This window comes from Enterobacter cloacae complex sp. SYL003 (assembly GCF_049236925.1).
Classification (GTDB): Bacteria; Pseudomonadota; Gammaproteobacteria; order Enterobacterales; family Enterobacteriaceae; genus Enterobacter; species Enterobacter intestinihominis.
In genome coordinates this window covers 1-56725 of record NZ_JBMKJK010000002.1, presented here as the reverse complement: position 1 = coordinate 56725, position 56725 = coordinate 1, and the positions used below count along the sequence as shown (strand labels likewise).

The 56725-nt window shown below is 55.5% G+C and carries 56 protein-coding genes and 1 rRNA gene (1 of these 57 cut by a window edge); 16 read left to right on the top strand and 41 right to left on the bottom strand.

The window, feature by feature from the left end:
* Positions 1-95, top strand: the 3' end of a protein-coding gene (locus ACOT1A_RS02880) for a MurR/RpiR family transcriptional regulator (protein ID WP_023300717.1). It extends 676 nt beyond the left edge of the window; the window shows 95 of its 771 coding nt (coding positions 677-771); its start codon lies off the left edge, out of view; its stop codon occupies positions 93-95.
* Positions 96-112: 17 nt separating this feature from the next.
* Here the strand turns inward: ACOT1A_RS02880 and sseB are convergent, their stop codons facing one another.
* The 11 genes from sseB to trmJ all read right to left on the bottom strand — a co-directional run bounded on the left by sseB (position 113) and on the right by trmJ (position 8977).
* On the bottom strand, positions 113-889 hold the full coding sequence (gene sseB, locus ACOT1A_RS02875; protein ID WP_058646163.1) for an enhanced serine sensitivity protein SseB: 777 nt from the start codon (positions 887-889) through the stop codon (positions 113-115).
* Between the two features lie 96 nt (positions 890-985).
* Positions 986-2272 carry an aminopeptidase PepB gene (pepB, locus tag ACOT1A_RS02870; RefSeq protein ID WP_058646162.1) on the bottom strand — a complete coding sequence of 429 codons (1287 nt, stop codon included), beginning with the start codon at positions 2270-2272 and terminating at the stop codon, positions 986-988.
* Between the two features lie 53 nt (positions 2273-2325).
* Complete coding sequence (gene iscX / locus ACOT1A_RS02865) at positions 2326-2526, bottom strand: Fe-S cluster assembly protein IscX (RefSeq protein ID WP_058646161.1); 201 nt, start codon at positions 2524-2526, stop codon at positions 2326-2328.
* 1 nt (position 2527) lies between these two features.
* Complete coding sequence (gene fdx, locus ACOT1A_RS02860) at positions 2528-2863, bottom strand: ISC system 2Fe-2S type ferredoxin (protein WP_003860652.1); 336 nt, start codon at positions 2861-2863, stop codon at positions 2528-2530.
* Position 2864: 1 nt separating this feature from the next.
* Positions 2865-4715, bottom strand: coding sequence for a Fe-S protein assembly chaperone HscA (gene hscA, locus ACOT1A_RS02855; protein ID WP_069596819.1), 1851 nt, complete (start codon positions 4713-4715; stop codon positions 2865-2867).
* 14 nt (positions 4716-4729) lie between these two features.
* Complete coding sequence (gene hscB / locus ACOT1A_RS02850; RefSeq protein ID WP_022649017.1) at positions 4730-5245, bottom strand: co-chaperone HscB; 516 nt, start codon at positions 5243-5245, stop codon at positions 4730-4732.
* A gap of 198 nt (positions 5246-5443) precedes the next feature.
* Positions 5444-5767, bottom strand: a complete 324-nt coding sequence (gene iscA, locus ACOT1A_RS02845) for an iron-sulfur cluster assembly protein IscA (RefSeq protein WP_003860659.1) — start codon at positions 5765-5767, stop codon at positions 5444-5446.
* Positions 5768-5780: 13 nt separating this feature from the next.
* A complete protein-coding gene (gene iscU, locus ACOT1A_RS02840) occupies positions 5781-6167 on the bottom strand; it encodes a Fe-S cluster assembly scaffold IscU (protein ID WP_003860661.1) in 387 nt (128 codons plus the stop codon).
* A gap of 24 nt (positions 6168-6191) precedes the next feature.
* Entirely contained in the window at positions 6192-7406 is a 1215-nt protein-coding gene (gene iscS, locus ACOT1A_RS02835; RefSeq protein WP_006176692.1) for a cysteine desulfurase, read from the bottom strand.
* 117 nt (positions 7407-7523) lie between these two features.
* On the bottom strand, positions 7524-8015 hold the full coding sequence (gene iscR / locus ACOT1A_RS02830) for a Fe-S cluster assembly transcriptional regulator IscR (protein ID WP_003860665.1): 492 nt from the start codon (positions 8013-8015) through the stop codon (positions 7524-7526).
* 236 nt (positions 8016-8251) lie between these two features.
* Positions 8252-8977 (bottom strand): tRNA (cytosine(32)/uridine(32)-2'-O)-methyltransferase TrmJ, encoded by a 726-nt coding sequence (trmJ, locus tag ACOT1A_RS02825; protein WP_063450562.1) that lies wholly within the window; start codon positions 8975-8977, stop codon positions 8252-8254.
* A gap of 132 nt (positions 8978-9109) precedes the next feature.
* On the opposite strand from trmJ, the gene suhB reads away from it, so the two are divergent.
* Entirely contained in the window at positions 9110-9913 is an 804-nt protein-coding gene (suhB, locus tag ACOT1A_RS02820; protein WP_022649020.1) for an inositol-1-monophosphatase, read from the top strand.
* Positions 9914-9973: 60 nt separating this feature from the next.
* Here the strand turns inward: suhB and ACOT1A_RS02815 are convergent, their stop codons facing one another.
* Complete coding sequence (locus tag ACOT1A_RS02815; protein WP_022649021.1) at positions 9974-10954, bottom strand: nickel/cobalt transporter; 981 nt, start codon at positions 10952-10954, stop codon at positions 9974-9976.
* Positions 10945-11583: a DUF1007 family protein gene (locus ACOT1A_RS02810; protein WP_126291925.1), complete on the bottom strand. Its 639-nt coding sequence runs from the start codon at positions 11581-11583 to the stop codon at positions 10945-10947. Before ACOT1A_RS02810 ends, ACOT1A_RS02815 begins: the two co-directional genes overlap by 10 nt.
* Before the next feature lie 125 nt (positions 11584-11708).
* On the opposite strand from ACOT1A_RS02810, the gene csiE reads away from it, so the two are divergent.
* Positions 11709-12986 (top strand): stationary phase inducible protein CsiE, encoded by a 1278-nt coding sequence (gene csiE / locus ACOT1A_RS02805; RefSeq protein ID WP_154051494.1) that lies wholly within the window; start codon positions 11709-11711, stop codon positions 12984-12986.
* Here the strand turns inward: csiE and ACOT1A_RS02800 are convergent, their stop codons facing one another.
* Positions 12987-14126 carry a 3-phenylpropionate MFS transporter gene (locus tag ACOT1A_RS02800; RefSeq protein ID WP_022649024.1) on the bottom strand — a complete coding sequence of 380 codons (1140 nt, stop codon included), beginning with the start codon at positions 14124-14126 and terminating at the stop codon, positions 12987-12989. It abuts the gene before it with no gap.
* A 172-nt stretch (positions 14127-14298) separates the two neighbouring features.
* On the opposite strand from ACOT1A_RS02800, the gene ACOT1A_RS02795 reads away from it, so the two are divergent.
* Positions 14299-14721, top strand: coding sequence for a DoxX family protein (locus ACOT1A_RS02795; RefSeq protein ID WP_022649025.1), 423 nt, complete (start codon positions 14299-14301; stop codon positions 14719-14721).
* 53 nt (positions 14722-14774) lie between these two features.
* On the opposite strand, the gene glyA is transcribed toward ACOT1A_RS02795, so the two are convergent.
* Positions 14775-16028, bottom strand: coding sequence for a serine hydroxymethyltransferase (glyA, locus tag ACOT1A_RS02790; protein WP_003860678.1), 1254 nt, complete (start codon positions 16026-16028; stop codon positions 14775-14777).
* Between the two features lie 304 nt (positions 16029-16332).
* Between glyA and hmpA the strand changes: the two genes are divergently transcribed.
* The gene (gene hmpA, locus ACOT1A_RS02785; RefSeq protein ID WP_126503536.1) at positions 16333-17523 is read left to right on the top strand and encodes an NO-inducible flavohemoprotein; all 1191 of its coding nucleotides are present in this window, start codon (positions 16333-16335) and stop codon (positions 17521-17523) included.
* A gap of 80 nt (positions 17524-17603) precedes the next feature.
* Here hmpA and glnB read toward each other — a convergent pair whose 3' ends face one another.
* The 5 genes from glnB to purL form a co-directional block, all read right to left on the bottom strand.
* Entirely contained in the window at positions 17604-17942 is a 339-nt protein-coding gene (gene glnB, locus ACOT1A_RS02780; RefSeq protein WP_003860685.1) for a nitrogen regulatory protein P-II, read from the bottom strand.
* An 80-nt stretch (positions 17943-18022) separates the two neighbouring features.
* Complete coding sequence (gene glrR / locus ACOT1A_RS02775) at positions 18023-19360, bottom strand: two-component system response regulator GlrR (protein WP_015572150.1); 1338 nt, start codon at positions 19358-19360, stop codon at positions 18023-18025.
* Entirely contained in the window at positions 19357-20109 is a 753-nt protein-coding gene (gene qseG, locus ACOT1A_RS02770; RefSeq protein WP_232934249.1) for a two-component system QseEF-associated lipoprotein QseG, read from the bottom strand. Before qseG ends, glrR begins: the two co-directional genes overlap by 4 nt.
* Positions 20106-21539 (bottom strand): two component system sensor histidine kinase QseE/GlrK, encoded by a 1434-nt coding sequence (qseE, locus tag ACOT1A_RS02765; RefSeq protein WP_032622390.1) that lies wholly within the window; start codon positions 21537-21539, stop codon positions 20106-20108. Before qseE ends, qseG begins: the two co-directional genes overlap by 4 nt.
* Before the next feature lie 532 nt (positions 21540-22071).
* A complete protein-coding gene (gene purL, locus ACOT1A_RS02760; protein ID WP_276170123.1) occupies positions 22072-25959 on the bottom strand; it encodes a phosphoribosylformylglycinamidine synthase in 3888 nt (1295 codons plus the stop codon).
* 267 nt (positions 25960-26226) lie between these two features.
* Here purL and mltF point away from each other — a divergent pair, with 267 nt between their 5' ends.
* Positions 26227-27777 carry a membrane-bound lytic murein transglycosylase MltF gene (gene mltF, locus ACOT1A_RS02755; protein WP_032623752.1) on the top strand — a complete coding sequence of 517 codons (1551 nt, stop codon included), beginning with the start codon at positions 26227-26229 and terminating at the stop codon, positions 27775-27777.
* Here the strand turns inward: mltF and tadA are convergent.
* The 4 genes from tadA to murQ are packed head-to-tail and all read right to left on the bottom strand — an operon-like array spanning position 27665 to position 31138.
* Positions 27665-28204, bottom strand: a complete 540-nt coding sequence (tadA, locus tag ACOT1A_RS02750) for a tRNA adenosine(34) deaminase TadA (protein WP_063853374.1) — start codon at positions 28202-28204, stop codon at positions 27665-27667. The genes mltF and tadA overlap by 113 nt on opposite strands.
* A 24-nt stretch (positions 28205-28228) precedes the next feature.
* Positions 28229-28864, bottom strand: a complete 636-nt coding sequence (gene yfhb, locus ACOT1A_RS02745; protein WP_022649033.1) for a phosphatidylglycerophosphatase C — start codon at positions 28862-28864, stop codon at positions 28229-28231.
* A gap of 3 nt (positions 28865-28867) precedes the next feature.
* Positions 28868-30232 carry a PTS transporter subunit EIIC gene (locus tag ACOT1A_RS02740; protein WP_038416517.1) on the bottom strand — a complete coding sequence of 455 codons (1365 nt, stop codon included), beginning with the start codon at positions 30230-30232 and terminating at the stop codon, positions 28868-28870.
* 9 nt (positions 30233-30241) lie between these two features.
* A complete protein-coding gene (gene murQ, locus ACOT1A_RS02735) occupies positions 30242-31138 on the bottom strand; it encodes an N-acetylmuramic acid 6-phosphate etherase (RefSeq protein WP_038416519.1) in 897 nt (298 codons plus the stop codon).
* A 118-nt stretch (positions 31139-31256) separates the two neighbouring features.
* Here murQ and ACOT1A_RS02730 point away from each other — a divergent pair, with 118 nt between their 5' ends.
* Together ACOT1A_RS02730 and ACOT1A_RS02725 are read left to right on the top strand one after the other, a co-directional pair.
* Positions 31257-32105: a MurR/RpiR family transcriptional regulator gene (locus tag ACOT1A_RS02730; RefSeq protein WP_023300733.1), complete on the top strand. Its 849-nt coding sequence runs from the start codon at positions 31257-31259 to the stop codon at positions 32103-32105.
* A gap of 56 nt (positions 32106-32161) precedes the next feature.
* Positions 32162-32422, top strand: coding sequence for a YfhL family 4Fe-4S dicluster ferredoxin (locus ACOT1A_RS02725; protein WP_023300734.1), 261 nt, complete (start codon positions 32162-32164; stop codon positions 32420-32422).
* Here ACOT1A_RS02725 and acpS read toward each other — a convergent pair.
* The 11 genes from acpS to rpoE form a co-directional block, all read right to left on the bottom strand.
* On the bottom strand, positions 32419-32799 hold the full coding sequence (gene acpS, locus ACOT1A_RS02720) for a holo-ACP synthase (protein WP_015572144.1): 381 nt from the start codon (positions 32797-32799) through the stop codon (positions 32419-32421). The genes ACOT1A_RS02725 and acpS overlap by 4 nt on opposite strands.
* A complete protein-coding gene (gene pdxJ / locus ACOT1A_RS02715) occupies positions 32799-33530 on the bottom strand; it encodes a pyridoxine 5'-phosphate synthase (protein WP_015572143.1) in 732 nt (243 codons plus the stop codon). The genes acpS and pdxJ overlap by 1 nt, the downstream gene beginning before the upstream one ends.
* A gap of 75 nt (positions 33531-33605) precedes the next feature.
* Entirely contained in the window at positions 33606-34313 is a 708-nt protein-coding gene (gene recO, locus ACOT1A_RS02710; protein ID WP_015572142.1) for a DNA repair protein RecO, read from the bottom strand.
* Between the two features lie 17 nt (positions 34314-34330).
* Positions 34331-35236, bottom strand: coding sequence for a GTPase Era (era, locus tag ACOT1A_RS02705; RefSeq protein ID WP_023300735.1), 906 nt, complete (start codon positions 35234-35236; stop codon positions 34331-34333).
* On the bottom strand, positions 35233-35913 hold the full coding sequence (gene rnc, locus ACOT1A_RS02700; RefSeq protein WP_003860711.1) for a ribonuclease III: 681 nt from the start codon (positions 35911-35913) through the stop codon (positions 35233-35235). Before rnc ends, era begins: the two co-directional genes overlap by 4 nt.
* A gap of 223 nt (positions 35914-36136) precedes the next feature.
* On the bottom strand, positions 36137-37111 hold the full coding sequence (gene lepB, locus ACOT1A_RS02695; RefSeq protein WP_023306724.1) for a signal peptidase I: 975 nt from the start codon (positions 37109-37111) through the stop codon (positions 36137-36139).
* Between the two features lie 15 nt (positions 37112-37126).
* Positions 37127-38932 carry a translation elongation factor 4 gene (lepA, locus tag ACOT1A_RS02690; RefSeq protein WP_022649041.1) on the bottom strand — a complete coding sequence of 602 codons (1806 nt, stop codon included), beginning with the start codon at positions 38930-38932 and terminating at the stop codon, positions 37127-37129.
* A gap of 185 nt (positions 38933-39117) precedes the next feature.
* Positions 39118-39594, bottom strand: a complete 477-nt coding sequence (gene rseC / locus ACOT1A_RS02685) for a SoxR-reducing system protein RseC (protein WP_276170124.1) — start codon at positions 39592-39594, stop codon at positions 39118-39120.
* Positions 39591-40544, bottom strand: coding sequence for a sigma-E factor regulatory protein RseB (gene rseB / locus ACOT1A_RS02680; protein ID WP_022649043.1), 954 nt, complete (start codon positions 40542-40544; stop codon positions 39591-39593). Before rseB ends, rseC begins: the two co-directional genes overlap by 4 nt.
* Complete coding sequence (gene rseA / locus ACOT1A_RS02675; RefSeq protein ID WP_022649044.1) at positions 40544-41194, bottom strand: anti-sigma-E factor RseA; 651 nt, start codon at positions 41192-41194, stop codon at positions 40544-40546. The genes rseB and rseA overlap by 1 nt, the downstream gene beginning before the upstream one ends.
* Positions 41195-41225: 31 nt before the next feature.
* The gene (rpoE, locus tag ACOT1A_RS02670; RefSeq protein ID WP_006176728.1) at positions 41226-41801 is read right to left on the bottom strand and encodes an RNA polymerase sigma factor RpoE; all 576 of its coding nucleotides are present in this window, start codon (positions 41799-41801) and stop codon (positions 41226-41228) included.
* Positions 41802-42226: 425 nt separating this feature from the next.
* Here rpoE and nadB point away from each other — a divergent pair, with 425 nt between their 5' ends.
* The gene (gene nadB, locus ACOT1A_RS02665) at positions 42227-43846 is read left to right on the top strand and encodes an L-aspartate oxidase (RefSeq protein ID WP_045308543.1); all 1620 of its coding nucleotides are present in this window, start codon (positions 42227-42229) and stop codon (positions 43844-43846) included.
* Here nadB and trmN read toward each other — a convergent pair.
* On the bottom strand, positions 43831-44568 hold the full coding sequence (trmN, locus tag ACOT1A_RS02660; RefSeq protein WP_023306727.1) for a tRNA(1)(Val) (adenine(37)-N(6))-methyltransferase TrmN: 738 nt from the start codon (positions 44566-44568) through the stop codon (positions 43831-43833). The genes nadB and trmN overlap by 16 nt on opposite strands.
* A gap of 132 nt (positions 44569-44700) precedes the next feature.
* Between trmN and srmB the strand changes: the two genes are divergently transcribed.
* A complete protein-coding gene (gene srmB, locus ACOT1A_RS02655) occupies positions 44701-46029 on the top strand; it encodes an ATP-dependent RNA helicase SrmB (protein ID WP_022649047.1) in 1329 nt (442 codons plus the stop codon).
* A 52-nt stretch (positions 46030-46081) separates the two neighbouring features.
* On the opposite strand, the gene grcA is transcribed toward srmB, so the two are convergent.
* On the bottom strand, positions 46082-46465 hold the full coding sequence (grcA, locus tag ACOT1A_RS02650; protein ID WP_022649048.1) for an autonomous glycyl radical cofactor GrcA: 384 nt from the start codon (positions 46463-46465) through the stop codon (positions 46082-46084).
* 314 nt (positions 46466-46779) lie between these two features.
* Here grcA and ung point away from each other — a divergent pair, with 314 nt between their 5' ends.
* Entirely contained in the window at positions 46780-47469 is a 690-nt protein-coding gene (gene ung, locus ACOT1A_RS02645) for a uracil-DNA glycosylase (RefSeq protein ID WP_003860729.1), read from the top strand.
* A 39-nt stretch (positions 47470-47508) separates the two neighbouring features.
* Here ung and ACOT1A_RS02640 read toward each other — a convergent pair whose 3' ends face one another.
* Positions 47509-48594, bottom strand: coding sequence for a tRNA/rRNA methyltransferase (locus tag ACOT1A_RS02640; RefSeq protein ID WP_023300740.1), 1086 nt, complete (start codon positions 48592-48594; stop codon positions 47509-47511).
* A 204-nt stretch (positions 48595-48798) separates the two neighbouring features.
* Between ACOT1A_RS02640 and trxC the strand changes: the two genes are divergently transcribed.
* From trxC to ACOT1A_RS02615, 5 genes are all read left to right on the top strand, one after another.
* Positions 48799-49218 carry a thioredoxin TrxC gene (gene trxC / locus ACOT1A_RS02635; protein ID WP_003860733.1) on the top strand — a complete coding sequence of 140 codons (420 nt, stop codon included), beginning with the start codon at positions 48799-48801 and terminating at the stop codon, positions 49216-49218.
* Between the two features lie 70 nt (positions 49219-49288).
* Entirely contained in the window at positions 49289-49987 is a 699-nt protein-coding gene (gene tapT / locus ACOT1A_RS02630) for a tRNA-uridine aminocarboxypropyltransferase (protein ID WP_155019547.1), read from the top strand.
* A gap of 35 nt (positions 49988-50022) precedes the next feature.
* The gene (locus ACOT1A_RS02625) at positions 50023-52686 is read left to right on the top strand and encodes a bifunctional acetate--CoA ligase family protein/GNAT family N-acetyltransferase (protein ID WP_048966850.1); all 2664 of its coding nucleotides are present in this window, start codon (positions 50023-50025) and stop codon (positions 52684-52686) included.
* A gap of 109 nt (positions 52687-52795) precedes the next feature.
* Positions 52796-54151: a CDP-diacylglycerol--serine O-phosphatidyltransferase gene (pssA, locus tag ACOT1A_RS02620; RefSeq protein ID WP_023306731.1), complete on the top strand. Its 1356-nt coding sequence runs from the start codon at positions 52796-52798 to the stop codon at positions 54149-54151.
* Positions 54152-54197: 46 nt separating this feature from the next.
* Entirely contained in the window at positions 54198-54521 is a 324-nt protein-coding gene (locus ACOT1A_RS02615; protein WP_022649053.1) for a YfiM family lipoprotein, read from the top strand.
* Here the strand turns inward: ACOT1A_RS02615 and ACOT1A_RS02610 are convergent.
* The 3 genes from ACOT1A_RS02610 to rrf all read right to left on the bottom strand — a co-directional run bounded on the left by ACOT1A_RS02610 (position 54518) and on the right by rrf (position 56674).
* Positions 54518-55825 (bottom strand): MFS family transporter, encoded by a 1308-nt coding sequence (locus tag ACOT1A_RS02610; protein WP_048966852.1) that lies wholly within the window; start codon positions 55823-55825, stop codon positions 54518-54520. The genes ACOT1A_RS02615 and ACOT1A_RS02610 overlap by 4 nt on opposite strands.
* A gap of 151 nt (positions 55826-55976) precedes the next feature.
* Positions 55977-56429, bottom strand: coding sequence for a DUF4385 domain-containing protein (locus tag ACOT1A_RS02605; protein WP_048966853.1), 453 nt, complete (start codon positions 56427-56429; stop codon positions 55977-55979).
* Positions 56430-56558: 129 nt separating this feature from the next.
* A 5S ribosomal RNA gene (rrf, locus tag ACOT1A_RS02600) occupies positions 56559-56674 on the bottom strand.
* Between the last annotated feature and the right edge of the window lie 51 nt (positions 56675-56725).

The following is a 56725-nucleotide window of genomic DNA, read 5'->3' as shown; positions in this document are numbered from 1 at the left end:
CGGTACATTTCGCCGCTGAAGCCGCAGGGGTGACGTCGTTTGAGTCGAATCTGGTGCTGCTGATGGATTTACTGTTGCTGGAAGCAACGGGGTGAAGGTCACCCCGCCGTAATCAGATAATGCGGTTGGTCTTGAGATCGCGCAGGAAGCCGCCCCAGCGACGTTCGTAGAACGGGGTGATGTGCTCGGTAATAAAGTGGCTGATGCCCTGCTCACCTTTCTTCACCTGACAGATATCAATCGGCTCATCGCCCGGCAGGGTGTCGGTCGCCACGCTTCCCGCCGCCTGGATGATCTCGTCGATATCGCCATCGGCCTCAATTCCAATCAGCAGAACAGGCTTTTCGTCAGCGCTCTCTTTGATGGAGCAGAGGAACGCGCGTTTTACCGGCTTGATGGTTTTAAACAGCGTGGTCAGGGAGTCAATCATCTGCGCGGGCGGCTCGGCCACTTCAGACAGTAGCAGCGTTTCGCCCCCTTCCAGCACCTCCTGGGTGCTGAGCGGGTTGCCTTCTTCACCAATCAGATGGCTGATTTCACGCGGAGTGAACTCTTTCCCTGTCGGCAGTTTGGCGTTGAGGAACAGCGTCTGCCCCAGGGTCATTTCGAACAGCGTGCGCACCGGCATCACCACGAACGCCTGTTCGTCTTCTACCGCTTCCTGCAAGGCCTCGAGCGAGGTAAAGAACGGGATCACCGACGTGCCGTCGTCTTTCTCCCAGTGCAGCAGATCCAGGGCGCTGTCTTCGACAACCTGCTCCCCTTCCGCGGCGGTGCCCGGCACCCAGACGGTGGATTCCAGCAGCGTGCGGAAAAAGGCCGGACGGTGGGCGGGCTCGGTCGCCGCCTGCTCCAGCAGGGTTTCTAATTCGTTTTTGGTTTCTGACATAGTTTGGCTACTTCACAATTGCCCGGCGGCGCAACGCTTGCACGGGCCTACGGGTTTTGTAGGCCGGGTAAGCGTAGCGCCACCCGGCAAAAAAGATCACTCAGCCGTCAGCAGGTTCGCCACGGTACGCACACCCAGACCGGTTGCGCCTGCTGACCACTGCTCAACCGCCGCTTTACGGTAGGTTGCGGAGCAGTCAATGTGCAGCCAGCCTTCATGGTAGTTCTCAACGAAGTGAGACAGGAAGCCTGCTGCTGTGCTGGCTCCCGCCGGGTACGCCGCGCTCGCGGTGTTGTTCAGCTCGGCGAAGTTAGACGGCAGCTGGCTGCGGTGGAACTCGGCCAGCGGCAGACGCCAGAACGGCTCGTTTTCCGCCGCCGCGCTGGCCAGCAGGCGAGCGGCCAGCTTGTCGTCGAAGCTGAACAGCGCATGGTAATCGTTGCCAAGGGCAGTTTTCGCCGCGCCGGTCAGGGTCGCCATGTCGATAATCAGCTCCGGCTTCTGCGCAGAGGCGTCGATCAGGCCATCGGCCAGCACCAGACGGCCTTCGGCATCGGTGTTCATCACCTCAACATTTTTACCGTTGCGGTAGCGAATGATGTCGCCCAGCTTGAAGGCATTGCCACTCACCATGTTATCCGCGCAGCACAGGTAGAGCTTCACGCGCTTGTTCAGACCACGGGTGATGGCGAACGCCAGCGCGCCGGTAATGGTCGCCGCGCCGCCCATGTCGGACTTCATGGAATCCATGAACGCGCTCTGCTTCAGGCTGTAACCGCCGGTATCGAAGGTGATACCTTTCCCGACCAGACAGGCAAAGACCGGCGCTTCTTTATCGCCGGTTGGGTTGTAATCCAGCGCCAGCAGGACCGGAGGACGCTCGGAGCCACGACCCACGGTGTGGATACCCATGTAATTTTGTTCGCGCAGGTCTTCACCTTTGGTGATGCGGTAGGACATCTTGTCGTCCGCCACGCCGCACAGCAGGTCAACCGCGCGCTGCGCCAGCTGCTCAGGCCCCAACTCTTCCGCCGGGGCGTTGATGGTGTCGCGCACCCAGTCGATAATTTTCAGGCGGCTTTCCAGCTCTTTATGACCGGCTTCATCGAGGTTCGCCCACTCAATTTTACGGGTGCCTTTCGGGCCTTTGTAACCCGCCCAGAAAGCCCAGCTGCGGTCTGTGTCCCAGCCTTCGCCAGCCAGAGTGACATGCTTAATGCCCAGGCCGTCAATTTTACGCGCGGCGCGCTGGATCAGGCCCAAATCATCGTTACCCGTCAGGTGCAGGGTAATACCGTCGTTATTGATGCTCCAGGTGGCTTTCTCGCCCCAGCGTGCGTCGGCTGGCAGCGTGGAGAGCGTAATCTTCATCGCTTCGGTCATTTTATTTGTCCTTATTAGCAAACGGGCCGCCTGAAGGCAGCCCGTTAAGTGATTTACTCTGCTTCATCTAACCAGACTAACAGAATCGCCTCCAGAATTTTTTCATTGGATGCGTTTGGCTCGTCGTCAAAATCCTCTAAATCGCAGATCCACTGATGCATGTCGGTGAATCGTACGGTCTTCGGATCGAGATCCGGGTTCGCGTCGTAGAGCGCTTCGCCGATTTCACGGCTGTCAGTCCACTTCAGTCCCATATTAATGCTCGCGTGCGTGGTTGATGGTGTAGCGTGGGAATTCCACGACCAGATCTTCATCGGTCACCGCGGCCTGGCAGCTTAAGCGGCTGTCTGGCTCCAGACCCCATGCTTTGTCCAGCATGTCGTCTTCGTCTTCGGTGCTCTCGGCGAGAGAATCAAAACCTTCACGCACGATGCAGTGGCAGGTGGTGCAGGCACAGGATTTTTCACAGGCGTGTTCCACTTCGATACCTGCACGCAGGGCTACATCGAGAATGGTTTCACCGGTCTTCGCTTCCAGAACAGCGCCATCCGGACAGAGGTCCGCATGAGGCAAAATAACAATCTTTGGCATATTAAACCTCGTCCACGGACTGGCCTTTCAGCGCGACGCGGACAGATTTGTCCATGCGGCGAGCAGCGAAGTCCTGGGTTTGTTTATCAACGTTTTTAATGGCTTCTTCTATTGCGTCAGCGTCATTGCCTTCGGCCACGGCGCTTAAGCGCGCAGCAGCCTCGTCAATCACCTGGCGCTCAGCGGCGCTTAACAGCGCGGCATCGGCAGCAAGCGCGCCGTTCAGGCTCTCCAGCACGCGTGCGGCTTCCACTTTTTGTTCCGCCAGCATACGCGCCTTCACATCCTGCTCGGCGTAGCTCATTGAGTCCTGAATCATGGAGGCGATTTCGCCATCAGTCAGGCCGTAGGACGGCTTCACCTGGATAGACGATTCCACGCCGGTGGATTTTTCCATCGCCGTCACGCTCAGCAGACCGTCCGCATCTACCTGGAAGGTGACGCGAATATGCGCCCCGCCCGCCGGCAGCGCCGGAATTCCTCGCAGCGCAAAGCGCGCCAGAGAGCGGCAGTCCTGCACCAGCTCGCGCTCGCCCTGCATCACGTGGATGGACATCGCGGTCTGGCCGTCTTTGAAGGTCGTAAACTCCTGCGCGCGCGCCACCGGAATGGTGGTGTTACGCGGAATGACTTTCTCCACCAGGCCGCCCATGGTTTCTAAACCCAGAGACAGCGGGATGACGTCCAGCAGTAGCATTTCGCTGTCCGGCTTGTTGCCGACCAGGATATCGGCCTGGATAGCGGCACCCACGGCAACCACTTTGTCCGGGTCGATAGAGGTCAGCGGCGTGCGGCCAAAGAATTCCCCTACGCGCTCACGTACCAGCGGCACGCGGGTTGACCCGCCAACCATGACCACTTCCAGCACCTCGTTAGCCTCAACGCCTGCATCTTTCAATGCGCGACGGCAGGCCAGCAGGGTACGCTTAACCAGAGGCGCAATCAGTTCGCTGAACTGATCGCGGGTAATCTCACCCTGCCAGCCTGCGACGTTCACGCTGACGGACTGTGCATCGCTCAGGGCGATTTTGGCGTCGATGGCCGCATCCAGCAGTTCACGCTGGACGCGCGCATCGCTGCGATCGCTGATGCCCGCCTGCTCGCGGATGTAGTCCGCCAGCAGATGGTCGAAGTCATCGCCGCCGAGCGCGGAATCCCCGCCGGTGGCCAGCACTTCGAACACACCGCGGCTTAAGCGCAGGATAGAGATATCAAACGTCCCGCCGCCGAGATCGTAAACCGCAATCACCCCTTCCTGACCGGAATCGAGGCCGTAGGCAATGGCTGCCGCTGTCGGTTCGTTCAGCAGACGCAGCACGTGCAGGCCCGCCAGACGCGCGGCGTCTTTGGTGCCCTGACGTTGTGCATCGTCGAAGTAGGCCGGAACGGTGATTACTACGCCGTCCAGATCGCCACCGAGCGTCGCCGTCGCGCGCGCCGCCAGCGCTTTGAGGATGTCAGCGGAAACACGAATCGGGTTCAGCAGACCGGCAGATGTCGCAATCATCGGCAGGCCGTTTTCGCTGGCCTGTAACTGGTACGGCAGATGCGGATAACGGGTCTGGATATCCGCCAGCGAGCGGCCCATCATGCGCTTAACCGAGCTGATGGTGTTAGCCGGATCGCGCGCGGCATTGGCGCGGGCATCAAAGCCGACAGCGTGACCCTGCTGCTGGTAGTGGACCACGGAAGGCAGCAGATGGCGGCCCTGCTCGTCAGCCAGCGTTTCCGCCTGGCCGCTACGCACGGTCGCCACGAGAGAATTGGTGGTGCCCAGGTCAATACCGACCGCCAGACGACGCTGGTGCGGTGCGGCGCTAAAGCCTGGCTCACTAATTTGTAATAAGGCCATAATTGCTTCCGAAATTAAAAATCGAGCAGCTTTTCTTCGAGTTGTTCAGCACTGCTTCGCAGTTTATCGAGAAAACGGAGTTTGCGCACAGTGTCTGCCGCCACGTCCCAGGTCTCGTTGTTCAGTTGCTCAACCATCTGCTGATGGCGGGTATCGAACATGCCCTTTACGCGCTGGAGAAAACGTTCCAGACGCGCTTCGTCTTTAGCCTGTTCAATTTCATCCAGCTCTTCGCGAAGCTCCAGCTGCTCCATCAGAAACGCGGTGTCGCGCACGGTATGCTGTTCGCTCGCCAGATCAAAACCGTGGAGCGAGAGCAGATATTCTGCACGCGCCAGCGGATGACGCAGCGTTTGCCAGGCCTGGTTGATGGTTGCGGAGTGTGATACCGCAGCCAGCTGCTCTGCCTGCGTCCCGCTGGCGAATTTATCCGGATGGTACTGACGCTGGAGATCCTGAAAACGGATCGTCAGCGCCTGGAGATCAATCGGGTATTGAGCGGGTAGTCCGAAGAGAGTGAAGTAATCCATAACAATCTCAGGGGTAGCCTGTTAGAACAAACCCCACGCGCAGCACAGCCACGGTGGGGTTATACCTTCTTACTTCGCGCTGCAGATGCGTTGTCTGCGCTCGTTCACCCCAGTCACTTACTTAAGTAAGCTCCCGGGGATTCACTCGCTTGCCGCCTTTCTGCAACACGAATTAATCGGTATAACAGCGGAACGCGGTTAAACGTGGAAGCTTTCGCCGCAACCACACTCGTCTTTGACGTTCGGGTTCGTAAATTTGAACCCTTCGTTCAGGCCTTCTTTTACAAAGTCCAGCTGAGTGCCGTTGAGAAATTGCAGGCTTTTGCCATCGACCACCACCTTCACGCCCTTGTCTTCAAACACGGTGTCATCAGACGCCGGTTCGTCAACAAACTCCAGTACGTAAGCCATACCAGAACAGCCGGAGGTACGTACGCCCAGTCGCAGGCCAAAGCCTTTACCACGGTTCGCCAGAAAAGAGCTTACTCGCGCGGCAGCGCTGTCGCTAAGGGTAATCGACATACTCAAACCTCAATTATTTTGCTTCACGTTTGCTTTTGTAATCCGCAATGGCGGCTTTGATCGCGTCTTCTGCCAGAATTGAACAGTGAATTTTCACCGGCGGCAGTTCGAGTTCTTCAGCAATGTCCGTGTTTTTGATTGCCTGTGCTTCGTCCAGAGACTTGCCCTTCACCCACTCGGTGACCAGGGAGCTGGAGGCGATAGCAGAACCGCAGCCGTAGGTCTTGAAGCGCGCGTCTTCAATGATACCTTCATTGTTGACTTTAATCTGCAACTTCATCACGTCGCCACACGCTGGCGCGCCAACCATACCGCTACCGACAGATTCGTCGCTGTTGTCAAAAGAGCCAACGTTGCGCGGGTTCTCGTAATGATCGATAACTTTTTCGCTGTATGCCATGATTGAATTCTCCTTATGTACCGATTAGTGATGTGACCATTCAATGCTGTTCAGATCCACGCCCTGCTTGAACATTTCCCACAGTGGAGAAAGGTCGCGCAGACGGCCGATGGAGTTACGAACCAGTTTGATGGTGTAGTCAATCTCTTCTTCGGTAGTGAAACGACCTAAAGAGAAACGGATAGAGCTGTGTGCCAGCTCGTCAGTCATGCCCAGCGCACGCAGCACGTAGGATGGCTCCAGGCTTGCAGACGTACAGGCAGAACCGGAAGAAACGGCCAGGTCTTTCAGCGCCATGATCAGCGACTCGCCTTCAACATAGTTGAAGCTGACGTTGAGGATGTTCGGCGCGCCCTGCTCGAGATCGCCGTTCAGATAGACTTCTTCCATATCCTTGACGCCGTCCCACAGACGGTTACGCAGCGTACGCAGGCGTGCCATCTCGCTTTCCATCTCTTCTTTCGCGATGCGATACGCTTCGCCCATGCCCACAATCTGGTGAACAGGCAAAGTACCGGAACGCATGCCGCGCTCGTGACCGCCGCCGTGCATCTGTGCTTCGATGCGGATACGTGGCTTGCGACGAACGTACAGCGCGCCGATGCCTTTAGGGCCATAGATTTTGTGACCGGAGAAGGACATCAGGTCCACTTTCAGCTGGCTCAGGTCGATAGGCAGTTTGCCCACGCTCTGGGTCGCATCCACGTGGTAGATGATGCCGCGCGCACGGCACATTTCGCCGATGGTGGCGATGTCCTGCACAACACCGATTTCGTTGTTAACGTGCATGATGGAAACCAGAATGGTGTCATCACGCATCGCCGCTTCGAGCTCTTTCAGGTCGATGATCCCGTTGCTCTGCGGCGCCAGGTAAGTCACTTCGAACCCTTCACGCTCCAGCTGACGGCAGGTGTCCAGCACGGCTTTGTGTTCGGTTTTGCTGGTGATGATGTGCTTGCCTTTTTTCTGATAAAAGTTGGCTGCACCTTTGATCGCCAGGTTGTCGGATTCGGTCGCACCGGAGGTGAAAACAATTTCACGCGGGTCGGCACCGACCAGGTCAGCAATCTGATTACGGGCGATATCAACCGCCTCTTCAGCATGCCAGCCAAAACGGTGTGAACGGGAAGCTGGGTTACCAAAGTTTCCGTCCAGGGTCAGACACTGCATCATTTTCTCGGCAACACGCGGGTCCACCGGCGTGGTTGCGGAGTAGTCGAGATAAATCGGTAATTTCATTGCTCTATAAACTCCGTACATCGCTTCAATGCAAGGAATCAGGCAACCGGCTGGATGTACGACCGAGTACGCGGGGTGTGACCACCCCGGCCTGATTCTGAATACTTATCTTTTTAATTACGCGCGCAGTTTAACGTCGATGGCGTCCTGCGTGCGGGTGCTGCGTTGTGAATCCTGACTGTGCTGACGACCAGAAACATCCAGAACTTCCTGGTTATTAACCAGCTCACCCAGGGTGATGTTATTCAGGAAGCCGGTCAGACGGTCGCTCAGATCGCGCCACAGCGCGTGGGTCAGGCATTTATCGCCGCCCTGGCAGCCGCCTTTGCCCTGGCAACGGGTCGCGTCAACGGATTCGTCAACTGCGCTAATCACTTCGCCAACCGCAATACTGCCCGCGTCTTTACCCAGCAGATAACCGCCGCCCGGGCCACGAACGCTGGACACCAGTCCATTTTTACGCAGTCTGGAGAACAGCTGTTCCAGATAAGAGAGGGAGATCCCCTGTCGTTCAGAAATATCAGCCAACGGAACCGGGCCCGCTTCGGAGTTGAGCGCAACGTCCAGCATCGCGGTCACGGCATAACGCCCTTTAGATGTCAGTCTCATGTCTTACTTAACCTCAAACTCGCCCCTGCCCGGGGTTTTTTATTGTAAAATGGGGGTATTGCATAGCAGGGCCAAGTCTGACATTCCTGACTAAATTGGTCAACTATTTACTTGACTGTTTTAGTCAGGTATTTAACCTTCTGTGCCGTATTTTTTGCCCGGCGGCGCTGCGCTTGCACGGGCCTACGGGCTTTGTAGGCCGGGTAAGCGCAGCGCCACCCGGCGAACACACTGCACTACTCTTTATTCTTCTGCTCAATAGACGCCAGGATCCCGCGCAGGATGTTCAGCTCCTGGCTTTCCGGACGCGCGCGGGTGAACATACGGCGCAGCTTGTTCATCACCTGTCCCGGGTGACCTTCGCGGATAAAGCCAGTAGAGAGCAGCGTCTGCTCCAGGTGGCCGTAGAAGCGCTCAAGATCGTCCACCAGCGGGTAGGCCGTCTCTTCTTTAGGTTCGACCTGTTTCTCCTGCGTCGCCAGCCATGCCATGCGCACTTCGTAGGCGATTACCTGCACCGCCATCGCCAGGTTAAGCGAGCTGTATTCCGGGTTGGCGGCAATCGCCACGTGGTAGTGACACTTCTGTAGTTCCTCGTTGGTCAGGCCAACGCGTTCACGACCAAACACCAGCGCAACCGGTGCCTGCTCCGCTTCTGAGACGCTTTTCAGGCCGCATTCGCGCGGGTCCAGCATCGGCCACGGCAGCGTACGGGAGCGCGCGCTGGTCCCCACCACCAGACTGCAACCGGCCAGGGCTTCGTCCAGGGTGTCCACAATCTGTGCATTCCCGATCACGTCGCTGGCGCCGGCCGCCAGCGCAATAGCCTGAGAGTCTGGTTTCACCAGCGGATTAACCAGCCACAGGTTCGTTAAGCCCATGGTTTTCATAGCGCGGGCCACAGAGCCCATGTTGCCGGTGTGCGATGTTTCGACCAGCACGATTCGAATGTTTTGCAGCATAATTTTTAGATGTCTGGATTCAGTGTCTGAAGAATATTCGGGCATATTATCATAAACGAGAGACATAATCCGATCCCGCTGCTATACTCTGCGCCGATTTTCCTGTTCTTTAACATCCAGTGAGAGAGACCGATGCATCCGATGCTGACCATCGCCGTGCGCGCAGCGCGCAAGGCGGGTAATGTAATTGCCAAACACTACGAAACCCCAGACTCCGTAGAAACCAGCCAGAAAGGCAGCAATGATTTCGTGACTAACGTCGATAAAGCCGCCGAAGCGATTATTATCGAAACGATCCGCAAATCTTACCCGCAGCACACCATCATCACCGAAGAAAGCGGTGAACATGAAGGTACCGATCAGGATGTTCAATGGGTTATCGATCCACTGGATGGCACCACCAACTTCGTTAAGCGCCTGCCACACTTCTCTGTGTCTATCGCAGTACGCATCAAAGGCCGTACTGAAGTCGCCGTTGTTTACGATCCAATGCGTAACGAACTGTTCACCGCGACCCGCGGTCAGGGCGCGCAGCTGAACGGCTACCGTCTGCGCTGCAGCAATGCACGCGATCTGGACGGCACGATTCTGGCGACCGGCTTCCCGTTCAAGGCGAAGCAGCACGCAACCACTTATATGAATATCCTCGGCAAACTGTTCACCGAATGCGCGGACTTCCGTCGCACCGGCTCTGCTGCACTGGATCTGGCCTACGTGGCGACCGGCCGCGTTGACGGTTACTTTGAGCTGTCACTGAAGCCGTGGGACTTCGCGGCGGGCGAGCTGATCGCACGTGAAGCTGGCGCGATTGTTTGTGACTTCACCGGCGGCCATAACTATATGTCTACCGGCAACATCGTTGCAGGTAACCCGCGCGTTGTTAAAGCCATGCTGGCAAACATGCGTGAAGAACTGAGCGATGCGCTGAAGCGTTAATCCAGTCTGTTAAGCCCGGTGGCGCTACGCTTACCGGGCCTACAAACCCCTCAGGTATGGCTAAAAAGGCCGCAACCCCCTTCCCACCGGCACCGCGCTCATCCACATCGTGACCGCAGCCACCAGCAGAATCACCCCGCCCGCCAGCGCAAGCGTCGTCCAGCCAACCTGTCGCCACAATACCGGCGTTTTATTGCCGCTGAGTTTTACCGCCAGCTGACGGAAGCTGTGCACCAGCAAGGCTAACGAAGAGATAGTCAGAGATGTTCCCGCCGCCATCGCCAGCGCCGAGATCATGCCCCAGCCAAATACACCTATCACTTTGCTGAACAACAGCACCATGATTGCGCCCGAGCATGGACGCATCCCCATTGAGAGAACAATCATCAGGCGCGCACGCCAGTCGTCACCATTCTGTAATTGTTCCTGCGTCGGGAGATGCTGATGCCCGCACCCGCAGTTTTTATGGTGAACGTGATGCGGCGTAAAGATTTTGAATTTTGGTTTTTGCAGCAACGCGCGCAATTTTTTCAGCGCCCGCCAGCAGAGAATCAGCCCCAGTAAGCCTACCAGCGCGTAACTTCCCTTCTCCAGCCAGAAGCTGCTCATATGCAGCTGGCGGGCCGGGAGCTGTAGCAGCGAAAGGACGACCACGACCAGCGCAATTGCCACACCGCCCTGAAGTAACGAGGAAGCCAGCGTCAGGCCGATACTCGATTTCAGCTTCGACGGATGGGTGGCAAGCCAGGTCGTGATGACGATTTTGCCGTGCCCCGGCCCCAGGGCATGCAGCACGCCATAGATAAAGCTGAACGCCAGAAGAGAGCCGCCCGCTTTGGACGGATTTTCCGCCACGGCTTTCAGCAGCCCGCTCATCTGCTGATTAACTTCCCGCTGCCAGAGGATACTTTTCATCATCACCTGCGGCCATGCCTGCCACAGCCAGAGCGCGCCGCCAGACGCTAACAGCAAAAAGAGCGCCAGAGGCCAGAGGTGCAGCCAGCGACGCGGCTTACTGACGGGGGAGGAGATCACTGACATTGCAACGTCACCTCCTGCGCAAACTGTTTTCCTAATTCCATGTCTTCTGGAGGCGCATCTTCTTTATCAAGGGAAACGGCAAAGTTCAGCGTCTCTTCACTGGGCGTCGGCGTGTGCACGGCAATTTTGCAGCTTTTTTGCAATATTTCTGGCAACTGTACGTCGCTGTCCTGGGTGTAATGCATATCGACATAGTAGGTTGGGTCAAACGTAGAAAACCTGTACTTCTGCCCGGCCAGCGGCTGAGGGTGCGCCAGCGGAAGGATAAACGTCAGCACCGCCTGATGGCCGTCGCGGGTCATACCGTACTCCGTGGGACGGTTAAGAAATTTCACCTTTTGTCCGTTGTGCCAGAACTCGGTGAAGTAGTGCTGACCCAGCACGTTGGCCATGACTTCCGCCGCCAGCTTTTTCCAGATCTCGTCGCCGGGCTTTGCGTTTCCGGCATCGTACAGCAGGTCGGCGGAGGTGATTTCATCCATCGTCCAGCGCATCTTCAGGCCGCTAAGCTGTGTGCCGTCCGTTACCAGTTCGGTTTTCAGGCTGATAAAGCTGTGAGGATGTGCGCTGGCGGCGGAGGTGATAACCGCCAAAAATAACGCTGTCACGCTTTGTTTAACTGTTTGCATCAATTCCTCACGTCAAAAATTCTGTGATGTTCGCCAGCAATCCTGAATGAAAGGCCTGCCGGCGCGCTTTTCAGCGCCCATCCTTTAGCTATTCTTATCAAACATTCACACTGGATACCCGACAGATGATGACGACGCTTGAAATTCCATCTGTGCTTTCCAGTTCGCAGCGCCGTTGCCAGGTGCTTTTGATGCTTTACCTGCCCGATGCTGCCGTCACCGCACAGAGCATAATCGCTGCCAACGGCGTGGACGACGTCCTGGCACGGCAAGATATAGCCGAGACGCGCGATGAAATCCAGCGCTATCATCGGCTTGATATCGTCACGCACCATGACGGTTGCTACCGTATTGAGGGCTCCGCCCTGAATCAGCGTTTGTGCCTGCTGCACTGGCTGCGCAGGGCGCTTCGGCTGTGTCCACATTTTGTCGCCCAACAGTTTACCCCTGCCTTAAAAACCGCGCTCAAACAGCACGGCATTGCCCGCCCGCTTTATGACGATGCGAACCTTCGGGCGCTTATCAACTTTTGCGCGCGCAAGCTTCAGCGCCAGTTTGAGTCCCGCGACGTACAGTTTTTACAGCTTTATCTGCAATATTGTCTTATTCAGCATCATCTGGGCAATACGCCGGAGTTTTCAACCGTTCAGCGCAGCTGGACGCAATCGAGAGGGGAATACTTTACGGCGCAGGAAATTGTCCGTCACTGGAAACGGCGCGTCCCGCAGGGAACGCACAGTGATGAACAGCTGTTCCTGGCGCTGCTGTTTATGATGCTCCGCACACCCGACCCGGTACTGGATAAACACCAGCAGGATCAGCGCCTGCGTCGGGCCATCGTGCGTATGATTGCCCGTTTCCGGGCGCAAACCGGGATGAACTTCAGCGATGAGCAAGGGCTGACCGATCAGCTGTATATTCATCTGGCTCAGGCGCTGGACCGCTCCTTATTTGACATCGGCATCGACAACAGTCTGCCGGAAGAGATCCACCGTCTATACCCCCGGCTGCTGCGCACCACTAAAGAGGCGCTGTTTGAGCTGGAAGCCGAATTTGGCCTGCGATTCTCCGGTGAAGAGATGGCTCTGGTGGCGGTGATTTTTGGTGCCTGGCTGATGCAGGAAACCGATCTTCATGAAAAACAGGTGGTCCTGTTAACGGGGGAAGATAAAGCCTGCGAGGAGTTAATTGAGCAGCAGCTTCGCGAGCTGACGCTGCTGCCGCTCAATATTCGTTATCTTAGCCTGGAAGCGTTTAAGAAGGAGGGCGCCCCCCGCGAGGCGGCGCTGGTTATTACGCCTTATCCAACCGCCCTGCCGCTGTTCTCGCCGCCGCTCATTCATGCCGTTGAGACCCTGAACACGCAGCAGCAGGAACATATTCGCGTTATGCTCGAATCCTAGTTACGTGCGAGCAGCGACTTTAGGGCGGATGACAATGGCCGGTAAAGCGACCAGCGCCATCACCCAGAACACACCGTGGCCCAGGTGCTGATAGAGGAAACCGGCAAATACGGTCATCACCGCAATACTGCCGCCCATCGCCACCGCTGAATAGACTGCCTGAAGACGAATAACGTCCCCACCCTCTCGCGCCGCGATATAGCGCATCGCCGCCAAATGGCAGACGGTGAAGGTTCCGCAGTGCAGAATTTGCGCCACAATCAGCCACGGCAGATCCGTCGTCCAGCCCATGATGCCCCAGCGCGCTACGCCGCAAACGGCGGAAAGCAGCAGCAGGTCACGCGCCCCGAAACGACGGAACAGTTTTTGGCTCAGCGCGAAGATAATGACCTCCGCTACCACGCCGAGCGACCACAGGTAGCCTACCGCAGAAGCCGAGTAGCCCGCCCCCTGCCAGTAGATGGCGCTGAAGCCGTAATAGGCCGCATGCGCCCCCTGAAGCAGACAGACGCAGGCCAGGAAACGCCAGCTTTGCGCCACCAGCGAGCGCCAGGCGGGCCAGCCAGCGCTCTCCTGATGGCGGCTTTCGCCCTGCGGCATCACCGACGGACGCAGCAACATACCGAGCAGCATCGAGGCGATGCCGAGCGTTAACAGGGCCAGAATAGCGCGATAGTCATAGAGGCTGACCAGTTTCCCGACCAGCGCAGAGCCAATCACGAAGGCAATCGATCCCCACAGGCGCACGCGGCCATAGTCCATGGTGATCTGCTTTTGCCAGGTGTTCGCCAGGGCATCCGTCAGCGGTACCAGCGGGGAGAAGAACAGGTTAAAGCCAACCATTACCACCATCAGCCAGGCAAACTGATGGCTGACCCAGAAGCAGGCCGCAAAGACCAGCGTCAGCAGGGCCAGAATTCGCACCGCTTTAATCAGTAAGGAGGGATCGCTGACGCGGGGCGCAATCAGCAGACTACCCAGGAAGCGTGCCACCAGCCCCGCGCCCAGCAGGATGCCGATGGTCTCAGGCGTCAGACCAATTCCCTTGAGCCAGACGCTCCAGAAAGGCAAAAAAATACCGTAACTAAAGAAATAGGTGAAATAGCTGAGCGCCAGCCAGCGCGTGGAATGCAAGACCATGAATCCCTCCCGAAATGGAGGCGATAGTCTGGCGTTAATCCCTGACTTTAGCAAGTCGTTAGCGCGCTATAAATTAACTAAAAATTAACATCATCACCAGCCGTACAGCGTATGGCGAGAGCGGTAAAACTGTATTACGTTTATAAGACATCGCCTGAAGAGGTCGTTTGCCATGAACAGCTTACGTTATTTCGATTTCGGATCCTCTCGTTCTCTCCTGCTTTTAATTGCCCGCATTGCTATCGTAGTCCTGTTTATTATTTTCGGTTATCCCAAGCTGACGGGGTTTAGCGGCACCGTTCAGTACATGACGTCGCTCGGCGCCCCCATGCCCATGCTGGCCGCGATTATTGCGGTGGTAATGGAAATCCCCGCCGCGATTCTGATCGTTCTGGGCTTTTTTACCCGCCCCCTCGCGGTGATCTTTGTCTTCTATACGCTGGGAACGGCGGTGATTGGACACCACTACTGGGAAATGACGGGCGATGCGGTCCTGCCAAATATGATTAACTTCTATAAAAATGTGAGTATCGCTGGCGCCTTTATTTTGCTGGCGATAACCGGGCCGGGGGCCATCTCCCTCGACCGACGTTAGCCCATAAAAAAAGGCCGCATGAGCGGCCTTTTTCAATTCTGAAACGCAGAGAATTATGCGTACACCGGGAAGCGTGCGCAGATGTCCAGAACTTTACCTTTAACTCGCTCGATAACCGCGTCGTCATTGATGTTGTCCAGAACGTCACACATCCAGCCCGCCAGTTCTTTCACTTCCGCTTCTTTAAAGCCACGGCGAGTTACGGCCGGAGAACCGATACGGATACCGGAAGTCACGAACGGGCTCTTCGGATCGTTTGGCACGCTGTTTTTGTTCACGGTGATGTTGGCGCGGCCGAGGGCTGCGTCAGCTTCTTTACCGGTCAGGTTCTTATCGACCAAATCCAGCAGGAACAGGTGGTTTTCAGTCCCACCGGACACCACTTTGTAACCGCGGTTCAGGAACACTTCCACCATCGCTTTGGCGTTCTTAGCAACCTGCTGCTGATAAACCTTGAACTCTGGCTCCATCGCTTCTTTCAGCGCGACGGCTTTCGCGGCGATAACGTGCATCAGCGGGCCGCCCTGGGCGCTTGGGAACACGGCGGAGTTCAGCTTTTTGTACAGCTCTTCGTCACCGCCTTTCGCCAGGATCAGGCCACCGCGTGGACCCGCCAGGGTTTTGTGGGTGGTGGTGGTCACAACGTGCGCATGTGGAACCGGGTTCGGGTAAACGCCAGCGGCAATCAGACCGGCAACGTGCGCCATGTCGACGAACAGGTACGCGCCGATGCTGTCAGCGATTTCACGCATTTTTGCCCAGTCAACGATGCCGGAGTAAGCAGAGAAGCCACCGATGATCATCTTCGGCTTGTGCTCTTTGGCCTGCTTCGCCATGTCTTCGTAGTCAATTTTACCGGACTCATCAATACCGTAAGGGATGATGTTGTACAGTTTGCCAGAGAAGTTAACCGGAGAGCCGTGAGTCAGGTGGCCGCCCTGCGCCAGGTTCATACCCAGAACGGTATCGCCCGGCTGCAATAGCGCGGTGTAAACAGCGAAGTTAGCCTGAGAGCCAGAGTGCGGCTGGACGTTCGCGTAGTCAGCGCCAAAGAGTTCTTTCGCACGGTCAATCGCCAGCTGCTCAACGATATCAACGTATTCGCAACCGCCGTAGTAGCGCTTGCCCGGATAACCTTCAGCATATTTGTTGGTCAGCTGAGAACCCTGCGCCTGCATCACGCGCGGGCTGGTGTAGTTTTCGGAGGCGATCAGTTCGATGTGCTCTTCCTGACGTACTTTTTCCTGCTCCATAGCCTGCCACAGTTCGGCATCATAATCGGCAATGTTCATTTCACGCTTTAACATCCGCATCTCCTGACTCAGCTAACAAGTAAATTTTTGGCCTGAAAAGGCAGTCCTGTTGGACGACGGGCAACAGTATAACTGAATAGTTCTGCGATAACAGGTCTTGACAAACGATTTTACGCAAACGTTTACCTCCACACCACGCAAGGGTTTGAGCAATAAAGCTCTCGCCATTCTCAACGGATTTCTTTTCAGCTTTGTGATGCATATTTTTCACGATGCAAAGAACCATTTACATTGCAGGGGTATTTTTATAAGATGCATATAAAATACATCATTAAAGTAACATCAGAAGGAAGCTGCTATGCTCGACGCCCAAACCATCGCTACCGTGAAAGCCACAATCCCCCTGCTGGTTGAAACGGGTCCTAAACTGACCGCTCATTTCTACGATCGCATGTTCGCGCATAACCCGGAGCTCAAAGAGATTTTCAACATGAGCAACCAGCGTAACGGCGATCAGCGCGAAGCACTGTTTAACGCTATTGCCGCCTATGCCAGCAACATCGAAAACCTGCCGGCTCTGCTGCCTGCGGTGGAAAAAATCGCGCAGAAGCACACCAGCTTCCAGATCAAACCTGAGCAGTACAACATCGTGGGCAGTCACCTGCTGGCAACCCTGGACGAAATGTTCAGCCCGGGCCAGGAAGTGCTGGATGCCTGGGGTAAGGCATACGGCGTGCTGGCAAACGTGTTCATCAACCGTGAAGCGCAGATCTACAGCGAAAACGCCAGCAAGAATGGCGGCTGGGAAGGCACGCGTGCTTTCAGCATTGTTGAGAAAACCCCGCGCAGCGCACTGATCACCAGCTTTGAGTTTGAGCCGGTGGACGGCCAGCCAGTTGCCGATTACCAGCCGGGGCAGTATCTGGGCGTCTGGCTGAAGCCTGAAGGCTTCCCGCACCAGGAGATTCGCCAGTACTCCCTGACCCGCAAGCCAGACGGCAAAGGCTATCGCATTGCGGTTAAACGTGAGGAAGGCGGTCAGGTATCCAGCTGGCTGCATAACGTCGCCAGCGTGGGTGATATCGTTCATCTGGCCGCGCCAGCGGGTGATTTCTTTATGGCGGTGGAATCGGGTACCCCGGTGACGCTGATTTCCGCAGGTGTTGGTCAAACGCCAATGCTGGCGATGCTGGATACGCTGGCAAAATCAAACCACAGCGCGCAGGTTAACTGGTTCCACGCGGCCGAAAACGGTGATGTGCACGCCTTTGCAGATGAAGTGAAAGCGCTCGGAGCGGGTCTGCCACACTTTACCGCGCATACCTGGTATCGTTTACCCACGGAAGCTGACCGCGCAGCGGCACGTTTTGACAGCGAAGGCCTGATGAATTTAGGGCAGCACGAAGGGGCGTTTAGCGCACCGGGGATGCAGTTCTACGTGTGTGGGCCGGTAGCGTTTATGCAGTATGCCGCGAAGCAGCTGGTAGACCTGGGCGTGAACAAAGACAACATTCATTACGAATGTTTCGGCCCGCATAAAGTGCTGTAATCGCCCGGCGGCGCTGCGCTTGCACGGACCTGCGAAGGGTTCTGTAGGCCGGGTAAGCGCAGCGCCACCCGGCAAGAATGTTAAATCGCCGCGTCGTCTTCTTCGCCGGTACGGATACGGATCACGCGCGCCACGTCAAAGACGAAGATTTTCCCGTCGCCAATTTTACCGGTCTGCGCCGTGCGGATGATGGTATCCACACAGGTATCGACGATATCATCGCTCACCACGATCTCGATTTTCACTTTCGGCAGAAAGTCCACCATGTACTCTGCGCCACGGTATAGCTCGGTGTGGCCCTTCTGACGACCAAAACCTTTCACTTCAGTTACGGTCATCCCGGTGATGCCTACTTCTGCCAGCGCTTCACGTACATCATCCAGTTTGAAAGGTTTAATAATCGCATCAATTTTTTTCATGGTGGGTCCTTAAACTCTTGCCAGTAAGCAGCCTCGTAATCGGTTGCTCACAGTATCATATTCAGGCGAATTTTGCGGTATTACTCTTTAAAATCGTTCGCTTCCAGCTCGTGGCGTGAGAGCAATTTATAGAACTCGGTACGGTTACGCCCGGCCATGCGCGCCGCGTGGGTCACGTTGCCTTTGGTGATTTGCAGCAGCTTGCGCAGATAGTTCAGCTCGAACTGATTTCGCGCTTCCGCAAACGTCGGTAAGGCCGTGTTTTCCCCCTCGAGCGCCTGCTCCACCAGCGCATCGCTGATCACCGGCGATGACGTCAACGCCACGCACTGCTCAATCACGTTCACCAGCTGGCGTACGTTACCCGGCCAGCTTGCGGTCATCAGGCGTTTCATCGCATCGGTGGAGAACGCGCGCACAAATGGTTTGTGGCGGTCAGCGGCCTGGCGCAAAAGGTGATTTGCCAGCAGCGGGATATCTTCCGCACGCTCGGCCAGCGCCGGGATTTTCAGGTTGACGACATTCAGTCGATAGTAGAGATCTTCGCGGAACTCGTTGCGCGCCATCACCTTGGGTAAATCACGGTGGGTGGCGGAAATAATACGCACGTTGATATCGATATCGCGGTTGCTGCCGAGCGGACGCACTTTCCGCTCCTGCAACACGCGCAGCAATTTGACCTGCAGCGGCGCGGGCATATCGCCAATTTCATCAAGGAACAGCGTGCCCCCCTCAGCCGCCTGGAACAGCCCTTCACGGCTGCTCACCGCGCCGGTAAAGGCGCCGCGGGCATGGCCGAAGAGCTCTGATTCGAGCAGCTGTTCCGGCAACGCGCCACAGTTAATGGCAATAAAAGCATTTTTACTGCGCGGGCTGGCGTTGTGGATCGCCTGGGCGAGGATCTCTTTCCCGGTCCCGCTCTGGCCGTTGATCAGCACGCTAACGTCGGATTGCGCCACCATCCGCGCCTGTTCCAGCAGGCGCAGCATCACAGGGCTACGCGTCACGATGGATTCACGCCAGGCGTCGTCGCCGGATGGCGCTGCGTGCTCAAGGGCGCTGTCGATCGCTTTATAGAGGGCGTCTTTATCCACCGGTTTGGTGAGGAAGCTGAATACCCCCTGCTGCGTCGCGGCCACCGCATCAGGAATAGATCCGTGAGCGGTGAGGATAATCACCGGCATCCCGGGCTGCTGCTTCTGGATCTCCGTGAACAGTTGCAGGCCATCCATTTCATCCATGCGCAAATCGCTGATCACCAGATCGATTTTCTCACGGCTGAGCACTTTCAGCCCCTCCTGCCCACTTTCAGCGGTGACCACGCTGTAGCCTTCGCTGACCAGACGCATCCCCAGCAGCTTTAACAGCCCGGGATCGTCATCCACCAGTAACAGATGGGCAGGTTTACGGCTTGTCATGGCTTCACATCCTCTTGTTTCGGCGTCTCACTGTCTGGCGTCGTGGCAGAGTTGCCTTTCGACCCATCGGGCAGATAGCTGCCTGCCGGCTTACGCGTCGAGAGCTGTCTTTCGATATCGGTCAGATTTTCGAGCTTGCGGGTGGTGGTTTCCAGCTGCTCGCGCAGCGACTCCTGCTGCTGGCGAAGCGCATCAAGCTCGCTGTCGCTTGACTGCTGCAATTTGCTGTAGCGGAAACGCTCTTCAGACAGCTGTAATTGCAGGGTTTGTCCGTCCCGCCAGAGCTGATAGACCGGGCGCACCTGCGGGGGAATATTGATCACGTAAGTATCCAGCCGCGTCACGTTGGCGCGGCGTTCGACAGGCGTGATTCTGGCATCCGCCATCACGATCCCGCGTTTAAATGCGTCCTGCCAGGTATCGTCCACCAGCATCGCCGCCTGGGCACGGGCCTCAGCGGGCGCCAGCCGCTGGGCGCAGTCTATTCCGCGCAGCCAGAAAAGAGGGTTGGATTCAACATCACGCCCCGACAGGCTCCAGATATCATCGCAACGTGTCGAAAGGAAATCAGCCAGCTGTTTTTGCGGCCATCTATCTTCCTGTTTGTGGCTAATTGCACTTTTCGGTGCATGGGTTACACAGCCTGCCAGCAGTAAGCAGGGCAGGCTGAGGCGCACATTTTTGCTGGAAAACACCGCGCGCAATGCGCGGTAAAAGACGTGTGACATACTCACCAGGTTGTTATTCATTTCATTGATTTTTCCGGCTCAAGCGGCAGTTCGATACGAAAACAGACATCGGCGCGTTCATCACTCACGATGTTAAGCTCACCCTGCATGCGTCGTATGCAGTCGCGGGCAATACTCAGCCCCAGACCACTTCCTTTTACCGCACCTTTTCGCTGATGACTCCCCTGGAAGAAGGGTTCAAAGATCATCGTTTTTTCATCATCCGGAATCGGGCTTCCGGTATTCGCTACGTCAATAAATACCCGCGAACCGTTGTTATTGCTTCTGATATAAATGGTACCGGATTCAGTACCATAGTGCACCGCATTGGAATAAAGATTATCCAGTACGCTCATTAACAGCATCGGTTCTGCAAGACAGGCTGGCGCGTTGAGTTCCACCTGGGTATGCATCATTTTAGCTCTTGCTGGCAGGCTATGGGCGGAGATCACCATGTCCACCAGCGGTTCAATCTCAACGCTTTCAAGCACCACAGCACCATCCGCCAGCTTGCGGTTATAGTCCAGCAGTTGTTCAATAAGCTTTTGTAAATTGCGGCTGCTGGCATCCAGAATCGCCACGATCTCTTTTTGCTCAGGGGTTAACGGCCCCGCCACTTCGTCGGCCAGCAGTTCCGTACCTTCACGCATGCTGGCCAGCGGCGTTTTGAGTTCGTGTGAGATATGGCGCAGGAACTGGTGGCGCTGCGATTCCAGCCACGCCAGGCGCTCTGAAAGCCAGATGATGCGTTGACCGACCGAGCGCAGCTCGCGCGGGCCTTTAAAAACGACCGTATCCCCGAGAGATTTACCCTCCCCCAGGCGGTTAATCATCCGCTGGATCCCCTTCACGGGGCCGATGATCATGCGGGTAAAGAGCAGCACCAGCCCCAGGCTGACGAGGAACAGCACCAGCGCCTGCCAGCCGAAGAACTGGCCGCGCTCGGCAATCTCCTGCTGGAGCTGCTGACCACGGGAAAAGATAACCGTACGGGTGGACTGAACCATCTCCGTATTGGCGTTCGCGAAGGCTTCAAGTCGGGCGGCGGCGGCGGCATCAGGACCGCTGTTTTTGCACTGGAGCTGCGCCAGATCGTTCAGATCCTGACGCAGCGCCTGATAGAGTTTGTCATCTGGCAGCACCCCGGCGTGGGCGTCCAGCATTTCGCTGTAGCGTTTACGCTGGTTCTGATAGACCCTCTCCAGCGTGCGATCGTCCAGCACGCAGTACTGGCGATAGCTACGCTCCATCTCAAGCGCGGCGTTGGTCATCGCCTCGCTACGGCGAGCATCAATAAGCGTGGTGCGGTTAGTCAGGGCCGCCTGTGCACTTAACGCGTTCAGGCTTTGCCAGGCCTGCCAGGCCAGAACCAGCAAAGGTAGCAGGATCAGCAGGAAGGCCATCATAACGAGCTGTCGCAGGGAGCGAGGGAAAGCGGGCCAGCGTTTCAACACATTACTCTCTTCATCCGGGTTTGAGGAGAGCGTAACTGAGTCTGCCCTTCAGATACAACAAAGCCGGGTAAAAACCCGGCTTTGTCATGGAATAAGGCGGTGCCTAACTCGACGTTTCGCCCTGGCCTGATAAAGCATTGCAATAATCAGTAGTTGGACGGCAGGCACCTTTTTGTGCGTCATTCGAAGTTTATGTAGCACGTCCCGAAGGGGCTGACATAAGAAGGTGAATGAGCCACTGGTTACTATTATGCAACACGCGTGCCAGATTGCAAAAATTAATGCTATCCTTATGATTAGTAATATTTTTATTATCAAAACGTATTGATTGTTACGTGAATGATTTCCAGGCTAAGTGTCGCTATTAAGCAACACCTTAACGGAAACCTGTCCTGCCGCATATAAATCAACAGGTTAAATGTCTCCTTTTGGAGACACTCAGACCAGAGAGTTGTCGCGATTTTGCGACAGAGACAAAAAAGCCCGGTGGCGCTCGCGCTTACCGGGCCTACAGTCAGGGCGTAGAAACTTAACCTAGTTGTTTACGTGCGTTGCGGAAAATGCGCATCCACGGGCTGTCCTCGCCCCAGTTTTCCGGATGCCAGGAGTTGCTCACGGTACGGAAGACACGCTCCGGGTGCGGCATCATAATCGTCACCCGACCGCTTTCGCTGGTGACCGCGGTAATGCCATTTGCCGAACCGTTCGGGTTAGCCGGATAGGTTTCGGTGACCTTGCCAAAGTTATCAACAAAGCGCAGCGCCACCAGTCCTTTGCTTTCAAGCTGAGCCAGGTGCGCCGCATCACGGACTTCAACCTGACCTTCACCGTGCGAAACCGCGATTGGCATCTGCGAACCGACCATCCCCTGCAACAGCAGAGACGGGCTTTGGGTTACTTCTACCAGGCTGAAGCGCGCTTCAAAGCGGTCAGACTGGTTACGCACAAAGCGCGGCCAGGCTTCGCTGCCCGGGATCAGCTCGCGCAGGTTAGACATCATCTGGCAGCCGTTACACACGCCCAGCGCCAGCGTCTGCGGACGGTGGAAGAAGGTTTCAAACTCGTCACGTACGCGGCTGTTGAACAGGATGGACTTCGCCCAGCCTTCGCCCGCGCCCAGCACGTCACCGTAGGAGAACCCCCCGCAGGCTACCAGTGCCTGGAAATCATCCAGCCCGGTACGCCCTGCCAGCAGGTCGCTCATGTGGACGTCGATGGCGTCAAAGCCCGCCCGGTGGAAGGCCGCTGCCATCTCAACGTGGGAGTTAACGCCCTGCTCGCGCAGCACGGCCACTTTCGGACGCGCACCGGTCGCAATGAACGGCGCGGCAATGTCTTCGTTGATGTCGAAGGTGAGCTTCACGTTCAGGCCAGGATCGTTGTCGTTCGCCTTCGCGTTATGCTCCTGATCGGCACATTCCGGGTTGTCACGCAGGCGCTGCATCTGCCAGGTGGTTTCCGCCCACCACATACGCAACGTGGTGCGGCTTTCGCTGAACACCGGGTGGCCGTCGGCTTCAATCACGAAGCGGTCGCCCTGCACCGCTTTACCGAGATAGTGCACGCAGTCTGCAAGACCGTGCTGCGCCAGAATCGCTTCCACCGCGTCGCGATCTGCGGCGCGTACCTGAATGACCGCGCCAAGCTCTTCGTTAAACAGCGCCGCCAGGCGGTCTTCGCCAAGCGTTGCAATGTTTGCTTCAACGCCGCAGTGGCCGGTGAAGGCCATCTCTGCCAGCGTCACCAGCAGGCCGCCATCGGAACGATCATGGTAGGCAAGCAGCTTACGCTGCGCCACCAGCGCCTGAATTGCGTCGTAGAAGCCTTTCAACTGTGCGACGTCCCGCACGTCGGCTGGCTTTTCGCCGAGCTGGCGGTAAACCTGTGCCAGCGCGGTGGCACCCAGCGCGTTATGGCCTTTGCCGAGGTCAATCAGCAGCAGGGCGTTATCTTCAGTGGAAAGCTGCGGCGTAACGGTATGACGCACGTCTTCCACGCGCGCAAACGCGGTGATCACCAGCGACAGAGGCGAAGTCATCTCGCGCTGCTCGCTGCCTTCCTGCCAGCGGGTTTTCATCGACATGGAGTCTTTACCCACCGGAATGGTCAGGCCGAGCGCAGGACACAGCTCTTCACCCACCGCTTTTACCGCTTCATACAAGCCCGCGTCTTCGCCAGGGTGACCGGCAGCGGCCATCCAGTTCGCGGAAAGTTTGATGCGTTTGATGTCGCCAATCTGCGTCGCGGCGATATTGGTCAGCGCTTCACCGACCGCCAGACGGGCAGAAGCGGCGAAGTCCAGCAGAGCCACCGGGGTGCGTTCACCCAGCGCCATCGCTTCGCCGTAGTAGCTGTCGAGGCTCGCGGTGGTCACGGCGCAGTTAGCGACCGGGATCTGCCACGGGCCGACCATCTGATCGCGTGACACCATACCGGTCACGGTACGGTCGCCGATGGTGACCAGGAAGGTTTTCTCCGCCACCGCAGGCAGGTGCAGCACGCGGTTAACCGCTTCCGCCACAATAATGCCCTGACGATCCAGCGCTTTACCCGCCGCTTTGCGGGTTGTAACGTCGCGGGTCATCTTCGGCGTTTTGCCGAGAAGCACGTCGAGCGGCAGATCGATCGGCTGGTTGTCGAAATGGGTATCACTGAGAGTCAGGTGCTGCTCTTCGGTCGCTTCACCGATGACGGCATACGGCGCGCGCTCGCGGCGGCACAGCTCGTCAAACAGCGGCAGCTGATCGGCAGCAACAGCCAGCACGTAGCGCTCCTGGGATTCGTTACACCAGATTTCCAGCGGGCTCATGCCTGGCTCATCGCTCAGGATATCGCGCAGGTTGAAGCGCCCGCCGCGACCGCCGTCGCTCACCAGCTCAGGCATGGCGTTAGAGAGCCCACCCGCGCCCACGTCGTGGATAAACAGAATCGGGTTGGCATCGCCGAGCTGCCAGCAGCGGTCGATCACTTCCTGACAGCGGCGCTCCATTTCCGGGTTGTCGCGCTGCACGGACGCGAAGTCGAGATCCGCATCAGACTGGCCGGAAGCCATAGACGAGGCTGCACCACCGCCCAGACCAATGTTCATTGCCGGGCCGCCGAGCACGATCAGCTTCGCGCCCACGACGATCTCACCTTTTTGCACGTGATCGGCGCGAATGTTGCCGATCCCGCCCGCCAGCATGATGGGTTTGTGGTAGCCGCGCAGCTCTTCGCCGTTGTGGCTGTCCACTTTCTCTTCGTAGGTACGGAAGTAACCGTTCAGCGCCGGACGACCAAATTCATTGTTGAACGCCGCGCCGCCCAGCGGGCCTTCGGTCATGATATCCAGCGCGGTCACAATGCGCTCTGGCTTGCCGAAATCTTCTTCCCACGGCTGTTCAAAGCCCGGAATACGCAGGTTGGAAACGGAGAAACCGACCAGACCCGCTTTTGGTTTCGCGCCGCGACCGGTCGCACCTTCGTCACGGATTTCACCGCCGGAGCCGGTCGCCGCACCCGGCCACGGAGAGATGGCCGTCGGGTGGTTGTGGGTTTCCACTTTCATCAGGATATGCGCAGGCTCCTGGTGGAAGTCATAGCGCCCTGCTTCGCGGTCGGCGAAGAAGCGGCCCACCTCGGAACCTTCCATCACCGCGGCGTTGTCTTTATAGGCAGACAGCACGTGGTCAGGGGTTTGCTCCATGGTGTTTTTGATCATTTTGAACAGCGACTTCGGCTGCTGTTCGCCGTCGATAATCCAGTCGGCGTTGAAAATTTTGTGGCGGCAGTGCTCGGAGTTGGCCTGCGCGAACATATACAGTTCGATGTCGTTCGGGTTGCGATTCAGCTTAACGAATGCATCCTGAAGGTAGTCGATTTCATCTTCTGCGAGCGCCAGACCAAGACGCAGGTTTGCGTCGATCAGCGCCTGACGCCCCTGCCCCAGCAGATCCACGCTCTGTACCGGCGCAGGCTGATGGTGGGAGAACAGTTTCTGCGCATCATCCAGAGAGTCAAACACGCTCTCCATCATGCGGTCGTGCAGCTCCGCTGTGACGGCCTGCCACTGCGCGTCGCTCAGGGTTGACGCTTCCACATAGTACGCCACGCCGCGCTCCAGACGGTTAATCTGGCTCAGGCCGCAGTTGTGAGCGATGTCGGTGGCTTTGGAAGACCAGGGGGAGATGGTGCCAGGACGTGGCGTGGCGAGGATTAATTTGCCGGTCGGCGTATGGCTGCTCAGGCTTGGGCCATATTTAAGCAGACGTTCCAGCTGTACGCGCTCCTCTGCATTCAGGGGGGCATTCAGGTCAGCAAAATGGACATACTCAGCGTAAATATTGCTTACCGGAAGGTCGGCCGCCTGAAAACGTGCCAGCAGTTTATTAATACGGAAGGCAGACAGTGCAGGCGAACCACGCAGAATTTCCATCATAAGTCTCTCGTCTTCGAAGCGCCGGGGCGCTTACAGTGTGCGCAAGGGGGGAAAACGGGCGTCATTATAGAGAATCCTGAGCGCCGACGAAACCGTTTGCGTCGAAATAAAATCATCCTTTTTGTTTAACAATAGATGTGACCTGTCTCTCTAATTGGTTGCCAACTGGCGCTACTTTGCGCAAAATGCCGCTCAATCAATGGCAAACTCTACTCTTAACATGACTACAGCACACTGAGGCAACCGGCGTCGCAGAGAATTAACTAATTGAAAAAATTAAAGATTAATTATCTGCTCATCGGCATTGTTACGTTGCTGCTGGCAGTGGCCCTCTGGCCGTCTATCCCCTGGTTCGGCAAAGCCGAAAACCGTATCGCCGCTATTCAGGAGCGGGGGGAGTTGCGCGTCAGTACCCTCTCCTCTCCGCTTATATACGACGATATCAACGGTAAAACCATTGGTCTTGATTACGAACTGGCACAGCTGTTTGCGGACTATCTGGGCGTGAAGCTTAAAGTCACCGTGCGGCAGAACATCAACCAGCTGTTTGATGATTTAGACCATGACCGTGCCGATATTCTCGCCGCAGGTCTGGTGTACAACAGCGAACGCAGCAAAAATTATCAGCCGGGCCCGACCTATTACTCTGTGTCGCAGCAGGTGGTTTATCGTGTGGGTAGCTTGCGCCCGCGCTCACTGGCCGACATTACCGACCAGCAATTGACCATTGCGCCGGGCCATGTGGTGATTGACGATCTGCGGGCGTTGAAAGAGAAAAAATACCCGAACCTCAGCTGGACGGTCGATCCTAAACTCGGCACTACCGAATTGCTGGAGCAGGTAAAAGATAAAAAGCTGGCCTATACCATTGCTGATTCGGTGGCGATCAGCCTTTTCCAGCGCGTTCATCCTGAAATCGCCGTGGCGCTGGATGTGACCGATGAACAGCCGGTAACCTGGTTTACCCAGTTAGATGACGATCAAACCGTCTCTGCGGCTATGCTCGATTTCTTTAATTCCATCAATGAAGACGGCACCCTGGCGCGTCTGGAAGAGAAATATCTCGGTCACGGTGACGATTTTGATTACGTTGACACCCGCTCCTTCCTGCGCGCGGTGGATAGCGTGCTGCCGGACCTGCAACCGCTGTTCGAGAAGTACGCTCAGGAGATTGACTGGAAGTTACTGGCGGCAATTTCCTACCAGGAATCGCACTGGGATGCTCAGGCCACCTCCCCCACGGGCGTGCGCGGGTTGATGATGCTGACCAAAAATACCGCGCAGAGCCTCGGCATTAGCGATCGAACCGATGCGGAACAGAGCATCAGCGGCGGCGCGCAATATTTACAGGATATGATGGCGAAAGTGCCGGAGACGGTTCCTGAAGGGGAGCGGATCTGGTTTGCGCTGGCCGCCTATAACATGGGTTATGCCCATATGCTCGACGCGCGGACGCTGACGGCAAAAACCAAAGGTAACCCGGACAGCTGGTCAGATGTAAAACAGCGCCTGCCGCTGCTTAGCCAGAAACAGTGGTACCAGAAGCTGACGTACGGCTATGCGCGCGGGCATGAAGCGTATGCCTACGTGGAAAATATTCGTAAGTATCAGATAAGCCTGGTGGGATATCTGCTGGAGAAAGAAAAAGAGGCGGCCGAGGCGCAACAGCTGGCTGAAAGCTATCCGGTGGTCGCACCGGACGAGCTTAATCACCCTGCGGTTTCAATTCTGCCTTTTGTTGCTTTTTCTGCAGCCGACGCATTCGAAAAAAGTCACTTAACAGACCCGAACATTCTTGTGCAAGTACCCCGCCGATAGTTTTCACCTGGTGGTTCATCCCCGGATGCCCAAGCACGTCCATCAGTGAACCAGCAGCGCCCGTTTTTTCATCCCGCGCGCCAAACACCAGCGTACCGATTCGGCTATGCACCATCGCCCCGGAGCACATCACGCACGGTTCAAGGGTGACGTACAGGGTGGTATCAAGCAGACGATAGTTTTGCAGCACCAGTCCGCCCTGACGCAGCGCCATAATTTCAGCATGCGCGGTAGGATCGTGACGGCCAATCGGACGGTTCCACCCTTCACCAATTACCTGATTGTTATGGACCAGCACCGCGCCCACGGGAACTTCGCCCTCTTCCCAGGCGCGCTGAGCCAGCGCCAGCGCGTGGCGCATCCAGTATTCATGATTGTGTTCAGGGTTGGACAAGGGCTGATACTCCAGTCGAAAAGCGGGCGGCATTATACACAGCCGGTACAGATAAGACTATTCGAGTTGCTGAAGTTCGCCCAGAGGGGTGACGCGCCAGCGGTGCTGACAAAAATAGAGAAGCGGGTTGTCCTGCTTGCTGTCGCTGTAGCCGCTGTACAGACGCAGCGGCGTACCGATGCGTTTCTCCAGCTGCACCACTTTTTCATGTCCGAGGCAGCGCAGGGTAAGCACCCAGCCGCCGTAGCCGCGCGCGATCTGCGTGGCGATAAGGTTTACGCGCGGCAGCCAGGGCGTATCATAATAGACCTGCTCTACCAGCGTCTGCGGGGAGCCGGTAATCAGCCAGATATCGGCATCGTTGGCGTCGAGATAGCTGGTCAGGCGCGCCTGGACCACGGGAAACGCGGCGACGTGCCCGCGAAACCAGTGGGCAAAATCCTGTTCAAGCTGCTTAAGACGCGCTTCGCTATGACCAAACGTGCATCCCCAGAGCAGCAGGCTCATCGGCCAGCGCGCTGAACGGCCTTTCACCAGTAGCGCGATGCCAATAACGGGTAAAAGGGGCAATACCAGCAACGCGTTAAGGGGCTGGCGCCGCAGCAGATAGCGCATAAAGGTGCCGAACATATCCTGCTGATGCAGCGTTCCATCCAGATCAAAAAAGACAACGCGACGCTCGTGATTTGCCAAACCTTACTCCTCTGGGTCGTTGAATCCTAATAGCCAGGTAAACAGGAACCCGGCGATCACCGCTACCAGATAGCCTAACAGATAGAGCATCACTTTTCCGGTCACGATGGTTAATGCCAGCGGTAAACCGGAAATCCCGAAGGTGATAACGGTCGCCACTTTCCAGTAGCTAATCAACGCCCCGCCCACCGCGCCACCGAGACAGGCGGCCAGGAACGGCTTGCCCAGCGGCAGCGTAACGCCGAAAATCAGCGGCTCGCCGATACCGAGCAACCCGACCGGCAACGCCCCTTTAATGACCTTTTTCAGACGTGCGTTGCGGGTTTTCATCAGCACCGCGATGGCCGCGCCGACCTGCCCAACGCCCGCCATCGACAGGATCGGCAGCAGGGCGTTATAGCCGTGCGCCTGTACCAGTTCGACATGAATCGGCACTAGCCCCTGATGCAAACCGGTCAGCACTAACGGCAGGAAGGTTCCGGACAGCACAGCCCCCACCAATAACCCACCGCGATCGATAGCCAGAGACGCGCCGTGGGCGATGGCTTCAGAGATGGCGCCGCCTAACGGTTGCAGCGCCACAATCGCCACGCTCCCGGTAATCAATGTGGTCAGCAGCGGGTTGAGGATCAGCTCAATCGAGCCTGGCAGCACCGCGCGCAGCTTTTTCTCGATCCAGCACATCAGAATGACCACCAGCAGCACGGCAATCACCCCGCCGCGGCCAGGCTGAAGCGCCTCGCCAAACAGCGTAATCTGCGCCAGCTGCGGGCTGGAGAGGATACCCGCCATAACGCCGCCCATCGCCAGCGAGCCGCCAAACACTTTGGCCGTGTTCACCCCCACCAGAATGTTCATGATGGCAAACACCGCGCTGCCGAAAATCGCCAGAATACCCAGCAGGTTCGGATACTGCGTGGCAAAATCCCCGACAATATCCGGACGCTTAAGAATATTGATAATCCCGGTGATCAGCCCCGACGCGATAAACGCCGGGATCAGCGGAATAAAGACGTTAGCCAGTTGGCGCAGCGCATCGCTCATAGGGGCTTTGTATTTGGCTTTCGCCTGCGCTTTGGTGCGTTCCGCATCGTCAAAGGCGGGAGCCGTTTCACCGCACGTCATCAGGGCGCGCATGGCATCTACCACCTGCGCCGCTTTGCCCGGACCGACAATCAACTGGTGCTGTTGCCCCTGCTTAACGTACCCGCTCACGCCGGGAAGCTGCTTAAGGCGCGTCAAATCAAGCTGTTCGTCGTTATGCACCTCGACGCGAACACGCGTCATACAGTTCTCAAGACGCTGAATATTTTTTTCCCCACCGATCCCGAGCAGGATGTCGCTGGCGAGCGCTGCTGTTTTGTCCATACACGCCTCTTATTGGTGTTCTAATGCCGCCCGTAAAAACCCGTGATGGGCTTCGAGTCTGGCTCTGGCCGCGGCTGCATCCAGCCCGGTTAATATCATCAGAATGGCGGGTTTTACATCGTGATCGGTCTGCTGAAGCACCTTTTCCGCCTCTTCACGACTGGCGCCTGTCGCTTCCATCACCATGCGACACGCTCTGTCCACCAGCTTGATGTTAGTGGCCTGCATATCCACCATCAGGTTTTGGTAGACCTTGCCAAATTTCACCATCGCGCCGGTGGAGATCATATTGAGCACCAGCTTCTGCGCGGTACCCGACTTCAGCCGTGTGGAGCCGGTGAGCGCTTCCGGCCCGACGACCGGAGAGATGGCAATGGCGGCCACCTGCGCAATCGGCGAGCCCGGGTTACAGGAGATGGCCACTGTGGTGCACCCGGTCTGTCTGGCATATTCCAGTCCACCAATGACGTACGGCGTACGACCAGAAGCCGCCAGGCCGACCACCAGATCCCTCGCGGTCAGGTTCAGCGCCCTGAGATCATCTTCACCAAGCTGTTTATTGTCTTCTGCCCCTTCTACCGCTTTCAGCAGCGCGCCGGGGCCACCGGCAATCAGGCCAACGACCAGCCCGTGCGGAACGCCAAAAGTCGGCGGACATTCTGAGGCATCCAGCACACCGAGGCGCCCGCTGGTTCCCGCTCCCATATAAATAATGCGTCCTCCTGCTTTCAGAGCGCCGGCAGCGGCGTCTACGGCTTTTGCTACCTCAGGCAATGTCTCTTTGACTGCCAGCGCGACGAGGGTATCCTGTTGATTAAAGCGGTTTACCAGCTCCAGCGTGGACAGTGCATCAAGATCCATGGTTTGCGGGTTACGCGTTTCAGAAACAAGAGAGCCAAGATTCATGTTATTTACCTCTGGAATTTTTAATTCATAATAAACGCACTATAATGGAATATAAAATTCATTCAGGCGAGCAAAATTCGTATTTGCGCGGGTAATCACATTTTCGCCAGGAGACCGTATGAACTGTTTAATTCGTATTCGTCAGCGCTACGCAGGGTTTGCCCAGAGTGATAAAAAGCTGGCGGATTTTTTACTTTCTCAGCCCGATCGCGCGCGACACCTCAGCTCCCAGCAGCTGGCAGGCGAAGCCGGGGTAAGCCAGTCGAGCGTGGTGAAATTCGCCCAGAAAATAGGCTATAAGGGCTTTCCGGCGCTAAAGCTGGCGATCAGTGAAGCACTGGTGAGCAACCCGAATCCGCAGTCAATGCCGGTGCATAACCAGATCCGTGGCGACGATCCGATGCGTCTGGTGGGCGAAAAGCTGATCAAGGAGAACGTGGCGGCAATGCATGCCACGCTGGATGTGAACACGGAAGAGAAGCTGCTGGAAAGCGTAGCCATGCTTCGCGACGCGCGGCGCATTGTGTTGACCGGGATCGGCGCCTCCGGACTGGTTGCGCGTAACTTTGGCTGGAAGCTGACAAAAATCGGCTATAACGCCATCGTTGAACAGGATATGCACGCGCTGCTGGCGACCGTGCAGGCCATGGATCCTGACGATTTACTGCTGGCCATCTCCTATTCCGGCGAGCGACGTGAAATTAATATGGCCACTGACGAAGCCCTGCGCGTAGGGGGAAAAATTCTGGCGATTACCGGATTTAGCCCGAATGCGCTCCAGCAACGGGCAACCCGCTGCCTGTATACCATTGCCGAGGAACAGGCCACTCGCAGCGCGGCGATTTCGTCGACGAGTGCGCAGATGATGCTGACGGACCTGTTGTTTATGGCGCTGGTTCAGCAGGATCTGGAGCGTGCGCCAGAACGTATTCGGCACAGCGAAGAGCTGGTAAAAAAACTGGTTTGAACAACGAATGAGCGTATAATGCCCGCCCTGTTTGTGATGTTTCTGAGAATTTCCTGATGGCGCTGTTAATCACCAAAAAATGCATCAACTGCGATATGTGCGAACCCGAATGCCCGAACCAGGCGATTTCGATGGGCGACAGCATTTATGAGATTAACAGCGACCGCTGCACCGAATGCATCGGCCACTATGAAACGCCGACCTGCCAGAAGGTGTGTCCAATTCCCAATACGATCTTAAAAGATCCGGCACACGTCGAGAACGAAGAACAGTTGTGGGATAAGTTTGTCCTGATGCACCATGCGGACAAAATTTAACTCTCAATAATCACCGTCGCACAGGCATAGTGGCGTTCATCTGCAAGCGTTACGTGCATGTGCGCCACGCCCAGCTTTTCCGCCAGCTTAAGCGCCTCGCCCCATAAACGCAGACGTGGCTTACCCAGCTCATCGTTAAACACTTCAAACTGGTTAAACGCCAGGCCGTTACGAATGCCCGTGCCGAACGCTTTCGCCGCCGCCTCTTTTACCGCGAAGCGCTTTGCCAGAAAGCGCACCGGCTGTTGATGCGCCTCCCAGATAGCCCATTCGTTATCGCTCAGCACGCGTCTTGCGAGGCGATCGCCGCTGCGGGCGATCACCGCTTCAATGCGGGCTATTTCGACGATGTCGGTGCCTAAGCCCAGAATAGCCATTACTGACGCGCTTCCAGCATCAGGCGCTTCATCTCGGACACCGCCTCTTTCAGGCCACTCATCACCGCACGACCAATAATGGCGTGGCCAATGTTCAGCTCATGCATTTCCGGCAGGGCAGCAATGGCTTTTACGTTGTGATAGGTCAGGCCGTGACCGGCGTTCACCTTCAGTCCCAGGCTCGCGGCGTAGGTTGCCGCTTTGGCGATTCGCTCCAGCTCTTTCGCCTGCGCTGCGTCGTTTTCGGCATCGGCATAGCAGCCGGTGTGAATTTCAATATACGGCGCACCCACGTCGGCAGCGGCTTTAATCTGGGTGAAATCAGCGTCGATAAATAAAGATACCAGGATACCGGCATCCGCCAGGCGTTTGCAGGCATCGCGCATTTTGTCGAGCTGCCCGGCCACATCGAGACCGCCTTCGGTGGTCACTTCCTGACGCTTTTCCGGCACCAGGCAGCAGAAATGCGGTTTGGTCTCGCAGGCAATCGCCAGCATCTCTTCTGTCACCGCCATCTCGAGGTTCATGCGGGTATCCAGCGTCTGACGCAAGATGCGCACGTCGCGGTCAGTGATGTGGCGACGATCTTCACGCAGGTGGACGGTAATGCCGTCGGCGCCAGCCTGCTCAGCGATAAATGCCGCCTGAACCGGATCGGGATACGCGGTACCGCGTGCATTACGTAACGTGGCGATGTGATCGATATTGACGCCTAACAGTAATTCAGCCATGACAATCCTCGGTATTTTTGGTCATTTACCTTCTCCCTCTCCCTCCGGGAGAGGGCTGGGGTGAGGGGTAAAACATTAGCGTTTCGGCATAAACTGCCTGAATAATTCGCGGCTCTTTAAAGGTTTGCCCCCAAGATACGGCTTGAGCGCGATTCGGGTAAAGCGTTTTGCCGCACGCAGGGTGTCGGCGTCCGGGAACTCGCGTTCATACAGTGCTCTGAGCTGGCGCCCGGTAAAAGTGCTGTTATCGACGACGACACTGGCAATAAAGCCCTTTTCCTCACGATAGCGGTAGGTCATGGTGTCTTCTACCTCGTCTCCGCTTCCCGCACAGTGCAGAAAATCAACGCCGTAACCAAGGTGCCCGAGCAGCGCCAGTTCGAAACGACGCAGCACAGGCTCAGGGGTGCCGGTTGCGCCAGCAAGTGCCTGAATACAGTGCAGGTAATCAAAGAAAAGTTCAGAGAAGCGGGTCTCATGTTCAAGAACCCGTGAAATGAGTTCGTTGACATACAAACCGCTGTAGAGCGTGATACCAGAAAGAGGAAGCGCCAGGGAGACGGCTTCAGCACTGCGCAGGGTTTTGACTTCCCCTCGCCCGCCAAAGCGGACCAGCAGCGGGGTGAAAGGCTGCAAGGCACCTTTCAGATTAGAACGTCTGGAACGTGCGCCTTTGGCAACAAGGCGCACGCGACCGGACTCTTCCGTGAAGACGTCCAGCATCAGGCTGGTTTCGCTCCAGGGACGACTATGCAGGACAAAGGCGCGCTGCCATCCATCCATATGCTCGTCGTCTTAGGTTACTGATCTTCGCCGTAACCGAGGCTGCGCAGCGCACGCTCATCATCGGCCCAGCCAGATTTCACTTTCACCCACAGTTCCAGGTGAACCGGTGCTTCAAACATGTCCATCATGTCTTTACGGGCTTCGATTCCGATAGTTTTGATCTTGGCACCTTTATTGCCGATCACCATCTTCTTCTGACCTTCACGCTCAACGAGGATCAGACCGTTAATATCGTAGCCGCCACGCTCGTTGCTCTGGAAACGCTCGATCTCCACCGTCACAGAGTACGGCAGTTCAGCGCCCAGGAAACGCATCAGCTTCTCACGGATGATTTCAGACGCCATAAAACGCTGAGAGCGATCGGTGATGTAGTCTTCCGGGAAGTGATGAGCCGCTTCCGGCAGATGTTTACGCACGATGCCCGCGATGGTATCGACGTTCAGACCCGTTTCCGCAGACAGCGGGACGATGTCCAGGAAGTTCATCTGGCTGCCCAGCCATTGCAGATGCGGCAGCAGATCGGCTTTTTCCTGCACGTTGTCCACTTTATTGACCGCGAGGATCACCGGCGTTTTGCCGTCACGCAGCTTGTTCAGGACCATTTCGTCGTCCGGCGTCCAGCGGGTGCCTTCCACAACGAAAATCACCAGCTCTACGTCGCCAATGGAGCTGCTCGCCGCCTTGTTCATCAGACGGTTGATGGCACGCTTCTCTTCCATGTGCAGGCCCGGGGTATCGACGTAGATCGCCTGATACGCGCCTTCAGTATGGATACCAACGATGCGGTGACGCGTGGTCTGCGCCTTACGCGAGGTAATGGAAATCTTCTGTCCAAGCAGATTATTCAACAGGGTGGATTTGCCAACGTTCGGACGTCCGACGATGGCAATAAATCCGCAATACGTTTTTTCTTCGCTCATTCCAGCTCCAGCATTTTTAACGCCTGTTCGGCGGCAGCCTGTTCAGCCTTACGACGGCTTGAACCCGTGCCGACCACCGGTTCACTCAGGCCACTGACCTGGCAATGGATGGTAAATTCCTGATCGTGCGCTTCGCCACGTACCTGCACCACCAGATAGGATGGCAGCGGGAGGTGACGACCCTGCAAATATTCTTGCAGACGCGTTTTCGGATCTTTTTGTTTATCGCCCGGGCTGATTTCGTCCAGACGGGTCTGATACCAGTTCAGGATCAGCTTTTCTACGGTCTGGATATCGCTGTCCAGGAACACGCCACCGATTAATGCCTCGACCGTATCGGCAAGAATGGATTCACGACGGAACCCACCACTTTTCAGCTCACCCGGCCCCAGACGCAGACACTCACCCAGCTCGAACTCGCGTGCGATTTCAGCGAGGGTGTTGCCGCGCACCAGCGTGGCGCGCATGCGGCTCATATCACCTTCGTCCACACGCGGAAAACGATGATAAAGCGCATTTGCAATCACGAAACTTAAAATAGAGTCGCCCAAAAACTCGAGACGCTCATTATGTTTGCTGCTGGCACTGCGATGGGTTAATGCCTGTTGCAACAACTCCTGATGATGAAAAGTGTAGCCCAGCTTCCGTTGAAGCCGATTAATTACGATGGGGTTCATGCGATACCAATAAATGAATGCGTCAAAAATGCAGCACACGAAACCGACCTGAGAAAACCAACGCGGTTTCGTGTGCCGTGGCACCCTTGCAGGGCCAACCTTAAACTTCGGGGGAATATTCTATACGCAACGACAGGGGATGTCGTTAGTTCAAAGAGATTTATCGCTGAAATAATTCACGTAGCGGCGAATAAAAGCCGCTACGTGTTATTTTTGACGAAAATTAATGAATTCCGCCAATACGATTCAGGCGAACGCCGGTCGGCCACTCGCCTTCCTGCTTCTCGAAACTCATCCAGATAGCGGTTGCTTTACCGACCAGATTCGCTTCCGGCACAAAGCCCCAGTAACGGCTGTCCGCAGAGTTATCGCGGTTGTCACCCATCATGAAGTAGTGTCCCGGCGGCACAATCCAGGTCGCCAGCTGCTGGCCTGGCTGCTGGTAGTACATTGCCAGCTGGTCCTGTGCGATTGGCACGGTCAGAATGCGGTGAGTGACATCGCCCAGCGTCTCTTTGCGTTCAACCAGACGAATACCGTTCTCTTTGGTTTCACCTTTTGGCACCTGGAAGAATCCGCTGGTCGCTTCACCGCCATTACGGCGGGCGAAGGTCTGCACAAAATCACCTGGCTCAACGTTGGAGTAAGTGACTGGCAGCGCATTTTCACATGCAGTTCCAGAGCTACAGCCTGGCTGAATCCTCACTTCCTTCGCTATCGGATCGTAGGTTACTTTATCGCCCGGCAGACCTACCGCGCGTTTAATATAATCCAGCCGTGGATCTTCCGGATATTTAAACACCACAATGTCGCCACGTTTCGGATGACCCGTTTCGATCAGCGTTTTCTGGTAGATCGGATCTTTGATGCCATAGGCAAACTTCTCAACCAGAATGAAATCACCGATCAGCAGCGTTGGCATCATCGATCCTGACGGGATCTGGAACGGTTCATAGATAAATGAACGCACCACCAGCACAATCGCCAGCACCGGGAAGACCGATGCCCCTGTTTCCAGCCAGCCCGGTTTTGGGCCGACTTTTTTCAGGGTTTTCGCGTCCAGCGTATCGCCCGCGGCAGCCTGCGCGGCAGCCTGACGTTCACGGCGTTTTGGGGCGAAGATAAACTTATCCAGGCACCATAACAGACCTGTTACCAGGGTAGCGATGACCAGGATCAGGGCAAACATGTTCGCCATGCCAACTCCTTAAGGTTATTTACCGTTTCCGTCTTTACCAACATGAAGGATGGCAAGGAATGCTTCCTGCGGCAGCTCAACGTTACCGACCTGCTTCATACGCTTCTTACCTTCTTTCTGCTTCTGCAACAGCTTTTTCTTACGGCTGACGTCGCCGCCGTAGCACTTAGCCAGAACGTTTTTACGCAGCTGCTTCACGGTTGAACGGGCAATGATGTGGTTACCAATGGCCGCCTGAATCGCAATGTCAAACTGCTGACGCGGGATCAGCTCTTTCATCTTCTCAACCAGCTCACGACCACGGTACGGTGCGTTATCGTTGTGGGTGATCAGCGCCAGGGCATCAACACGCTCGCCGTTGATCAGCACGTCTACGCGAACCATGTTGGAGGCCTGGAAGCGTTTGAAGTTGTAGTCCAGTGACGCATAGCCACGGGAGGTAGACTTCAGACGGTCGAAGAAGTCGAGCACCACTTCCGCCATCGGAATTTCATAGGTCAGCGCCACCTGGTTACCGTGGTACACCATGTTGGTCTGCACGCCACGCTTCTCAATACACAGGGTGATCACGTTACCGAGGAACTCCTGCGGCAGCAGCATGTGACACTCTGCGATAGGCTCGCGCAGTTCCTGAATATTATTCAGCGGCGGGAGCTTGGAAGGGCTGTCGACGTAGATGACCTCTTTCGACGTGGTTTCTACTTCGTAGACAACCGTCGGGGCGGTGGTGATCAGATCCAGATCGTATTCACGCTCCAGACGTTCCTGAATGATCTCCATGTGCAGCAGACCGAGGAAGCCACAGCGGAAGCCGAAGCCCAGCGCCGTTGAGCTTTCTGGCTCATAGAACAGGGAAGCATCATTGAGGCTCAGCTTTCCGAGCGCATCGCGGAAGTTTTCGTAATCGTCAGAGCTGACCGGGAACAGACCCGCATAAACCTGCGGTTTCACCTTTTTGAAGCCTGGCAGCGCTTTATCTGCCGGGTTACGTGCGCCGGTCAGGGTATCGCCCACTGGCGCGCCGAGGATGTCTTTAATTGCACAGACCAGCCAACCCACTTCGCCGCATTTCAGTTCGGTACGGTCAACCTGTTTTGGCGTGAAGATGCCCAGACGGTCAGCGTTGTAGACCTGCCCGGTGCTCATGACCTTGATTTTGTCGCCTTTACGCATGGTGCCGTTTTTAATACGCACCAGCGAGACAACGCCCAGGTAGTTATCAAACCAGGAGTCGATGATCAGCGCCTGGAGCGGCGCATCCGGGTCACCTTCCGGCGGCGGAATGTCACGCACCAGACGTTCCAGTACATCCGGAACACCTACGCCGGTTTTTGCCGAGCAGCGCACTGCATCGGTCGCATCGATACCGACGATGTCTTCAATTTCTTCCGCTACGCGCTCAGGATCGGCGGCTGGCAGGTCGATTTTATTCAGAACCGGCACCACTTCGAGATCCATTTCCATGGCGGTATAGCAGTTTGCCAGCGTCTGGGCCTCTACGCCCTGCCCGGCATCCACCACCAGCAGCGCGCCTTCGCAGGCCGCCAGCGAGCGTGACACTTCATAAGAGAAGTCAACGTGCCCAGGGGTGTCGATAAAGTTCAGCTGGTAGGTTTCACCATCGGAAGCCTTATAGTCGAGCGTCACGCTCTGGGCTTTAATGGTAATACCGCGTTCGCGTTCCAGGTCCATGGAGTCCAGAACCTGGGCTGCCATTTCACGATCAGACAGGCCACCGCAAATCTGGATAATACGGTCAGACAGCGTCGACTTACCGTGGTCAATGTGAGCAATGATCGAAAAGTTACGTATGTTCTTCATATAGTTAAATAATTATGCCTTACGAATTCCTGGAGGCCGCTGTTCTTAGCCTGACGTTTTTCAGTGCGAAAACGCAGCATTCTACACTACAACCTCGTCTGCTGGAAATGCACTTAGAGTCAGGTATAGCGCGAAGAGACGGCGTTTACTTTATTGCGATGTAAATAATAATAAAGCCCGGCAGATCACCGGGCCTCAGAAGAGAGCGTCTCAACACGAAGTTGGTCGGGTGCCAGTGCAACGCTGAGAATGACGGGCTGCCAGGCTTCCCGGGCGGTAAGCCTTGGGGAAACGCCTTTAGCAAGCCAGAAACCGCCCACACCGCCCAAGGCGGCACCGCACATGGCGGCCAAATCTGTACCGAACAGCATCTGGAAAACCCCGCCCATCACGAAAAGTCCGGCGAGCGGAGAAAGGTAAACCAGTATGGCGGAAGTGAGCAGGTTGCCTTCAGCGATGCCGAGCTCCACTTTTTGCCCTGCCACCAGCGGCTGATCGCTCGACACAGCAATAGTGTGCGACGTTTGCGGCCCCAGCTTATTCAATACGCGGCTGCCGCAACCGGCTCGCGAAGCGCAGCTGCTGCATGATGCTTTAACGTCACAGCTGACAAGCGCTACGCCATCCTGCCAGGATACGACCGTCGCCCACTCTTTAATCATTGCGCAGCCCTGAATTTAATGCTGTCTGAAATACGTTTTGCTGTTGGCGGCGGTAATTCACCAACAATGGTAATTTCCGCATTATCGCGTACCGTCGTGCTAACCGTCCGGCGACCGGTACGGAGCATCTGTTCGGAACTGTTCGCCGTAGCGCGATTGATATTCACCGAGAAGCTAAATAGCCCATCGGAATAGAGGCGCGACTCAACCGGTGTTTCGATAGTCGGCAGCTGGCGACGGCTGCTGGATACTTCGCTGAATCCTTGCGGGATCCAGGAAGGTACCCAGTTGAAATTGACAGAATCGCCGGCAGGTACGGAAAGCAAAGGCGGTAGGCTGGCTTTGGCCAGATTCTGCATACTGTTGCCAACCTGACCGTTCACGTCGAAGGAGATCACGCGGAACTGCTCCAGCGTTTCACCGTCGCGATCGAGCAGATCAACGCGCATCGGCAGCTTCGTCTCTGCGTCAATCCAGACGATATAGCTGTAACGTGTCCCATCCCGCGCGACTACGCGGATCACTTCGCACAACCTGTCGGCAATACGCGTTCGCCCCACTGAGATAAAATCATAGTAGGGGGCGAGACGTTTAAAATCGGTGTAAATGAGCGATGGCAAGGAATCAACGATGTAGTCACCATTGAGCGTAAACGGCTCAAGGCCTGGCTCGAAATAGCTGATTTCGTTCCCACGCTGGACCACTTCCCGACGCGGGCCATCCATCTGTAAAAGCTGGGCGAGCGGCTGATTATCAAGGCGGGCGTGGCGATAGCGTAACGATTCGACACCCTGCTTATTGATGCTAATAAATGCCAACTCGTAATTGAGTGACTGGCTGGCCAGATTCATTTGCTGCAACAACGCCCCGGATGAAACATCAGCCGAGGCGTTAGCAGAGAAGAACAGGCTACCCGCCATCAAAGACATGGCGAACCAAAGTTGCTTCATTACTGCGATTGCGTTCCTAAAGTTTGGTTTCCTGGCACCTGCACAGCAGCCTGCTGGGTTTGGGCCTGCTCAAACTGAAGCTGCTCGGAGTGCAGACGACGCTGCAACTCGTAATCCTGCAACATCGCATTAATGCGACGACGCTGCTCCTGTACCTGCTGTTGCTGTCCGCCGCTTGCGGAGGCATCTGCCGGTACGCCCAGGCTAACCGGACTGGCTTTACCCATCATCGGCAGCGTATTGAACACTGGCGCTTCAGGCTGCTGACTGGCTTCAGACTGGGTATTATAGTGCTGGACCCCAACGATAACTGCAAGCGATACACACGCAGCGACTCCCATCTGGGTGAGCTGGCTGGCCCATGGACGCACCTTGTGCCAGAACGGCATTTTCTGCCATTGGTGAGGTGCAGGCTGCGCTTCAGGAATAAGCGGCGTGGTCTGATGAACAGGTTCGTTCTCAATGGCCGCCATAACGCGTGCTGAGATATCGAAATGGAGAACATCGCTGGTATCACCCCGCAGAGTGTCGCGGATAAGATGATAGTTCTCCCAGGTCTGTTGCATTTCGGGAGAATGAGACAACTCATCGAGCAGCTCACTATCCAGCATTTCACCATCCATTAAAGCGGAAAGTTTTTCTTTCTGCATGCCTAATACCTTTTCCAGTATCCCGCTATCGTCAACGCCTGATAAGCGGTTGAACTTTATTATCAATGGCTTCTCGCGCACGGAAAATTCGTGAACGAACCGTGCCGACCGGACAATCCATGATGGCGGCTATCTCTTCATAGCTTAGGCCATCCAGCTCCCGTAACGTAATTGCCATGCGTAAATCTTCCGGGAGCGACTCGATCGTGCGAAAAACGATTTGTCTCAGTTCTTCTGACAACATTAAGTTCTCAGGGTTCGAAATTTCTTTCAGCGCGCCGCCACTTTCGAAGTTTTCTGCATCGATAGCGTCAACATCACTTGAAGGCGGACGACGCCCCTGAGCAACCAAATAATTCTTAGCCGTATTGACTGCAATACGATACAGCCAGGTATAAAAAGCACTATCCCCCCGGAATGAATCCAGCGCGCGATAGGCCTTAATAAAAGACTCTTGTACCACATCAGGAACATCGCCTGACGGTACATAGCGGGAAACCAGACTCGCTACCTTATGCTGGTAGCGCACCACCAGTAGGTTAAAAGCTTTCTGATCTCCCTTCTGGACCCGTTCAACCAGGACCTGGTCCGTTAACTGCTCGCTCATCCGAGGTAATGTCTCCCCAAACCAAATTCCACGCGTTATCGAAACGCCACTCTAACAACATTGCACTTTGAGCAAGCACCGAATTAGAGCGTCTGTTCTTCAATAAGTTCCGTAACGCCTTTGTTTTTGTTCATCGCGCCGCAGACCGTTCATTTTCTCTCATTATAAGTCTGTTCACGATACGCACCCGCTTTCTGACAAGAATCATTAACTTTATCGTCAGAAGAGTAACGCAACACAGGCTTTATTTCACCACAAAATCTGAAGCTAACGATCTGCTTCGCAAAATAATTCCAGTCATTTAGCGATGATTTAACTTCCGGCCATCCGTTTAGTCATTGCAACACGCTTCAAAAAAAACGTGCGATAACTCGCATCACAATGCTATTCTGCCCAGACCATGTTTAGTAAATTAAACAAACATCATGAATACAACGCCTGAACTCCATTGTGATGTACTGATTATCGGCAGCGGTGCTGCTGGCCTCTCCCTCGCGCTGCGCCTGGCGGAACATCAGAACGTAATCGTGCTGAGTAAAGGGCCGATGAGCGAAGGTTCCACCTTCTATGCACAAGGCGGTATTGCCGCCGTGTTTGATGAAACGGACAGCATTGCCTCACACGTAGAAGACACTCTGATTGCCGGTGCCGGGATCGTGGATGAGCATGCCGCAGAGTTTGTCGCCAGCAATGCCCGCCACTGCGTGCAATGGCTTATCGACCAGGGCGTGCTGTTTGATACGCAGGTTCAGCCTAATGGTGAAGAGAGCTATCATCTGACCCGTGAAGGCGGGCACAGCCATCGCCGTATTCTGCACGCTGCTGATGCAACAGGAAAAGCGGTTGAAACCACGCTGGTCAGCAAAGCCCTCAGCCATCCCAATATTCGGGTGCTGGAGCGCAGTAACGCCGTCGACCTGATTATTTCCGATAAAATTGGCCTGCCCGGCACGCGCCGTATTGTCGGCGCATGGGTGTGGAATCGGAATAAAGAGAAGGTGGAAACCTGCCAGGCTAAAGCCGTTGTGCTGGCGACCGGCGGCGCCTCCAAGGTTTACCAGTACACGACTAACCCGGATATCGCCTCCGGAGACGGTATCGCCATGGCCTGGCGCGCAGGCTGCCGCGTAGCGAATATGGAGTTTAATCAGTTCCATCCTACCGCCCTGTTCCACCCGCAGGCACGTAACTTCCTGTTAACTGAAGCGTTGCGCGGCGAAGGCGCGTATCTCAAGCGACCGGACGGTTCCAGGTTTATGCCGGACTTCGACCCCCGAGGTGAACTTGCCCCGCGGGATATCGTGGCCCGCGCCATTGACCACGAGATGAAGCGGCTTGGCGTGGACTGTATGTATCTGGACATTAGCCATAAACCGGCAGACTTTATTCGCCAGCACTTCCCGATGATTTATGAAAAGCTGCTGAGTCTGGGTATCGATTTAACCCGCGATCCGGTGCCGATTGTGCCTGCCGCCCACTATACCTGTGGCGGGGTGATGGTTGACGATCATGGTCGTACCGACGTGGATGGTTTGTATGCGATCGGCGAGGTCAGTTACACCGGCCTGCATGGTGCGAATCGCATGGCATCAAACTCATTGCTGGAGTGTCTTGTGTATGGGTGGTCGGCTGCGGAAGATATAACCAAACGCATGCCCTATGCACGTCCAACAACGCACCTGCCAGCATGGGATGAAAGTCGGGTAGAGAACCCGGACGAACTGGTGGTTATCCAGCATAACTGGCACGAGCTGCGGCTTCTCATGTGGGATTATGTCGGGATTGTACGCACAACGAAGCGTCTGGAACGCGCGTTACGCCGCATCATGATGTTGCAGCAGGAAATTGATGAATATTACGCCAACTTCCGCGTTTCCAATAATCTGCTGGAGCTGCGCAACCTTGTGCAGGTTGCCGAGCTGATTGTACGCTGTGCGATGATGCGCAAAGAGAGTCGTGGCCTGCATTATACGCTGGACTATCCCGACCCGCTGGAAACGTCCGGCCCGTCGGTGTTGACGCCGCAGGTTCACATAAACAGATAAAAGGCCTGGGTCAGGGCAGTGTAATCTTCGGAATAACGCTGGTCTGGCCCGCGAATAACCATCCTGTCGGTAAAGCACTCCCCCTCTTTCGGCGAGAGCGCCAGCAACACACGGTGCGGTAAGCGACCTTCCGTATCCGAAATATCGGTACGAAGACGCAAACTCCAGCCGATATCCCGAGCGATCTCAATGAAGGTGTTACCCGTGCTTTCGGGCAAGACCACGCAGAAAAATCCCTCTTCCGAGATGAGTTCCGCCGCGCTGGTCAGTAGCGCCTTGTGATCGAGCGAGCCGGTGTAACGTGCCTGCTCGCGTTCCGGCGTTCCACACTCCACACCTGGCGTGAAATACGGCGGATTGCTGACGATCAAATCGTAACGCGCAGTCTGCTCCGGTGCCCAGGTCAGGACATCGGCGCATTCCACCCTGATCCGTTCTGCCCACGGAGAATCGGCAGCGTTTTCGCTTGCCTGCTGGGCCGCCTGAGGATCAAGCTCAACGGCGTCGATAGTGACGTGTTCTTCTGTACGCTGCGCCAGCATCAGCGCCTGAAGTCCGCTGCCCGTACCAATATCCAGAATGCGTTTTACACCTGCGACAGGGGCCCATGCACCCAGTAAAATACCGTCTGTACCGACTTTCATTGCGCAACGATCGTGCGCCACAAAAAATTGTTTAAACGTAAAACCATCGCGGCGCAACTGCGCTTTGAGTTGAGACATGTCAGGGCAACCTTCTGTGTGAAACTGGAGTAGCATAGGGGAAAGCGAAGTGGTCGAAAAGCGATATCCATACAAACAGATGAAGATTACAGCCGTAACGTCTATAATCAGCGCCCCACACAGAGGTAGAACATGACTGTAACGACTTTTTCCGAACTTGAACTCGATGAAAGCCTGCTCAATGCTCTTGAGAGTAAAGGCTTTACACGCCCGACCGCCATTCAGGCCGCGGCCATTCCGCCTGCGCTTGAGGGCCGCGATGTGCTCGGTTCTGCGCCAACCGGCACGGGGAAGACAGCAGCCTACTTGCTGCCTGTGTTGCAGCATTTGCTCGATTTTCCGCGTAAAAAATCAGGGCCGCCGCGCATTTTGATCCTGACCCCGACCCGTGAACTGGCGATGCAGGTTGCCGAACACGCGCGTGAGCTGGCGGCGAACACCCATCTGGATATCGCGACCATCACCGGCGGCGTAGCGTATATGAACCACGCCGAAGTGTTCAGCGAAAACCAGGATATCGTTGTCGCGACGACAGGCCGTCTGCTGCAATACATAAAAGAAGAGAACTTCGACTGCCGGGCGGTGGAAACGCTGATTCTCGATGAAGCTGACCGCATGCTGGACATGGGCTTTGCCCAGGATATCGAACACATCGCGGGTGAAACGCGCTGGCGTAACCAGACAATGCTGTTCTCGGCAACCCTTGAAGGGGATGCCATTAAAGATTTCGCCGAACGTCTGCTGGAAGATCCGGTGGAAGTGTCCGCTACGCCATCGACGCGTGAGCGTAAGAAGATCCACCAGTGGTACTACCGCGCAGATAACCTTGAGCATAAAGTTGAGTTGCTGAAACATCTGCTGAAGCAGGAAGAAGCAACCCGTACCATCGTCTTCGTACGTAAACGCGAGCGCGTGCATGAGCTGGCAGAAATGCTCCGCAACGCTGGCATCAACAACTGCTATCTCGAAGGTGAAATGGCACAGGTTAAGCGTACCGAAGGGATTAAGCGCCTGACCGATGGTCGCGTGAATGTGCTGGTTGCAACCGACGTTGCCGCGCGCGGGATCGACATCCCGGACGTGAGCCATGTGATCAACTTTGATATGCCTCGCAGCGGTGATACTTACCTGCACCGTATTGGTCGTACCGGCCGTGCGGGCCGCAAAGGGATTGCTATTTCTCTGGTAGAAGCGCACGACCATCTGCTGCTCCAAAAAATTGGCCGCTACGTTGATGAGCCGCTAAAAGCTCGTGTGATTGACGAACTTCGTCCGACGACACGTGCGCCGAGTGAAAAAATGACGGGTAAACCGTCCAAGAAAGCGCTCGCGAAACGTGCTGAGAGAAAAGAGAAAGAAAAAGAGAAGCCGCGCGTGAAGCAGCGCCACCGCGATACCAAAAATATTGGTAAGCGCCGTAAGCCAAGTTCTGCTGCGCCAGAGACAAAAACTGAAGAGTAAAAAAAAGCCGGGACATTCCCGGCTTTTTTATTCCACCCCCGAAGCTGAAACCTTACAGGCTTTCAGTAAAGGTACGGGCGATAACGTCGCGCTGCTGTTCCGGAGTCAGAGAGTTGAAACGCACCGCATAGCCAGACACACGGATGGTCAGCTGCGGGTATTTTTCTGGGTTCTCAACAGCATCCATCAGCGTTTCACGACGCAGGACGTTAACGTTCAGGTGCTGACCACCTTCCACGCGCACTTCTGGTTGCACTTGCATTGGAATTTCACGGTATTCAATTTCGCCCAGTTTGCTCACCGGAACGATTTCGTCTTCCGCAAAACCTGCTTTCGCTACTACACAGCGCGCTTCGTTTTTCTCGCTGTCCAGCAGCCAGAAAGAGTTCAGCAGATCGTCATTTGCAGCTTTAGTAATCTGGATACCTGTAATCATGTGTTGCCTCCCTTAGGCTACATTAACTGATGCTGGCCTTTTGCGGCCAATTGGTAAAACCATTGTTTGTTGTGTGTATATATAACATTCAGACCCGGGTGATTTATTGATTTAAATCAACAAAATCACTAACCACATAAAGAGTGTGGTCTGAATTTTTTGTTTTAGATCAATTTTAATGATTTACCAATTCAACTTACCCTGCCTGGTTTTCAACATAAATTGAGACACTTAGCCGCTTTTCCGCGGGTAATTTTGCTCACCAGCCATTAGCAGGTAAGCTAGGCAAAGAATGAAATTCGCAGGAGAGCGAGATGACAACACCTTTAACCTGGCATGACGTGCTGGCAGAAGAGAAGCAGCAGCCCTATTTTATTAATACCCTCAGTACCGTTGCGGCTGAACGGCAGGCCGGCCAGACAATTTATCCACCGCAGAAAGATGTATTTAACGCCTTTCGCTACACCGAACTGAGCGACGTGAAGGTGGTTATACTGGGGCAGGATCCGTACCATGGTCCCGGGCAGGCTCACGGACTGGCATTTTCCGTGCGTCCGGGCGTGGCCATTCCCCCTTCTCTGCTGAATATGTATAAAGAGCTGGAAGGAACGATTCCGGGTTTCACCCGCCCTAATCACGGTTATCTGGAAAGCTGGGCGCGCCAGGGCGTGCTGTTGCTGAATACCGTATTAACCGTCCGGGCGGGTCAGGCACACTCCCACGCCAGTCTGGGATGGGAAACCTTTACCGATAAGGTTATCAGCCTAATCAATGAGCATCGTGAAGGCGTCGTGTTTTTACTCTGGGGTTCACATGCCCAAAAGAAAGGGGCGATTATCGATCGTCAGCGCCATCACGTACTGAAAGCACCGCACCCGTCGCCGCTGTCTGCGCATCGCGGTTTCTTTGGCAGTAACCATTTTGTTCTGACGAATGAGTGGCTGGAAAAGCGTGGCGAAAAGCCGATTGACTGGATGCCTGTGTTACCGGCAGAGAGTGAGTAGGGTTTGAATGTGCCGGGTCAGGCCCGGCACATAAAAGGCTTATGCTTTGTTCTGACGCCACCATTCGGCCAGCAGCACGCCGGTCGCAACGGATACGTTCAGGCTTTCAACGTTGCCAGTGCCGTCGATAGAAACGCTCATGTCAGCGCTGGAGAGTGCCGCATCAGACAGACCATCGCGCTCCTGACCTAACACCAGCACCATTTTGCGCGGCAACGTCGCTTTAAACAGCGGCGTAGCGGCACGGCTTGAGGTGGTGACAATGGTGTAGCCCGCGTTACGGAATTGCTCAAGGGCCTCCAGCACGCTGTCGCCGGTGATCGGCTGAACATGCTCAGCACCGCCTTCCGCGGTACGGATTGCCGCACCGGATTCCAGCAGCGCGGCATCCTGCAACAGAACGCCTTTCACGCCAAAGTGCGCGCAGCTACGCATCATAGCGCCCAGGTTATGCGGGTTACCCACATCTTCCAGCGCCAGCACACAGTCATCGGCATCCGCCTGGCTGACCCACTGCTGCACGGTGGTGCCGTTACGTTTTTTGATCAGGAAGCAGACGCCGCCGTGGTGTTCAGTCCCGGACGCTTTTGTCAGCTCGGCATCGTCAACCACGTGGTAGGCTTTACGGTTCGCCGCCATCCAGCGCAGCGCTTCTTTAAAGCGCGGGGTCACGCTCTGGATAAACCATGCGCGAACGATACACTCCGGGCGGCTCTGGAACAGGGCCTGACAGGCGTTCTCGCCATATACACGGGTTTCTTCCGCACGCTGACGACGCAGCACTTCCGGATCGATAAAGCTTTTTCCGCTGATACCGCCGTGATCGGCTTTTTCGGTCGCCTCTTCACCGGGCGCGCGCGAAACGGTACGCCATGGCGATCCACCGTCGCGGACAAAATCATCGCGTTTGCGATCGTCACGCTTACGGTCATCACGTTTGCGGTCATCGCCGCGGTTATTTCTGTCATCGCGGGCGGGGCGACGGCCACCGTCTGCACGAGAAGACGCCGGACGCCCGCCACCTTTTCCGGTACGCGGATTTTGGGTGCGTTTATCAGAGTCATCATCACTGCGGACATACATCACTTTGACCTTGCCGCTTTTGTTTTTCATTTCGTCGTTCATGCTTTTCTCCACCAGCGCTGCGCGAAGCGCGCAGATTACCCGATGTGCAAGCTCATAGCCATAATTTCGTACAAAAGCCTGTGACTATTGTTCCCATTGAATAAAACGCGTTGTCGATTTATACAGGCTCACTGATAATATGTAACATATCAGAAACATTATCGGCGTTCTGCCGTTGTTCCACGGCTCTATCAGAGGTTAGTTATGAATACCGTATGTGCCAACTGTCAGGCTTTAAACCGCATTCCAGACGATCGGATGGATGACGGTGCGAAATGCGGGCGTTGTGGCCACGAATTATTTGATGGCGATGTCATTAACGCGACGGGTGCTACGCTGGACAAACTCCTCAAGGACGATCTGCCGGTTGTGGTCGATTTCTGGGCACCGTGGTGCGGCCCCTGCCGTAACTTTGCGCCCATCTTCGAAGACGTGGCTGAAGAGCGCAGCGGGAAAATGCGTTTTGTTAAAGTGAATACCGAAGCGGAACGTGAACTCAGCGCCCGTTTTCGCATTCGCAGCATTCCAACAATTATGATTTTCAAAAATGGGGAAGTGATCGACATGCTCAATGGTGCAGTACCGAAGGCGCCTTTCGACAGCTGGTTAAACGAATCCCTGTAACATTCACGGGGCACATCTTGTGCCCCGTTCTCTCCTCTGCGAAAATGGGTTTTTTCCTGCCTTTTCGCCCATGACTGATAACGCTGTACTTCAATTACGCGCCGAGCGCCTTGCGCGCGCAACCCGCCCTTTTCTGGCCCGAGGCAATCGTATTCGCCGCTGCCAGCGCTGCCTTTTACCGCTGAAAGTGTGTCTGTGCGAAACGCTTACACCGAGCGAGGCGAAAAGCCGCTTTTGTCTGGTCATGTTCGATACCGAACCGATGAAGCCCAGCAACACGGGGCGTTTGATCGCCGATATTCTGCCCAATACCGCAGCGTTTCAGTGGTCGCGCACTGAGCCACCTCAGGCTCTGCTTGACCTGGTGGCAAACCCGGACTATCAGCCCATGGTCGTTTTCCCGGCATCATATGCAGGCGAACAACGCCAGGTGCTTACGGCGCCACCATCCGGTAAGCCGCCGCTGTTTATTATGCTCGACGGCACCTGGACCGAAGCAAGAAAGATGTTTCGCAAAAGCCCTTATCTTGATGTGCTGCCGGTGATTTCCGTCGATCTGTCGCGCGTTTCGGCCTATCGCTTACGAGAAGCGCATGCCGAGGGTCAATATTGCACCGCTGAAGTCGCCATTGCGCTACTGGATCTGGCGGGCGATACCCAGGCGGCCAGCGCATTAAGCTCCCACTTCTCCTGCTTCCGCGAACGTTATCTGGCAGGAAAAACCGTTCATAAGGGTAGCGTCACAGCAACAGAGACAGAAAGCGTTTAAAATCATCAGGTCGCTTGCATTCACAGGAGGCCTGCATGAGCCAGAGAGGGTTAGAAGCGCTACTCCGTCCGAAATCCATTGCCGTTATTGGCGCCTCGATGAAACCGGACCGCGCAGGGTATCTGATGATGCGTAACCTGCTGGCTGGCGGGTTTAACGGCCCGGTCATGCCCGTTACGCCCGCTTATAAAGCGGTACAGGGGGTGCTGGCGTGGCCGGACGTGCAAAGTTTACCGTTTGTTCCCGACCTCGCCGTGCTCTGTACGCATGCGAAACGAAACCTCGAATTGCTTGAGTCGCTCGGTCAGAAAGGCTGTAAAACCTGCATTATTCTTTCCTCGCCTCCTGAACAGCAGCCCGAACTGCTGGCCTGCGCCAGCCGCTACCAGATGCGCATTCTTGGTCCAAATAGCCTCGGTCTGCTTGCGCCCTGGCAAGGGCTGAATGCCAGTTTTTCCCCGGTTCCGATCCGTAAAGGCAAACTGGCCTTTATTTCACAGTCGGCAGCGGTATCCAATACCATCCTCGACTGGGCGCAGCAGCGTGAGATGGGCTTTTCCTATTTCATCGCCCTCGGCGACAGCCTGGACATTGACGTCGATGAGCTGCTGGATTTCCTGGCGCGTGACAGCAAAACCAGCGCTATCCTGCTCTACCTTGAACACCTGAGTGACGCCCGTCGTTTTGTGTCGGCGTCGCGTAGCGCATCGCGTAATAAACCGATTCTGGTCATCAAAAGCGGGCGCAGCCCCGCGGCTCAGCGCCTGCTGCAATCCCATTCCGGGATGGATCCCGCATGGGATGCAGCGATCCAGCGCGCCGGTTTACTGCGGGTACAGGATACGCACGAGCTTTTTTCCGCCGTCGAAACGTTGAGCCACATGCGTCCCCTGCGCGGTGAAAAGCTGATGATTGTCAGCAACGGAGCCGCTCCCGCCGCCCTGGCGCTGGACGAGCTCTGGCTACGCAACGGCAAGCTGGCCACGCTGGGTGAAGAGACGCTACAGCGCCTGCGGGACGCGTTACCGGGAAGCGTTGTTCCCGATAATCCCCTCGATTTGCGCGATGATGCCAGCAGCGATCGTTACATTAAGGCGATCACGATTTTGCTGGATAGCCAGGACTTTGATGCGCTGATGATTATCCATTCGCCCAGCGCGGTTGCGCCAGGCAGCGAAAGTGCACGAACGCTGATTGAGGCTGTCCGAAACCATCCGCGCGGCAAATACGTCACCCTGCTGACCAACTGGTGCGGCGAGTTCTCCTCGCAGGAAGCGCGACGTCTGTTTAGTGAAGCCGGGTTGCCAACCTACCGTACGCCAGAGGGCACCATAACCGCGTTTATGCATATGGTTGAGTACCGCCGCAACCAGAAGCAGCTGCGTGAAACGCCTGCCCTACCGGGCAACCTCACAGCAAATTCGGTGGACGTACACAGTTTATTGCAACAGGCCATCGAAGAGGGCGCCACTTCGCTTGATACGCATGAAGTGCAACCCATTCTTGGCAGCTATGGGATGCAAACACTGCCGACCTGGATTGCCGGTGACAGCGCTGAGGCGGTACATATCGCTGAGCAGATTGGCTATCCGGTCGCGCTGAAGCTGCGCTCCCCCGATATTCCGCACAAATCGGATGTTCAGGGCGTCATGCTGTATCTGCGCACCGCGACAGAAGTACAACAGGCCGCGGATGCCATTATCGATCGCGTTAAAATGACGTGGCCACAGGCCCGGATCCACGGCCTGCTGGTGCAGAGCATGGCTAACCGAGCAGGTGCGCAGGAGCTGCGCGTGGTCGTCGAACACGATCCGGTTTTTGGTCCACTTATTATGCTGGGTGAAGGCGGCGTTGAATGGCGGCCAGAAGAACAAGCGGCTGTCGCGCTTCCACCTCTAAACATGAACCTGGCGCGTTATTTGGTTATTCAGGCCATCAAAAGTAAAAAAATCCGCGGCAGAAGCGCTCTGAGGCCGCTTGATATCGCCGGGTTAAGCCAGTTTCTGGTGAAGGTCTCCAACCTCATTGTTGACTGTGCTGAGATCCAGCGCCTGGACATCCACCCGCTCCTCGCTTCCGGAAATGAATTCACTGCCCTCGACGTGACGCTGGAAATTGCGCCATTTGTCGGTGACCGGGAAAGCCGTCTCGCCATTCGTCCTTATCCTCTCCATCTGGAAGAGTGGGTGGAGATGAAAAATGGAGAGCGGGCACTGTTTCGCCCTATCCTGCCGGAAGACGAGCCGCTGCTGCGAGCGTTCATCTCGCAGGTGACGAAAGAAGATTTGTACTATCGCTATTTCAGCGAAATTAATGAATTTACCCACGACGATTTAGCCAATATGACCCAGATCGACTACGATCGAGAAATGGCGATTGTGGCGGTCCGCCGTTCCGCAGAGGGAGAAGAGATCCTCGGCGTGACGCGTGCCATTTCCGACCCGGATAACGTGGATGCGGAGTTTGCCGTACTGGTGCGTTCCGATCTTAAAGGTTTGGGTTTGGGCAGACGGCTGCTCGAAAAACTCATTGGTTATACGCGCGATCACGGATTGTCACGGCTCAATGGCATTACTATGCCAAATAATCGGGGTATGGTGACCCTGGCGCGGAAGCTCGGTTTTGACGTTGATATCCAGCTGGATGAAGGCATTGTCTCTTTGTCCCTCAGCCTGACTTCGACGGATAAACAAGAGTAAGCTGCTGGAAATGTTACCCACTTTTCCCGGCACTGGGGTATCATTGTCCGCTTATGTTGTTTGCCTGGTACAGACAACCCTTCAATGAACAGAGAAGAAACGCACTGTGATGTTGTCAAAATTTAAGCGTAATAAACATCAACAACACCTTGCTCAACTACCGAAGATTTCTCAGTCAGTTGATGATGTAGAGTTCTTTTATGCTCCCGCTCATTTCCGGGAGACGCTTCTTGAAAAGATTGCCAGCGCTACGCGACGTATTTGCATTGTGGCGCTCTATCTTGAACAAGATGAAGGTGGGCGTGCGATCCTGAACGCGCTCTATGAAGCGAAACGTCAGCGTCCGGAACTGGATGTTCGCGTGCTGGTTGACTGGCACCGTGCTCAGCGTGGCCGTATTGGTGCGGCTGCCTCGAATACCAATGCTGACTGGTATTGCCGCATGGCCCAGGAAAATCCGGGTATTGATATCCCGGTATATGGCGTACCGGTGAATACCCGTGAAGCGCTTGGCGTTCTTCATTTTAAAGGATTTATCATTGATGACAGCGTCCTTTATAGCGGCGCCAGTCTGAATGATGTGTATCTCCATCAGCTCGATAAATACCGTTACGATCGCTACCATCTTATCCGTAATCCGCAGATGACCGACATCATGTTCAACTGGGTTGATAAAAACCTGGTTCATGGCCGGGGTGTGCACCGTCTTGACGATCCTCATCGCCCGAAAAGCCCGGAAATCAAAAACGACGTTCGCTCCTTCCGCCAGGAGCTGCGCGATGCGGTTTATCGTTTCCAGGGTGATGCCAATAATGAAGAACTGTCCGTTACGCCTCTGGTAGGCCTGGGTAAATCCAGCCTCCTGAACAAGACTATCTTCCATTTGATGCCGTGCGCGGAGCATAAGCTCACCATCTGCACCCCGTACTTCAACCTTCCCGCCGTTCTGGTGCGTAATATCATTCAGTTGCTGCGTGATGGTAAAAAGGTGGAAATCATTGTCGGGGATAAAACGGCAAACGACTTTTTCATTCCGGAAGATCAGCCTTTCAAGATCATCGGCGCACTGCCTTATCTCTATGAGATTAACCTGCGCCGCTTTCTGAGCCGTTTACAGTACTATGTGAACACGGACCAGCTCGTCGTGCGCCTCTGGAAAGATGAAGATAACAGTTATCATCTCAAAGGAATGTGGGTTGATGACGAGTGGATGCTGCTGACCGGTAATAACCTGAACCCACGCGCCTGGCGTCTGGATTTGGAAAACGCCATTCTTATTCACGATCCTCAGCATGCGTTAGCCGCGAAACGCGATCGTGAGCTGGAGCTTATACGCACGCATACCACAGTGGTTCGTCATTATCGCGATCTGCAAAGCATCGCTGATTACCCGGTGAAAGTTCGCAAGCTGATTCGCCGTCTACGTCGGATCCGTATCGATCGCCTCATCAGCCGCATTCTGTAATACACGAGCCCTGTCATCGACGGGGCTTTTTTTATGGAGCCTGTTAATGCGTACGCCTTGCCTGATAATCCCTCTTTTGCTGACAGGTTGCAGCCATATGGCTAATGATAACTGGTCGGGTCAGGATAAAGCTCAGCACTTTCTGGCGTCTGCAATGATGTCCGCTGCGGGTAATGAGTATGCGCTGCACCAGGGATATAGCCGGGATCGAAGTGCCACAATAGGCCTGATGTTCTCCATCAGCCTGGGGGCATCAAAAGAACTTTGGGATAGCCGCCCCTCGGGAAGTGGCTGGAGCTGGAAAGATTTTGCCTGGGACGTAGCCGGGGCAACAACCGGCTACGCCGTCTGGCAGATGGCGCATTATTAAAGGCGGATACCTTTTCCTTTGCGATGCAGCATCAGCGAGACAATAAACGCCAGCGCCCCCATAACGGTGACATACCAGAAGAAGGTCGTTTCACTGCCCCATGACTTAAGGGATAACGCGACATACTCTGCCGAACCGCCGAACAGGGCGTTTGCAACCGCATAAGAGAGGCCTACGCCCAGCGCCCTCACCTGTGCGGGAAACATTTCCGCTTTCAAAATGCCGCTGATTGCCGTGTAAAAACTGATAATAATGAGCGCCACCATGATTAAAGCGAAAGCGGCATACGGAGAGGTTGTATGCTGTAGCGCCGTCAAAAGCGGAACGGTACCCAGGGTGAGCATGCCGCCAAAGATCAGCATGGAGGTACGGCGACCAATTTTGTCCGACAGCGCGCCGACAATTGGCTGGATGAGCATAAAGACCAGTAACGCCACCGTCATGACGACACTCGCAACGTTTGCATGCATGCCCGTAGTGTTGACCAGATATTTTTGCATATAGGTGGTGAAGGTATAGAAGCTTAGCGAGCCTGCGGCGGTAAAGCCTAATACCATCAAAAATGCTTTGCGGTTACGCCACAGCCCTTTCATCGAACCAGCTTCTTTAAGCGCCCTGACCTCCTGTTGTGAGGTTTCATCAAGCTGACGGCGTAGCCACAGCGCCACAACCGCCAGGGCTGCCCCCAGGGCAAACGGAATGCGCCAGCCCCAGGCGCGTAAATCTTCATCGCTAAGGATTTGTTGAAGGATCACCACAACCAGTAACGCCAGTAGCTGTCCGCCAATGAGGGTTACATACTGGAATGATGCGTAGAAACCTTTGCGACCTTCAACCGCCACTTCGCTCATGTATGTCGCACTGGTGCCATATTCGCCACCGACGGATAGCCCCTGGAACAGACGTGCCAGCAACAACAACGCCGGTGCCCATGTTCCGATAGTCTCATAACCGGGCAGGCAGGCAATCACCAGCGAGCCGACGCACATCATGCATACAGAGATGAGCATGGATGTCTTGCGCCCTTTCCTGTCCGCGATCCTGCCGAATAGCCATCCACCGATAGGGCGCATCAGGAACCCGGCGGCAAAAACGCCTGCGGTTTGCAAAAGCTGAGTTGTGGTGTTCCCTGACGGGAAAAAGATATGCGCAAAGTAGAGTGAACAAAATGAATAGACGTAAAAGTCAAACCACTCTACAAGGTTTCCTGATGAGGCCCCAACGATTGCCCAAACCCGACGGCGAGTATCCTTACCTGCCAAATTGGTGTTATCCGTATCTGCACTGGCTACGGTTTCTGTCATTTTAATATCCCCTGTCTCACATTGCGGGCCTTTGCCCACAAACAGTAAAACCGGATTTAAAACGAATCGTTAGGTAAATAAAATGTTTCCAATATGTTTCATTGCGTTTTGTGAACTCGATCAGCTATCTAATTATTAGCGGACGCAGTAATTATCCCCAGGACTGCTGGTGGGCCTTTTTTCGCTGCAAGTAATCTTCGTCTGCACGAATTTTATCCCACCACTTTTTGAAGACTGCGGCTGCTTCTGCTTTCACTGGATCGTGATCGAAGGGTTTGACTTGTCGTTCCGCATCATACTTTTTACCGCCCTTATGATTCGCGTATCGCCGGGCGCGGGTATAGCCCATTTGTATGAATTTACGCGCCATATCCATACCTACAAAATCGTTTTTACTGCGGTACTCTTCAAAGAGAGCGTATATCTCTTGTGCCGAACGCGCTGCGACTTCAGAATTTTTAAAACGCCAGTGTGGAAGGATTTCGCTTTTATAAGGCTCGACCATCAATACGCCCTGCTCACCCCGGCCAACCTGATACCGTTCGGGATGTTCGCGAAAATTTATATTTGCAAAATCTTGTTGGTAATCAAAAGGACGAGTCAAAGCGGCACCATTGTTAAAATCGTTTTAACAATTGTAGGCCGGATAAGGGGAAGCCGCCATCCGGCATGTTTTTCCGTGCACAAAGCAAAAAACCCCGCACCTTCCGGTACGGGGTTCTTTCTGATTGATGCCTGGCAGTTCCCTACTCTCACATGGGGAGACCCCACACTACCATCGGCGCTACGGCGTTTCACTTCTGAGTTCGGCATGGAATCAGGTGGGACCACCGCGCTAAAGCCGCCAGGCAAATTCTGTTAATCTGTATCAGGCTGAAAATCGTGTCTGTCTCTCTTCGC

What these genes read in the sequence shown, in the direction of transcription:
- ACOT1A_RS02740 (WP_038416517.1), bottom strand. Translation starts at nt 30,232, where the DNA reads ATGGACAAAACAGCAGCGCTCGCCAGCGACATCCTGCTCGGGATCGGT.
- tapT (WP_155019547.1), top strand. Translation starts at nt 49,289, where the DNA reads ATGACTGATAACGCTGTACTTCAATTACGCGCCGAGCGCCTTGCGCGC.
- pdxJ (WP_015572143.1), bottom strand. Translation starts at nt 33,530, where the DNA reads ATGGCTGAATTACTGTTAGGCGTCAATATCGATCACATCGCCACGTTA.
- qseG (WP_232934249.1), bottom strand. Translation starts at nt 20,109, where the DNA reads ATGAATAACAACCTGGTGAGTATGTCACACGTCTTTTACCGCGCATTG.
- ACOT1A_RS02610 (WP_048966852.1), bottom strand. Translation starts at nt 55,825, where the DNA reads ATGACAGAAACCGTAGCCAGTGCAGATACGGATAACACCAATTTGGCA.
- glyA (WP_003860678.1), bottom strand. Translation starts at nt 16,028, where the DNA reads ATGTTAAAGCGTGAAATGAACATTGCCGATTATGATGCCGAACTGTGG.
- ACOT1A_RS02795 (WP_022649025.1), top strand. Translation starts at nt 14,299, where the DNA reads ATGAACAGCTTACGTTATTTCGATTTCGGATCCTCTCGTTCTCTCCTG.
- recO (WP_015572142.1), bottom strand. Translation starts at nt 34,313, where the DNA reads ATGGATGGATGGCAGCGCGCCTTTGTCCTGCATAGTCGTCCCTGGAGC.
- iscA (WP_003860659.1), bottom strand. Translation starts at nt 5,767, where the DNA reads ATGTCGATTACCCTTAGCGACAGCGCTGCCGCGCGAGTAAGCTCTTTT.
- ACOT1A_RS02625 (WP_048966850.1), top strand. Translation starts at nt 50,023, where the DNA reads ATGAGCCAGAGAGGGTTAGAAGCGCTACTCCGTCCGAAATCCATTGCC.
- ACOT1A_RS02810 (WP_126291925.1), bottom strand. Translation starts at nt 11,583, where the DNA reads ATGCAAACAGTTAAACAAAGCGTGACAGCGTTATTTTTGGCGGTTATC.
- lepA (WP_022649041.1), bottom strand. Translation starts at nt 38,932, where the DNA reads ATGAAGAACATACGTAACTTTTCGATCATTGCTCACATTGACCACGGT.
- srmB (WP_022649047.1), top strand. Translation starts at nt 44,701, where the DNA reads ATGACTGTAACGACTTTTTCCGAACTTGAACTCGATGAAAGCCTGCTC.
- era (WP_023300735.1), bottom strand. Translation starts at nt 35,236, where the DNA reads ATGAGCGAAGAAAAAACGTATTGCGGATTTATTGCCATCGTCGGACGT.
- hmpA (WP_126503536.1), top strand. Translation starts at nt 16,333, where the DNA reads ATGCTCGACGCCCAAACCATCGCTACCGTGAAAGCCACAATCCCCCTG.
- rnc (WP_003860711.1), bottom strand. Translation starts at nt 35,913, where the DNA reads ATGAACCCCATCGTAATTAATCGGCTTCAACGGAAGCTGGGCTACACT.
- rseA (WP_022649044.1), bottom strand. Translation starts at nt 41,194, where the DNA reads ATGCAGAAAGAAAAACTTTCCGCTTTAATGGATGGTGAAATGCTGGAT.
- acpS (WP_015572144.1), bottom strand. Translation starts at nt 32,799, where the DNA reads ATGGCTATTCTGGGCTTAGGCACCGACATCGTCGAAATAGCCCGCATT.
- trxC (WP_003860733.1), top strand. Translation starts at nt 48,799, where the DNA reads ATGAATACCGTATGTGCCAACTGTCAGGCTTTAAACCGCATTCCAGAC.
- purL (WP_276170123.1), bottom strand. Translation starts at nt 25,959, where the DNA reads ATGATGGAAATTCTGCGTGGTTCGCCTGCACTGTCTGCCTTCCGTATT.
- ACOT1A_RS02640 (WP_023300740.1), bottom strand. Translation starts at nt 48,594, where the DNA reads ATGAACGACGAAATGAAAAACAAAAGCGGCAAGGTCAAAGTGATGTAT.
- iscS (WP_006176692.1), bottom strand. Translation starts at nt 7,406, where the DNA reads ATGAAATTACCGATTTATCTCGACTACTCCGCAACCACGCCGGTGGAC.
- ACOT1A_RS02815 (WP_022649021.1), bottom strand. Translation starts at nt 10,954, where the DNA reads ATGTCAGTGATCTCCTCCCCCGTCAGTAAGCCGCGTCGCTGGCTGCAC.
- sseB (WP_058646163.1), bottom strand. Translation starts at nt 889, where the DNA reads ATGTCAGAAACCAAAAACGAATTAGAAACCCTGCTGGAGCAGGCGGCG.
- rseB (WP_022649043.1), bottom strand. Translation starts at nt 40,544, where the DNA reads ATGAAGCAACTTTGGTTCGCCATGTCTTTGATGGCGGGTAGCCTGTTC.
- iscR (WP_003860665.1), bottom strand. Translation starts at nt 8,015, where the DNA reads ATGAGACTGACATCTAAAGGGCGTTATGCCGTGACCGCGATGCTGGAC.
- ACOT1A_RS02800 (WP_022649024.1), bottom strand. Translation starts at nt 14,126, where the DNA reads ATGGTCTTGCATTCCACGCGCTGGCTGGCGCTCAGCTATTTCACCTAT.
- trmJ (WP_063450562.1), bottom strand. Translation starts at nt 8,977, where the DNA reads ATGCTGCAAAACATTCGAATCGTGCTGGTCGAAACATCGCACACCGGC.
- tadA (WP_063853374.1), bottom strand. Translation starts at nt 28,204, where the DNA reads ATGCCGCCCGCTTTTCGACTGGAGTATCAGCCCTTGTCCAACCCTGAA.
- ACOT1A_RS02615 (WP_022649053.1), top strand. Translation starts at nt 54,198, where the DNA reads ATGCGTACGCCTTGCCTGATAATCCCTCTTTTGCTGACAGGTTGCAGC.
- suhB (WP_022649020.1), top strand. Translation starts at nt 9,110, where the DNA reads ATGCATCCGATGCTGACCATCGCCGTGCGCGCAGCGCGCAAGGCGGGT.
- nadB (WP_045308543.1), top strand. Translation starts at nt 42,227, where the DNA reads ATGAATACAACGCCTGAACTCCATTGTGATGTACTGATTATCGGCAGC.
- grcA (WP_022649048.1), bottom strand. Translation starts at nt 46,465, where the DNA reads ATGATTACAGGTATCCAGATTACTAAAGCTGCAAATGACGATCTGCTG.
- rseC (WP_276170124.1), bottom strand. Translation starts at nt 39,594, where the DNA reads ATGATTAAAGAGTGGGCGACGGTCGTATCCTGGCAGGATGGCGTAGCG.
- ung (WP_003860729.1), top strand. Translation starts at nt 46,780, where the DNA reads ATGACAACACCTTTAACCTGGCATGACGTGCTGGCAGAAGAGAAGCAG.
- trmN (WP_023306727.1), bottom strand. Translation starts at nt 44,568, where the DNA reads ATGTCTCAACTCAAAGCGCAGTTGCGCCGCGATGGTTTTACGTTTAAA.
- fdx (WP_003860652.1), bottom strand. Translation starts at nt 2,863, where the DNA reads ATGCCAAAGATTGTTATTTTGCCTCATGCGGACCTCTGTCCGGATGGC.
- hscA (WP_069596819.1), bottom strand. Translation starts at nt 4,715, where the DNA reads ATGGCCTTATTACAAATTAGTGAGCCAGGCTTTAGCGCCGCACCGCAC.
- glnB (WP_003860685.1), bottom strand. Translation starts at nt 17,942, where the DNA reads ATGAAAAAAATTGATGCGATTATTAAACCTTTCAAACTGGATGATGTA.
- glrR (WP_015572150.1), bottom strand. Translation starts at nt 19,360, where the DNA reads ATGACAAGCCGTAAACCTGCCCATCTGTTACTGGTGGATGACGATCCC.
- iscU (WP_003860661.1), bottom strand. Translation starts at nt 6,167, where the DNA reads ATGGCATACAGCGAAAAAGTTATCGATCATTACGAGAACCCGCGCAAC.
- hscB (WP_022649017.1), bottom strand. Translation starts at nt 5,245, where the DNA reads ATGGATTACTTCACTCTCTTCGGACTACCCGCTCAATACCCGATTGAT.
- ACOT1A_RS02730 (WP_023300733.1), top strand. Translation starts at nt 31,257, where the DNA reads ATGAACTGTTTAATTCGTATTCGTCAGCGCTACGCAGGGTTTGCCCAG.
- csiE (WP_154051494.1), top strand. Translation starts at nt 11,709, where the DNA reads ATGATGACGACGCTTGAAATTCCATCTGTGCTTTCCAGTTCGCAGCGC.
- rpoE (WP_006176728.1), bottom strand. Translation starts at nt 41,801, where the DNA reads ATGAGCGAGCAGTTAACGGACCAGGTCCTGGTTGAACGGGTCCAGAAG.
- pepB (WP_058646162.1), bottom strand. Translation starts at nt 2,272, where the DNA reads ATGACCGAAGCGATGAAGATTACGCTCTCCACGCTGCCAGCCGACGCA.
- iscX (WP_058646161.1), bottom strand. Translation starts at nt 2,526, where the DNA reads ATGGGACTGAAGTGGACTGACAGCCGTGAAATCGGCGAAGCGCTCTAC.
- murQ (WP_038416519.1), bottom strand. Translation starts at nt 31,138, where the DNA reads ATGAATCTTGGCTCTCTTGTTTCTGAAACGCGTAACCCGCAAACCATG.
- ACOT1A_RS02725 (WP_023300734.1), top strand. Translation starts at nt 32,162, where the DNA reads ATGGCGCTGTTAATCACCAAAAAATGCATCAACTGCGATATGTGCGAA.
- pssA (WP_023306731.1), top strand. Translation starts at nt 52,796, where the DNA reads ATGTTGTCAAAATTTAAGCGTAATAAACATCAACAACACCTTGCTCAA.
- lepB (WP_023306724.1), bottom strand. Translation starts at nt 37,111, where the DNA reads ATGGCGAACATGTTTGCCCTGATCCTGGTCATCGCTACCCTGGTAACA.